This window comes from Caulobacter sp. FG121, from assembly GCF_057809815.1.
The window spans coordinates 435,476-487,962 of record NZ_JBMDKR010000001.1 but is presented as its reverse complement, the minus strand read 5'-3'; the positions used below and the strand labels follow the sequence as shown (position 1 = coordinate 487,962).

General features: G+C 67.8%; 62 protein-coding genes and 1 tRNA gene (2 of these 63 running past the window's edge). 35 read left to right on the top strand and 28 right to left on the bottom strand.

The window, feature by feature from the left end; translation table 11 throughout:
* The 3 genes from ACODSL_RS02640 to ACODSL_RS02630 all read left to right on the top strand — a co-directional run.
* Positions 1-88: the end of a pentapeptide repeat-containing protein gene (locus ACODSL_RS02640; RefSeq protein WP_488899074.1), read on the top strand. It extends 1,172 nt beyond the left edge of the window; 88 of the gene's 1,260 nt are visible here — the last part of the coding sequence; its start codon lies beyond the left edge, outside the window; it ends in the stop codon at positions 86-88.
* 85 nt (positions 89-173) lie between these two features.
* Positions 174-710, top strand: a complete 537-nt coding sequence (locus ACODSL_RS02635; protein ID WP_488899724.1) for a type II toxin-antitoxin system PemK/MazF family toxin — start codon at positions 174-176, stop codon at positions 708-710.
* A 204-nt stretch (positions 711-914) separates the two neighbouring features.
* Positions 915-1,346 carry a nuclear transport factor 2 family protein gene (locus tag ACODSL_RS02630; RefSeq protein WP_488899073.1) on the top strand — a complete coding sequence of 144 codons (432 nt, stop codon included), beginning with the start codon at positions 915-917 and terminating at the stop codon, positions 1,344-1,346.
* 117 nt (positions 1,347-1,463) lie between these two features.
* Here ACODSL_RS02630 and ACODSL_RS02625 read toward each other — a convergent pair whose 3' ends face one another.
* Positions 1,464-1,928, bottom strand: a complete 465-nt coding sequence (locus tag ACODSL_RS02625; protein WP_488899072.1) for an Hsp20 family protein — start codon at positions 1,926-1,928, stop codon at positions 1,464-1,466.
* 203 nt (positions 1,929-2,131) lie between these two features.
* Between ACODSL_RS02625 and ACODSL_RS02620 the strand changes: the two genes are divergently transcribed.
* From ACODSL_RS02620 to ACODSL_RS02610, 3 genes are all read left to right on the top strand, one after another.
* Positions 2,132-2,983: a class I SAM-dependent methyltransferase gene (locus ACODSL_RS02620; protein ID WP_488899071.1), complete on the top strand. Its 852-nt coding sequence runs from the start codon at positions 2,132-2,134 to the stop codon at positions 2,981-2,983.
* A 76-nt stretch (positions 2,984-3,059) separates the two neighbouring features.
* Positions 3,060-3,944, top strand: coding sequence for a class I SAM-dependent methyltransferase (locus ACODSL_RS02615; RefSeq protein ID WP_488899070.1), 885 nt, complete (start codon positions 3,060-3,062; stop codon positions 3,942-3,944).
* On the top strand, positions 3,941-4,603 hold the full coding sequence (locus tag ACODSL_RS02610) for a hypothetical protein (protein WP_488899069.1): 663 nt from the start codon (positions 3,941-3,943) through the stop codon (positions 4,601-4,603). The genes ACODSL_RS02615 and ACODSL_RS02610 overlap by 4 nt, the downstream gene beginning before the upstream one ends.
* A 1-nt stretch (position 4,604) precedes the next feature.
* On the opposite strand, the gene ACODSL_RS02605 is transcribed toward ACODSL_RS02610, so the two are convergent.
* Positions 4,605-5,210, bottom strand: a complete 606-nt coding sequence (locus ACODSL_RS02605; protein ID WP_488899068.1) for an MSMEG_1061 family FMN-dependent PPOX-type flavoprotein — start codon at positions 5,208-5,210, stop codon at positions 4,605-4,607.
* Between the two features lie 143 nt (positions 5,211-5,353).
* Between ACODSL_RS02605 and ACODSL_RS02600 the strand changes: the two genes are divergently transcribed.
* The 3 genes from ACODSL_RS02600 to ACODSL_RS02590 are packed head-to-tail and all read left to right on the top strand — an operon-like array spanning position 5,354 to position 6,946.
* Entirely contained in the window at positions 5,354-5,662 is a 309-nt protein-coding gene (locus ACODSL_RS02600) for an SCP2 sterol-binding domain-containing protein (protein ID WP_488899067.1), read from the top strand.
* 10 nt (positions 5,663-5,672) lie between these two features.
* On the top strand, positions 5,673-6,614 hold the full coding sequence (locus tag ACODSL_RS02595) for an alpha/beta fold hydrolase (protein ID WP_488899066.1): 942 nt from the start codon (positions 5,673-5,675) through the stop codon (positions 6,612-6,614).
* A gap of 17 nt (positions 6,615-6,631) precedes the next feature.
* Complete coding sequence (locus ACODSL_RS02590; protein WP_488899065.1) at positions 6,632-6,946, top strand: hypothetical protein; 315 nt, start codon at positions 6,632-6,634, stop codon at positions 6,944-6,946.
* A gap of 210 nt (positions 6,947-7,156) precedes the next feature.
* Here the strand turns inward: ACODSL_RS02590 and ACODSL_RS02585 are convergent, their stop codons facing one another.
* The 3 genes from ACODSL_RS02585 to ACODSL_RS02575 form a co-directional block, all read right to left on the bottom strand.
* On the bottom strand, positions 7,157-8,458 hold the full coding sequence (locus ACODSL_RS02585) for a PAN domain-containing protein (RefSeq protein ID WP_488899064.1): 1,302 nt from the start codon (positions 8,456-8,458) through the stop codon (positions 7,157-7,159).
* Positions 8,459-8,592: 134 nt separating this feature from the next.
* Entirely contained in the window at positions 8,593-9,405 is an 813-nt protein-coding gene (hisN, locus tag ACODSL_RS02580) for a histidinol-phosphatase (RefSeq protein ID WP_488899063.1), read from the bottom strand.
* A 113-nt stretch (positions 9,406-9,518) separates the two neighbouring features.
* Positions 9,519-9,905, bottom strand: a complete 387-nt coding sequence (locus tag ACODSL_RS02575; protein WP_488899062.1) for a helix-turn-helix domain-containing protein — start codon at positions 9,903-9,905, stop codon at positions 9,519-9,521.
* 170 nt (positions 9,906-10,075) lie between these two features.
* On the opposite strand from ACODSL_RS02575, the gene ACODSL_RS02570 reads away from it, so the two are divergent.
* Positions 10,076-11,005 (top strand): lysophospholipid acyltransferase family protein, encoded by a 930-nt coding sequence (locus ACODSL_RS02570; RefSeq protein ID WP_488899061.1) that lies wholly within the window; start codon positions 10,076-10,078, stop codon positions 11,003-11,005.
* Here ACODSL_RS02570 and ACODSL_RS02565 read toward each other — a convergent pair.
* The 5 genes from ACODSL_RS02565 to gcrA all read right to left on the bottom strand — a co-directional run bounded on the left by ACODSL_RS02565 (position 11,002) and on the right by gcrA (position 14,941).
* Positions 11,002-11,490, bottom strand: a complete 489-nt coding sequence (locus ACODSL_RS02565; protein WP_488899060.1) for a response regulator — start codon at positions 11,488-11,490, stop codon at positions 11,002-11,004. The genes ACODSL_RS02570 and ACODSL_RS02565 overlap by 4 nt on opposite strands.
* Before the next feature lie 88 nt (positions 11,491-11,578).
* Entirely contained in the window at positions 11,579-12,181 is a 603-nt protein-coding gene (locus ACODSL_RS02560) for a M23 family metallopeptidase (RefSeq protein WP_488899059.1), read from the bottom strand.
* A 227-nt stretch (positions 12,182-12,408) separates the two neighbouring features.
* Positions 12,409-12,624: a DUF2093 domain-containing protein gene (locus ACODSL_RS02555; protein WP_488899058.1), complete on the bottom strand. Its 216-nt coding sequence runs from the start codon at positions 12,622-12,624 to the stop codon at positions 12,409-12,411.
* Positions 12,625-12,853: 229 nt separating this feature from the next.
* Positions 12,854-14,296 carry an exodeoxyribonuclease VII large subunit gene (gene xseA, locus ACODSL_RS02550; protein ID WP_488899057.1) on the bottom strand — a complete coding sequence of 481 codons (1,443 nt, stop codon included), beginning with the start codon at positions 14,294-14,296 and terminating at the stop codon, positions 12,854-12,856.
* 138 nt (positions 14,297-14,434) lie between these two features.
* Positions 14,435-14,941 carry a cell cycle sigma 70 cofactor GcrA gene (gcrA, locus tag ACODSL_RS02545; protein WP_488899056.1) on the bottom strand — a complete coding sequence of 169 codons (507 nt, stop codon included), beginning with the start codon at positions 14,939-14,941 and terminating at the stop codon, positions 14,435-14,437.
* Between the two features lie 409 nt (positions 14,942-15,350).
* Here gcrA and ACODSL_RS02540 point away from each other — a divergent pair, with 409 nt between their 5' ends.
* The gene (locus ACODSL_RS02540) at positions 15,351-16,172 is read left to right on the top strand and encodes an ABC transporter permease (protein ID WP_488899055.1); all 822 of its coding nucleotides are present in this window, start codon (positions 15,351-15,353) and stop codon (positions 16,170-16,172) included.
* Between the two features lie 280 nt (positions 16,173-16,452).
* Here the strand turns inward: ACODSL_RS02540 and ACODSL_RS02535 are convergent, their stop codons facing one another.
* The 3 genes from ACODSL_RS02535 to ACODSL_RS02525 form a co-directional block, all read right to left on the bottom strand.
* Entirely contained in the window at positions 16,453-16,728 is a 276-nt protein-coding gene (locus tag ACODSL_RS02535; RefSeq protein WP_488899054.1) for a hypothetical protein, read from the bottom strand.
* A 76-nt stretch (positions 16,729-16,804) separates the two neighbouring features.
* Positions 16,805-17,341, bottom strand: a complete 537-nt coding sequence (locus tag ACODSL_RS02530; RefSeq protein WP_488899053.1) for a dihydrofolate reductase family protein — start codon at positions 17,339-17,341, stop codon at positions 16,805-16,807.
* Between the two features lie 34 nt (positions 17,342-17,375).
* A complete protein-coding gene (locus ACODSL_RS02525) occupies positions 17,376-17,822 on the bottom strand; it encodes a DUF1801 domain-containing protein (RefSeq protein ID WP_488899052.1) in 447 nt (148 codons plus the stop codon).
* A gap of 210 nt (positions 17,823-18,032) precedes the next feature.
* On the opposite strand from ACODSL_RS02525, the gene ACODSL_RS02520 reads away from it, so the two are divergent.
* The 4 genes from ACODSL_RS02520 to ACODSL_RS02505 all read left to right on the top strand — a co-directional run bounded on the left by ACODSL_RS02520 (position 18,033) and on the right by ACODSL_RS02505 (position 21,604).
* On the top strand, positions 18,033-19,211 hold the full coding sequence (locus tag ACODSL_RS02520) for an aspartate aminotransferase family protein (protein ID WP_488899723.1): 1,179 nt from the start codon (positions 18,033-18,035) through the stop codon (positions 19,209-19,211).
* A gap of 128 nt (positions 19,212-19,339) precedes the next feature.
* On the top strand, positions 19,340-20,278 hold the full coding sequence (gene argF / locus ACODSL_RS02515) for an ornithine carbamoyltransferase (RefSeq protein ID WP_488899051.1): 939 nt from the start codon (positions 19,340-19,342) through the stop codon (positions 20,276-20,278).
* Positions 20,262-20,528 carry a DUF2164 domain-containing protein gene (locus ACODSL_RS02510; RefSeq protein WP_488899050.1) on the top strand — a complete coding sequence of 89 codons (267 nt, stop codon included), beginning with the start codon at positions 20,262-20,264 and terminating at the stop codon, positions 20,526-20,528. The genes argF and ACODSL_RS02510 overlap by 17 nt, the downstream gene beginning before the upstream one ends.
* Positions 20,529-20,659: 131 nt before the next feature.
* Positions 20,660-21,604 carry an Hsp33 family molecular chaperone gene (locus ACODSL_RS02505; RefSeq protein WP_488899722.1) on the top strand — a complete coding sequence of 315 codons (945 nt, stop codon included), beginning with the start codon at positions 20,660-20,662 and terminating at the stop codon, positions 21,602-21,604.
* A 47-nt stretch (positions 21,605-21,651) separates the two neighbouring features.
* Here the strand turns inward: ACODSL_RS02505 and ACODSL_RS02500 are convergent, their stop codons facing one another.
* Entirely contained in the window at positions 21,652-22,203 is a 552-nt protein-coding gene (locus ACODSL_RS02500) for an MAE_28990/MAE_18760 family HEPN-like nuclease (protein WP_488899049.1), read from the bottom strand.
* Between the two features lie 293 nt (positions 22,204-22,496).
* Here ACODSL_RS02500 and ACODSL_RS02495 point away from each other — a divergent pair, with 293 nt between their 5' ends.
* Positions 22,497-22,724: a hypothetical protein gene (locus ACODSL_RS02495; protein ID WP_488899048.1), complete on the top strand. Its 228-nt coding sequence runs from the start codon at positions 22,497-22,499 to the stop codon at positions 22,722-22,724.
* Positions 22,725-22,743: 19 nt separating this feature from the next.
* Entirely contained in the window at positions 22,744-24,135 is a 1,392-nt protein-coding gene (locus tag ACODSL_RS02490) for an MFS transporter (RefSeq protein WP_488899047.1), read from the top strand.
* A 7-nt stretch (positions 24,136-24,142) separates the two neighbouring features.
* Here ACODSL_RS02490 and apaG read toward each other — a convergent pair whose 3' ends face one another.
* Together apaG and metZ are read right to left on the bottom strand one after the other, a co-directional pair.
* Positions 24,143-24,574, bottom strand: coding sequence for a Co2+/Mg2+ efflux protein ApaG (apaG, locus tag ACODSL_RS02485; RefSeq protein ID WP_488899046.1), 432 nt, complete (start codon positions 24,572-24,574; stop codon positions 24,143-24,145).
* A 16-nt stretch (positions 24,575-24,590) separates the two neighbouring features.
* Complete coding sequence (gene metZ, locus ACODSL_RS02480) at positions 24,591-25,778, bottom strand: O-succinylhomoserine sulfhydrylase (protein ID WP_488899045.1); 1,188 nt, start codon at positions 25,776-25,778, stop codon at positions 24,591-24,593.
* Between the two features lie 181 nt (positions 25,779-25,959).
* Between metZ and ACODSL_RS02475 the strand changes: the two genes are divergently transcribed.
* The 8 genes from ACODSL_RS02475 to ACODSL_RS02440 all read left to right on the top strand — a co-directional run bounded on the left by ACODSL_RS02475 (position 25,960) and on the right by ACODSL_RS02440 (position 30,985).
* Positions 25,960-26,169: a hypothetical protein gene (locus tag ACODSL_RS02475; protein WP_488899044.1), complete on the top strand. Its 210-nt coding sequence runs from the start codon at positions 25,960-25,962 to the stop codon at positions 26,167-26,169.
* A 66-nt stretch (positions 26,170-26,235) separates the two neighbouring features.
* The gene (locus ACODSL_RS02470; protein ID WP_488899043.1) at positions 26,236-27,252 is read left to right on the top strand and encodes a 2'-deoxycytidine 5'-triphosphate deaminase; all 1,017 of its coding nucleotides are present in this window, start codon (positions 26,236-26,238) and stop codon (positions 27,250-27,252) included.
* Between the two features lie 152 nt (positions 27,253-27,404).
* The gene (locus ACODSL_RS02465) at positions 27,405-27,803 is read left to right on the top strand and encodes a hypothetical protein (protein WP_488899042.1); all 399 of its coding nucleotides are present in this window, start codon (positions 27,405-27,407) and stop codon (positions 27,801-27,803) included.
* Positions 27,804-27,827: 24 nt separating this feature from the next.
* Positions 27,828-28,226, top strand: coding sequence for a hypothetical protein (locus ACODSL_RS02460; RefSeq protein WP_488899041.1), 399 nt, complete (start codon positions 27,828-27,830; stop codon positions 28,224-28,226).
* Positions 28,223-28,420 carry a helix-turn-helix transcriptional regulator gene (locus ACODSL_RS02455; protein ID WP_488899040.1) on the top strand — a complete coding sequence of 66 codons (198 nt, stop codon included), beginning with the start codon at positions 28,223-28,225 and terminating at the stop codon, positions 28,418-28,420. The genes ACODSL_RS02460 and ACODSL_RS02455 overlap by 4 nt, the downstream gene beginning before the upstream one ends.
* A 24-nt stretch (positions 28,421-28,444) precedes the next feature.
* Positions 28,445-29,101 (top strand): hypothetical protein, encoded by a 657-nt coding sequence (locus ACODSL_RS02450; RefSeq protein ID WP_488899039.1) that lies wholly within the window; start codon positions 28,445-28,447, stop codon positions 29,099-29,101.
* Between the two features lie 26 nt (positions 29,102-29,127).
* Positions 29,128-30,006 carry an alpha/beta fold hydrolase gene (locus tag ACODSL_RS02445; protein ID WP_488899038.1) on the top strand — a complete coding sequence of 293 codons (879 nt, stop codon included), beginning with the start codon at positions 29,128-29,130 and terminating at the stop codon, positions 30,004-30,006.
* Between the two features lie 97 nt (positions 30,007-30,103).
* Complete coding sequence (locus tag ACODSL_RS02440) at positions 30,104-30,985, top strand: TraB/GumN family protein (RefSeq protein WP_488899037.1); 882 nt, start codon at positions 30,104-30,106, stop codon at positions 30,983-30,985.
* Between the two features lie 19 nt (positions 30,986-31,004).
* On the opposite strand, the gene ACODSL_RS02435 is transcribed toward ACODSL_RS02440, so the two are convergent.
* Positions 31,005-31,613: an HD domain-containing protein gene (locus ACODSL_RS02435; protein WP_488899036.1), complete on the bottom strand. Its 609-nt coding sequence runs from the start codon at positions 31,611-31,613 to the stop codon at positions 31,005-31,007.
* 152 nt (positions 31,614-31,765) lie between these two features.
* Between ACODSL_RS02435 and ACODSL_RS02430 the strand changes: the two genes are divergently transcribed.
* A tRNA-Gly gene (locus ACODSL_RS02430) sits at positions 31,766-31,839 on the top strand.
* A 17-nt stretch (positions 31,840-31,856) separates the two neighbouring features.
* On the opposite strand, the gene ACODSL_RS02425 is transcribed toward ACODSL_RS02430, so the two are convergent.
* Entirely contained in the window at positions 31,857-32,744 is an 888-nt protein-coding gene (locus tag ACODSL_RS02425) for an alpha/beta fold hydrolase (RefSeq protein ID WP_488899035.1), read from the bottom strand.
* 3 nt (positions 32,745-32,747) lie between these two features.
* Positions 32,748-33,764: an aldo/keto reductase gene (locus tag ACODSL_RS02420; protein WP_488899034.1), complete on the bottom strand. Its 1,017-nt coding sequence runs from the start codon at positions 33,762-33,764 to the stop codon at positions 32,748-32,750.
* Positions 33,765-33,971: 207 nt separating this feature from the next.
* Between ACODSL_RS02420 and ACODSL_RS02415 the strand changes: the two genes are divergently transcribed.
* Positions 33,972-34,610 (top strand): SOUL family heme-binding protein, encoded by a 639-nt coding sequence (locus ACODSL_RS02415; protein ID WP_488899033.1) that lies wholly within the window; start codon positions 33,972-33,974, stop codon positions 34,608-34,610.
* A gap of 16 nt (positions 34,611-34,626) precedes the next feature.
* On the opposite strand, the gene ACODSL_RS02410 is transcribed toward ACODSL_RS02415, so the two are convergent.
* Complete coding sequence (locus ACODSL_RS02410; RefSeq protein WP_488899032.1) at positions 34,627-35,649, bottom strand: serine hydrolase domain-containing protein; 1,023 nt, start codon at positions 35,647-35,649, stop codon at positions 34,627-34,629.
* Positions 35,650-35,746: 97 nt separating this feature from the next.
* On the opposite strand from ACODSL_RS02410, the gene ACODSL_RS02405 reads away from it, so the two are divergent.
* From ACODSL_RS02405 to ACODSL_RS02395, 3 genes are read left to right on the top strand one after another with little or no spacing between them, the layout of a single operon-like run.
* A complete protein-coding gene (locus ACODSL_RS02405; RefSeq protein ID WP_488899031.1) occupies positions 35,747-36,112 on the top strand; it encodes an energy transducer TonB in 366 nt (121 codons plus the stop codon).
* Positions 36,113-36,121: 9 nt separating this feature from the next.
* A complete protein-coding gene (locus ACODSL_RS02400; protein ID WP_488899030.1) occupies positions 36,122-36,802 on the top strand; it encodes an SDR family oxidoreductase in 681 nt (226 codons plus the stop codon).
* Positions 36,803-36,859: 57 nt separating this feature from the next.
* Entirely contained in the window at positions 36,860-37,483 is a 624-nt protein-coding gene (locus tag ACODSL_RS02395) for an exopolysaccharide biosynthesis protein (RefSeq protein ID WP_488899029.1), read from the top strand.
* 125 nt (positions 37,484-37,608) lie between these two features.
* Here ACODSL_RS02395 and ACODSL_RS02390 read toward each other — a convergent pair whose 3' ends face one another.
* Positions 37,609-39,063 carry a flavin-containing monooxygenase gene (locus tag ACODSL_RS02390; protein WP_488899028.1) on the bottom strand — a complete coding sequence of 485 codons (1,455 nt, stop codon included), beginning with the start codon at positions 39,061-39,063 and terminating at the stop codon, positions 37,609-37,611.
* Positions 39,064-39,205: 142 nt separating this feature from the next.
* Between ACODSL_RS02390 and ACODSL_RS02385 the strand changes: the two genes are divergently transcribed.
* Together ACODSL_RS02385 and ACODSL_RS02380 are read left to right on the top strand one after the other, a co-directional pair.
* Positions 39,206-40,252, top strand: coding sequence for an aldo/keto reductase (locus tag ACODSL_RS02385; protein ID WP_488899027.1), 1,047 nt, complete (start codon positions 39,206-39,208; stop codon positions 40,250-40,252).
* Between the two features lie 14 nt (positions 40,253-40,266).
* Positions 40,267-41,343 (top strand): alpha/beta hydrolase, encoded by a 1,077-nt coding sequence (locus ACODSL_RS02380; RefSeq protein ID WP_488899026.1) that lies wholly within the window; start codon positions 40,267-40,269, stop codon positions 41,341-41,343.
* 99 nt (positions 41,344-41,442) lie between these two features.
* On the opposite strand, the gene ACODSL_RS02375 is transcribed toward ACODSL_RS02380, so the two are convergent.
* Positions 41,443-41,940, bottom strand: coding sequence for a pyridoxamine 5'-phosphate oxidase family protein (locus tag ACODSL_RS02375; RefSeq protein WP_488899025.1), 498 nt, complete (start codon positions 41,938-41,940; stop codon positions 41,443-41,445).
* Between the two features lie 163 nt (positions 41,941-42,103).
* Here ACODSL_RS02375 and ACODSL_RS02370 point away from each other — a divergent pair, with 163 nt between their 5' ends.
* A complete protein-coding gene (locus ACODSL_RS02370) occupies positions 42,104-44,212 on the top strand; it encodes an ATP-binding protein (RefSeq protein WP_488899024.1) in 2,109 nt (702 codons plus the stop codon).
* Between the two features lie 21 nt (positions 44,213-44,233).
* On the opposite strand, the gene ACODSL_RS02365 is transcribed toward ACODSL_RS02370, so the two are convergent.
* The 5 genes from ACODSL_RS02365 to ACODSL_RS02345 are packed head-to-tail and all read right to left on the bottom strand — an operon-like array spanning position 44,234 to position 48,172.
* Positions 44,234-45,070 (bottom strand): SDR family NAD(P)-dependent oxidoreductase, encoded by an 837-nt coding sequence (locus ACODSL_RS02365; RefSeq protein ID WP_488899023.1) that lies wholly within the window; start codon positions 45,068-45,070, stop codon positions 44,234-44,236.
* A 3-nt stretch (positions 45,071-45,073) separates the two neighbouring features.
* Positions 45,074-46,201, bottom strand: coding sequence for an acyl-CoA dehydrogenase family protein (locus ACODSL_RS02360; RefSeq protein ID WP_488899022.1), 1,128 nt, complete (start codon positions 46,199-46,201; stop codon positions 45,074-45,076).
* A complete protein-coding gene (locus tag ACODSL_RS02355; RefSeq protein WP_488899021.1) occupies positions 46,201-46,359 on the bottom strand; it encodes a hypothetical protein in 159 nt (52 codons plus the stop codon). The genes ACODSL_RS02360 and ACODSL_RS02355 overlap by 1 nt, the downstream gene beginning before the upstream one ends.
* The gene (locus ACODSL_RS02350; protein WP_488899020.1) at positions 46,356-46,964 is read right to left on the bottom strand and encodes a 2-hydroxychromene-2-carboxylate isomerase; all 609 of its coding nucleotides are present in this window, start codon (positions 46,962-46,964) and stop codon (positions 46,356-46,358) included. The genes ACODSL_RS02355 and ACODSL_RS02350 overlap by 4 nt, the downstream gene beginning before the upstream one ends.
* Positions 46,964-48,172 (bottom strand): acyl-CoA dehydrogenase family protein, encoded by a 1,209-nt coding sequence (locus tag ACODSL_RS02345; protein WP_488899019.1) that lies wholly within the window; start codon positions 48,170-48,172, stop codon positions 46,964-46,966. The genes ACODSL_RS02350 and ACODSL_RS02345 overlap by 1 nt, the downstream gene beginning before the upstream one ends.
* A 158-nt stretch (positions 48,173-48,330) precedes the next feature.
* On the opposite strand from ACODSL_RS02345, the gene ACODSL_RS02340 reads away from it, so the two are divergent.
* Entirely contained in the window at positions 48,331-49,983 is a 1,653-nt protein-coding gene (locus ACODSL_RS02340) for a phosphatidylglycerol lysyltransferase domain-containing protein (RefSeq protein ID WP_488899018.1), read from the top strand.
* Here the strand turns inward: ACODSL_RS02340 and ACODSL_RS02335 are convergent.
* Positions 49,980-50,219 carry a hypothetical protein gene (locus ACODSL_RS02335; RefSeq protein ID WP_488899017.1) on the bottom strand — a complete coding sequence of 80 codons (240 nt, stop codon included), beginning with the start codon at positions 50,217-50,219 and terminating at the stop codon, positions 49,980-49,982. The genes ACODSL_RS02340 and ACODSL_RS02335 overlap by 4 nt on opposite strands.
* 134 nt (positions 50,220-50,353) lie before the next feature.
* Between ACODSL_RS02335 and ACODSL_RS02330 the strand changes: the two genes are divergently transcribed.
* Positions 50,354-52,487 carry the 5' portion of a peptidoglycan-binding protein gene (locus tag ACODSL_RS02330; protein WP_488899016.1) on the top strand. It continues 842 nt past the right edge of the window, so the window shows 2,134 of its 2,976 coding nt (coding positions 1-2,134); it begins with the start codon at positions 50,354-50,356; the stop codon falls past the right edge of the window.

The window sequence follows — 52,487 nt, the reverse complement described above, 5'->3', positions numbered from 1 at the left end:
CGGCGCGGATTTCACCGGCGCGAGAACGGCCCGAGCCTCATTCCGCGACGCGGATATCGAGAACGCGGTCGGCTACGCGGCGGAGTAGGGGGACTGGCGAGCGTTCAAGGATTTCCAAATACTCTCCAAGATAGAATATTGTAGAAATACCCCCTTTGCGTCATTTTGTAGGGATGACGTCCCCACCGAAACGCCCCACGCTGACGGCATCCCCGGCCATGCGGCGGGCGGCGAGCAACATCGTACCTCCGGCCACTGCCATTCGGCCCAAACCGGTCTCCAAGCTGGAACAGAATACCCGTGTAGGACACGTCTACTGGTGCGCCTTCAGCGAACATAACTGGCCGCCGGAGTTCGACGCGCCGCATCTGGTTGTTGTGATCCGCGGGGGGCAGCAGCATGACGGGTCGCACGTCGTTGTGCCGCTGACGAAGCAGCCTCAGTCCGGGCAGTTTGGTTACAGGCTCACGGTAAATCCCAACCCGCGTTCCGCACCCGAGGCATGGGCGGTGTGCGATCACGTCTATACGGTAGCTTCCGCACGTCTGGAGCCTTTGCGAGACGATGACGGGAACCATCGACGCGGACTGGCTGTTCACGCTGACGATCTCGTCGAAATCGGTCGACGGGTATTCGCATCTCTGAATGCGATCCGGCGCGCAACCTTTGGGCCCGTGCCCAGGAAGGCCGACGACGCATCGGCATCCTAGGCGGGTTGTTTGAGTCGCATTGCGACTTGAAGTTGGGCCATGTTTTGCTATTTAAGTGTTACGGCTCGTGAAGTCGTCGGGCCGCAAGGCTCCTTGCCCCTGAAACGGGGCATCAATGAAAAGGCCAGCTTCACAGGCTGGCCTTTTCGCTGTCTGCGATCCGTCGCAATTGCAGTACGTCGTCCGATAGGAAACGTTTGGCGAATGAGCGAAATCGCTGAAATGGGGCCGATTCTCGACGCACGTCATGCCGCCGCCCAAGAAGCATATCGGCGCAAGGATATTGCGTCCTATCAGGCAATGTTCTCACCCGACCTCGTGTATCGGCGTGAAGATGGCAGCGTAGTCGGTCGAGCTGCGCTCATGAAGGATGTCCAGGACCAATTCGATCGATTACGGAAAGTGGACTCGCGGTTTGTTCGCGAAAGCTTGCAGATCGTCGACGGAAACGTCGCCGAGCGCCTTTGCCAGACCGCAACTGCCGAGACCTCGGCGTTTGGCTTGGTGCACCGGCGCTGGCGCATGATGAGGCGAGGTCGCTACACTTGGTCTCTCACTGATGGAGTCTGGACTATCACCAGCGTTCAAGTTCACGCCGAAGAAACGCGGCCAGACGGCTGGCGTTTCGGACTTTAGAGCGAACGATCAGCGTCGCTGGAATCGGTCTTGCGCATTCCCGTGGCCAAGCGGAGAAAAAGGCGGAGCCTTTCGGCTCCGCCCTTCCGAACGACTGGGGATCGTTCTGCTGGCGTCTTAAGCGGCCTTCTTGGCCTTGGGCAGGGCCGGCGCGGCTTCGGACGTGGTGGAGATGGCGATCGTGCGGGGCTTGAGGGCCTCCGGCAGCTCGCGCTTCAGGGAAATCGACAGGAGGCCGTCGGCCAGGTTGGCGTCGGTCACGAGGACGTAGTCCGCCAGCTGGAAGCGGCGCTCGAAGTTCCGCTCGGCGAGGCCGCGGTGCAGGAACTTGCGGCCGTCGTCGTTGGCGGCCTTGCTGCCGGTCACGGTGAGGAGGTTTTCCTTCACCTCGATGGTCAGTTCGTCGGGCCGGAAGCCGGCGACGGCGATCTCGATGCGGTAGGCGTTCTCGTCGGTCCGCTCGATGTTGTAGGGCGGATAGCCCGCGGCGCTGGTCTGGGTCGCGGCGGCGTCAAGCTGCGCGGCGAGCCGGTCGAAGCCGACGACGGAACGGTACAGGGGGGAAAAATCGATCGTACGCATGGTGCACATCCCTCTTTCAAAGCAAGGTTGCGGTTTGTCGTACGGGCCGGTGGCGAGCTCGAAAGCCTCGTCTTGACCCGGAAGGCCCGGACATCCAGCGCCTCCGTTCATTGAGGTGGGAGACGCCGGTCGGGGTTTCAAGTCCCCCACTTGATCGAAGGGCGAACGTCGGTAGGGTCCCCGATCTGGTGAGGGAGAAGCCCATGTTTGGACGGCGCGCGATGATCGGACTTGGCCTGGCGGCGCTGGCCCTTGCGGGCTGCGCCTCGCTGGGCGGCCCTCGGGAAGACGCCGCCCTCAAGGCCGTGCTGGCCGGGCCTCAGCGAGCGGCCGACAGCGTCGCGCGGGACGGCGCGCGGCATCCCTACGACAGTCTCGTGTTCTGGGGCCTGAAGCCGAACCAGACGGTCATCGAGCTGGTGCCCGGCGGCGGCTACTGGACCGAGATCCTCGCCCCCTACGCCCGGGCGACGGGCGGAACCTACATCGCCGGCGTCGCTGATCTGGCCAATCCGAACCTGTCGGCCGGCGCCCGCAAGGGCCGCGCGGACTTCGAGGCCAGGTACGCCGACACGGCGAAGTACGGCCCCATCCGCTACGCCAACTTCGGCGCGGCGTCGGGGCCGCTCGGTGCGCCGGGATCCGCCGATCTGGTCCTGACGTCGCGCAACGTCCACAACTTCATCTGGACGCCGGGTCAGCTCGACAAGGTCATGGCCGACGCCTTCGCGGTGCTCAAGCCGGGCGGCGTGCTGGCGGTCGAAGATCATCGCGCCGACCCCCGGCCGCAGGTCCCCGAGGCCCGCGACGGCTATGTCGCCACCGCCACGGTGGTCGCCGCCGCCGCGAAAGCGGGTTTCCGCCTCGCGGCCAGCTCCGAGATCAACGCCAATCCGAAGGACACCAAGGATCACCCCTTCGGCGTCTGGACCCTGCCGCCAGTGCGCCGCAGCGCCCAGCCGCCGGCGCCGGCCAATCCTGACTTCGATCACAGCCGCTACGACGCCATTGGCGAGAGCGATCGGATGACCCTGCGGTTCGTGAAGCCTCAATAGCGCCGCTTTGACCCGCTTCCCTGCGCGGGGTAAGCCGGTTGCTCACGGTGCGGGGGCGGCGTTGTCGAAACATTCCATGCGTTCAGGGTCTTCGGGAGCGTCGAGACGGCTGGTGCTGACCGGCGCCGCCGCGCTGGCCTTGGCCGGCTGCAAACCGAAAGCGAAGGCGGCTGATCCGGCCGTCATGCCGGCCAAGGGCGGCCCGCAGACGATCGTCGAGGCCGTCGCCGGCGACTGGCGCCTGCCCGCGGACCGGGCGCGCGATGTCTGGCGCCATCCGGTGGAAACCCTGACCTGGTGGGGCCTCAAGCCCGGCATGACGGTGGTCGAGTTCTGGCCGGGCGCCGGCTGGTACACCGATATTCTCGCGCCTTTCCTTGAAGCGACGGGCGGCCGGCTGTTCGAGGCCAATCTCGAACCGACCAGTCCCGCCGCGGCCCAGGCGGTTCAGGCCTACGCCGCCAAGCTCGCGACGAAACCCAAGCTCTACGGCAAGGTCGAGATCACCGCCTTCGGTCCGACCAGCGGGCCGGTGGCGCCGAACGGCTCGGCCGATCTGGTGCTGTTCCTGCGCAATCTGCACAACTGGATGGCGGCGGGCATCGCCGACAAGGCGTTCAAGGCCGCCTTCGCCGCCCTCAAGCCCGGCGGCGTGCTGGGCATCGAGGAGCACCGGGCCGAACCGGGCCAGACCCAGGACGTCCTGGCGGCCAGCGGTTATGTCCAGCAGGCCTATGCGATCCAGCTGGCCAAGGAGGCGGGCTTCATCCTCGCCGGGACCAGCGAGATCAACGCCAACCCCAAGGACACGCGGGACCATCCCTTCGGCGTCTGGACCCTGCCGCCGACCCGCCTGTCGGCGCCGCGCGGCCAGCCGGCCCGGCCCGGCTTCGACCATTCTCCCTATGACGCGATCGGCGAGAGCGATCGCATGACCCTCAAGCTGGTGAAGCCCAAATGAGCCTGACCCGTCGCAGCCTGGCGGGACTCGCGCTCGCGACCCTCGCCGTCGGCCCAGCCTTCGCCGCCGATGCGCCCAAGACCTTTCCGGCCAAGAAGATGTTTCCGTTCCTCGACCTGTACCTCGGCATCCCGCCGGCGGACCGGACGCGGTTCACGCTGGCCTATTACCTGCGCAGCAACGGCAAGCCGGCCACCGGCGTTGTGCTGACCCTGATCAGCGCCACGGGCGTCCGCTCGACGATCCCGGTCGGCGCTGATGGGCGGCTGCTGAAGACCCCCTCGATCGCCGACCTCAAGGACGGCCAGATCGGCATCGAGAAGAGCAACCCCGCGGCCAAGTTCCAGCTCAGCATGGAGATGCAGGCCGTCACCCGCATGGCCGAGGTCCTGCCGGCCGCCGATCTGGCCGCCGCGGTCACCCAGTGCAACGCGGCGATCAAGGCCAAGGCGGGCGTCATCGGCTTCGCGGCGCCGAAGATCGAACAGGTCGCGTTCCCCGGGCTGACCGGCGGTACCGCGGTCTTCGCCGACGGCCGCACCGTTGCGCTCCCCCTCTACAAGGGCATGCCCGCCTGGGATCCGGCGTCCCTTTCGGGCGTCGCCAGCCTGAAGTTCGCCCGCGCGCCCTCCCGGGCCCTGCTGGCCGGGAAGAAGTAGCTCAAAGCTGCTGCTTCCACCGCGCCAGGGCGTCCGCGGCGCTCTCGGCCGGGGCAAAACCCAGCTGGTCGGCGATCATGTCGGACAGGCCCGGCATCACCGCGCGGTCGACCTGCGCGTCAGCCTCCCACAGGCGCGCGCGGAGCAGCGCCTTGGGGCAGTGCAGGAAGGCTTCCTCCACCCTGACCTTGACGATGCAGCGCGGCGGTTTTCCGAATTCGACGAACCGGGCGAGCAGCGACGGATCGTCCGTCAGGCTGGCCTGGCCATTGACGCGATAGATGTCGTCGAAGCCGGGGATCATGAACATCATCCCGATCCGCCCGTCGCCCCCGACCAGGTTGCGCAGGGTGTCGAGCCGGTTGTTGCCGGGGCGATCCGGCAGCAGCAGGGTGCGGTCGTCCTCGACATGAACGAACCCGGCCGCCCCGCCGCGTGGCGAAACGTCCAGGCTTCCGTCCGCCGCCGCCGCCGAGATCACGCAGAACGGCGACAGGGCGATGAACTGCCGGCCGTACTTCTCCACATGATCGAGCGACTTGGCCTTCGTCGTGGGCTTGGGCTGGCCGTAGATCCGGTCCAGATCGTCAAGGGTCAGGTCGGTCATTGCGACCTCCAGCTGAGAGCGGCTTGCTACGCCGTGCGAAAGTGGCGCGGGCGTCATCTTTTTTGTTTGGTCGACCGCAGTTCGCTTGTGCGTTGAGCGCGGTCAAGTTATCGGTTTGACCGCATCATAACGGGAGGCCGCCAATGGCTACGCTGCAAGAAATTACCGATCGCGTGAAGACCGCCGTTGGCGCCGATTCCGGCCTCGGCAAGTCGCTGAAGTTCGACCTCAAGGGCGACGGCTTCATCCACATCGACGGTGGCTCGGTCACCAACGAGGACGCCCCTGCCGACCTGACCATGACCATCTCGCTGGCCGACCTCATGGAAATGGGCGCCGGCAAGCTCGACGCCACGATGGCGTTCATGTCGGGCCGCCTGAAGCTGTCGGACATGGGTCTCGCCATGAGCCTGCAGCCGCAGATGGGCGCCCTGTTCGCCAAGATGGCCTAAGGGTCAGACAGTGACCGACACAGCGCCTCTGGTATCCATTCCCGAGGCGCCCGTTCCGGCCAACGGAACGGCGGAGTGGTTTCGCGGCGCGGGGGCCTATCGCCTCCGCGCCGCTCTGTTTTTGCCGGAAGGCAAGCCGCGCGGCTCGGTGGTTCTGAGCGGCGGCCGCACCGAACCGATCGAGAAGTATTTCGAGGTCATCGCCGAACTGCAGGGCAGGGGTTTCGTCGTCCTCGCCCATGACTGGCGCGGCCAGGGCCTGTCGCAGCGCCTGCTGCCCGACGGCCTGAAGGGCCACGCCCACGGCTTCGCCGACTTCGTCGAGGATTACCGGCTGCTGCTGAAGCAGTTCGAGAGCCGGCTGCCGAAGCCGTGGATCGCCATCGGCCATTCCATGGGTGGCTGCCTGACCCTGCTGGCGCTGGCGCATGGCGTCGGGGACTTCAAGGCTGCGGTGCTATCGGCCCCGATGCTCGGCCTGCAGACCGGCGGCCGGCCCAAGCGGGCGGCCCGGGCGCTGGCCTGGATCATGTCGCGGACCAAGCCCACCGAGTACATTCTCGGCGACTCCGGCGACGCCCATGTGAGCACGTTCGAGACCAACATCCTTACCCACGACCCGAAACGCTATGCCCGCAACCTGGCGCAGGTCGTCGCCGAGCCGGGCCTGAAGCTGAACGCCGGCACCTGGGGCTGGCTCGACTTCGCCTTCGCCGCCTCGGCCTGGCTCAAGCGTGCGCCGGGCGTGGCGAAGATATCCATTCCCGTCCTGGTGCTCGGCGCCGAGGAAGAGCGCCTCGTCGACAACGCCGACCAGCGCGAAATCACCGCCCGCATCCCCAAGGGCCGCTGGCTCCAGGTCGACGGCAGCTACCACGAGATCCTGCAGGAAACCGACGCCATCCGCGCGGTGTTCTGGCGGGAGTTTGATGGAGTGGTCGCGGGGCTCTGACCGCCGGAGAGGGTTGAATGAAGAACCAACTCACGCGCGGCCTGAAGCGGCGACTGATGTACGTCGAAAACAAGGACGGCGACATTGATGGCGCCCAGGGCCGCATCGGCTGGGTGACGTTCTCCCGAACAGGGCAAACCGTCCATTATCGGGGCCGGGAGCTGGGGAAAGGCAGCGGCGTCAGGGGCAACTTCTTCGATGCCGAAACCGGTGAGGAATACTGGGTGTCGGGCGTCAAGAAACGCGGATCCAACGCCCATTGGGCCGAACGGATTACTGTGGAGGTCGATGAGGATGCCCTGGAGGCCTACCAGGCCCTGAGAGCACCCTAGTCCCGCGCTGCCCGCTTCAGCGCCACCAGCGCCTCATCCAGACAATCCCGGTCCCCGGCGAACGCGAATTTGCCGCCATCGGATATCGCCGGCGATCCGTCCCTGTGGGCGCAGACGCCGCCGGCGCCCTCGACACGACGATGACCGCTCGATGCCCAAGACCTTCAGCCCGGCTTCGAGCGCCCGATCGACGGTCCCGGCGCCTGTTGACTAGCCCTTTGGCACGACCTCCAGGGTGAAGCCGCTGTAGGTCGAGCCGCAGCTGTAGTCGTCGTTCTTTAGGGCTTCGTCCGTGTAGAAGACAAAGCCGATCGAGGTCTTGCCGGCCTTGAGCGCCTTTTTGACCAGGGCGGTGACGCCGAGTTGGCTGGAGGATGTGTCGCCGGCGGCGTTGAGGGTCTGTCCACCCGCCACGCCCGCGCTCACATAGGAGAACCAGCCGTCGCCGCTATGGCCTGACCCCGAGCTGGGGTCGACGAGGACAAGGGTATAGGCATGGATGGCGATGGCGCAGGTTCCGGTCGAGGTGAACCGGAACGTCGCCTGGGTCAGATCGCTCGACAGGCCCGAGAGATCGAACTTGACGCTCCCTTCGGTCCACTCCGTGTGCAGATGGTCGCAGAGGGGCGCCGTTGAAAGAACCTGGTCGCTGAACTGTTGATAGTTGTTGCGGCTGTAGCCGACGGGAAAGGCGCCGTTGAAGCCACCCTTGTCGCGGCGCCATTTATGGACCTCGGGAAGCGGGCAGGCGCTGTTGAAATTGGCGCGGTTCTCCTCGCCCCTGACGGTTATGCCTGAAACGGGCGTCCGGACGATCGCCGATGGCTTCGGGGTCGGACCGGGGACGACCACGGCCGGCCCGGGCGCGCCGTCGCCTCCCAAGCACACCATGGGGCTCCGGGGCGATTCCAGCGCCCCCTTGTAGGCCGCAACAGCATAGCAACCGTCGGAGCCATGCCCCACGGACGCCTCGCGCTTGGTCGGATTGGCTATCGTCATGATCAGGGAGCCTGTCGGCCCATAGATCCTGAAACCCTGGATGTCGTTGACCTTGGCGCAGGGAACAACTGGCTGCCCCGCGCCGGACGGGAAACAGCCCACGGCGCTCCAGCTCCATTGGAGCCCCATCGAATCGGGGTCGATCTCGAGTTTTGCGTCGTAGGGCGCGGCGATGCTCGGCGCGGGCGCCAGGGCTGGCCGGCCCTGACTCCCCGGCCGGGGAGGCCCCGACGCGATGCGCCCCGCGGCCTGCATGGCGCCCGAGACGCAACAGTCGTCGGGCGTAGCGGGCACGATGGCCGACTTCAGGAAACACATGGCTTGGGGGCCCTTCAGCCCCGGTCGGACATAGGTGTAGGCACGACAGGCGGCGTCATCGGCGCAGGCCTGGCGACAAATCTGTGGGTCCGCGATGCTGAGGGCGAATCCCTTGTAATCGCCGCCCAGTCGGTCCGTCCCGGGCGCGATGGACATCGGGGCCGCGGAAACCATGGCCGGCGCGAGGATAGCCATGGCCATCCACAAAAGGAGATAAAGTAGCCGGCCGATTTTCATTTGCGCCCCCGCAGACGGACGGAGGTATCCGCCAGCCATTACTGTGGCACATTGTCAGATTCAGTCTTCGGGTTTTTATGCGGCGGGCGCCTTCAATCCCGCGCTGCCCGCTTCAGCGCCACCAGCGCCTCATCCAGACAATCCCGGTCCCCGGCGAACGCGAACTTACCCCCGTCCGAAACCGCCGGCGACCCGTCCCAGTGCGCGCAGACGCCGCCGGCGCCCTCGACCACGGCGATGACAGCCTCGACGTCCCAGACCTTCAGGCCCGTATCGAGCGCCAGATCCATCGTCCCGGCCGCCACCATGGCGTAGCCGTAGGCATCGAGCCCCAGCCGGGCCAGCTTCGCCGCGGCCCGCACCTGGGTCCAGGCGCCGAGCTCCGGCCCGGTGAGGATGGCGGGGTCGGTGGTGCAGATGATGGCGTCGGTCAGTCTGGGACAGGCGCGCACCTTCAGCGGCGTCTGCCTTCCCCGGCTCATCAGGCGCGAGCCGGTGGCGGCGCCGCCGATGTACAACTCGCCGATATAGGGTTGTCCGATGGAGCCGAGCACGGGCCGGCCTTCGTGCCGAAGCCCGATCAGGGTGGTCCACAGCGGCAGGCCGGCGATGAAGGCGCGGGTGCCGTCGACGGGATCGAGCACCCAGACGAACTCGGCGTCCGGGCGGTCCTCGCCGTACTCCTCGCCGATCACCCCGTGGTCCGGATAGTGCTCGGCGATCATCTCGCGGATGGCCCGCTCGGCGCCCTTGTCGGCCTCGGTCACCGGGTCGAAGCCGCCCTGCAGCTTGTTCTCCAGCCCATGATCGGCCCGGAACAGCGGCAGGATGGCGCCTGCCGAGGCGCGGTTGAGCGCGATCAGGAAGGCGTCGAGGGCTTCGAGGCGGTCGGCGGAAAGGGTCATGCCCCACGGTTAGCCGGGGCCGGGTCCCTCAACAATAGCCGTCGTGGCCGGCCCCCTGGGTCCCGGACCAGCCGCGAGGCCGTCCGGGATTACACAGGGGTACTGGCAGGCAATCAGGCCGCGTCGGTCTCGCCGTTAAGCGACTTGGCCAGGTCGAGCAGGCGGCGACGGGGCCGCTCACCGAGCTGGTAGTAGGCGCGGATCAGGTCGAGGGTTTCCTTGCGGGCGAACATCTCGCCGCCTTCGCCGGAACTCTCGCTCTGCAGCTCGCGGCGGTCCGCGTCGGACAGGCCGTCGTAGAAGTAGCCGACCGGAACCTCGAGGGCCTCGGACAGCTGCCAGAGCCGCGAAGCGGAGATGCGGTTCGCGCCGCACTCGTACTTCTGGATTTGCTGAAAGCGCACCCCGACCGTGCCGGCCAGCTGCTGCTGGGTCAGGCCGAGGAGTCGGCGACGGCGGCGAAGCCGCTTGCCGAGATGAACGTCGATGTCGTTGCCCATGGGCGGTCGCCCCCGTGTGGTTGTTCAGGACGACTGTTCCGAAACGGAACGGTCAGGCTTCTGTCGCGCAAGTCGCGCGCCAAGCGATCCGGGCCTGTGGACAAGCACCTGTCGGGGGATCACGCCGGGGGCGATTCCCACTCAGCCCCGAAGCACGCTAGGTAAGGAACATGGGTGACAAGCGCATTTCAGTCGGACAGGACCTGGCGTGGCGGCTCGAGGCCGTCGCCTTTGACCTGTTCACCTTTCTGTTCCGGCTGCTGCCGGTCGATGCGGCGTCCTGGTTGGGCGGGGCGGTGGCCCGGCGGCTCGGCCCGCTGACCAAGACCCACCGGCTGGCGGACCAGAACCTGCGCCTGGCCTTCCCGGAAAAGGACGCGGCCTGGCGCGCGCGGATTCTCGACGAGCAGTGGGACTGCAACGGCCGCACGATCGCCGAGTTTCCCATGATGGACCGCCTGCTGCCCTCGACAGGCCGGGTCGAGATCGTCAACGGCGAGCGGCTTGCCGAGATCGCGGCCGGCGGCAAGCCGGTGGTGTTCGTTTCGGGCCACTTCTCGAACTGGGAGGTGATGCCCGCGGCGATCGTCAATTCCGGCATCAACTGCGAGATCACCTACCGCGCGGCCAACAACCCCTACGTCGACAGGCGCATCCGCGACAGCCGCTTCCGCTATGGCGTCCGGCTGTTCGCCCCCAAGGGCGGCGACGGCGCGCGGGAGATGCTCGAGGCGCTCGGCAAGGGCGTGTCGGTGGCTCTGATGAACGACCAGAAGTTCAATCGCGGCGGCGTGGCCGCGCCGTTCTTCGGCCGGCCGGTGATGGCCGCGCCGGGACCGACCCGGCTCGCGCTTCGGTTCGACACGGTGCTCCAGCCGATGTCCGTGCAACGGACCAGGGGCGCGCGGTTCCGGGCCGTGGTCCATGAGCCGATCGTGCTCAACCGCACGGGCGACCGGACGGCCGACATCGAGGACGGCGTGCGCCGCGTCACCGCCTTTGTCGAGGAGCGGGTGCGCGAGCGGCCGGGGGAATGGTTCTGGGTGCACCGGCGCTGGCCCAACGAGGCCTACGCCGAGCTGGCGGCCTCGGAGGGCTAGGCTCCGCCGGCCATGGCCATGGGCTGGGCGCCGGCTTCGTCGATGCCGCGCCGGCGGGGACCGAAATAGTCTTCGGTCCGGACGAACGGGCGGGGGTGGAACACGACGGCGGTGATCCGGTCGATGATCGACCGGGCGGTCACCGGCTTGACCACAAGTTCGGTCACGCCGGCGTCGCGCGCTTCACAGACACGCGGACGGTCGGCGAAGCCGGTCATCATGATGATCGGCAGGTAGGGATTCTTGCTGTCCGCCGCGTTACGGACCATTCGGGTGAATTCGACGCCGTCGATCGGGTCCATGCGGAAATCGACGATGGCGATGTCCGCCGGCCAGTCCCGCAGCGCCTGCAGGCCTTCGGCGCCGTCGCGGGCCTCACGTACGTCCCGGATGCCGACTCCCTTCAGGATCGTCGAGACGATGGCGCGCATGTGCTGGTTGTCGTCCACCAGCAACACCTTTAACGCGCCCAACCCGGAATCCATGAAGCCCTCGATCGCTGCGCCGGAACATGGCCGGCGCCTTGTTTGATTCAGGCATGAATAGGGGTGCGCACCCTTCCGAAAGGTTACCTCAATTCGAGGAATTGAGCCCCACCATGAGCATTGGGTCGAGGTTGCGTCCGCGCCATTTCATGCGCCAGCAAAGGTGGGGTCCGGTGGCCCTGCCGGTCATGCCGACCGCCCCGATCACCTGACCCGTCGTGACCCTGTCGCCGGCCCGCACATCGATGCGCGACTGGTGCAGATAGACCGTGATCAGCCCCTGCCCGTGATCGATCATGGTCAGGCCGCCCTCGAAGTGCATCGCGGGATTGGACAGCGCCACGACGCCGTCGGCCGGGGCCATGATCGGCGCGCCGGTCGGCGCCGCCAGGTCCGAGCCGAAATGGGGCGTCTGGGGTATGCCGTTGAGAATGCGCTGGCCGCCGAACCGGGCGCTCAGCCGCCAGGCCGAGAGCGGCATGGCGAAACCGGTCCGGAAATCGTCCTCGTCGGCGCGGCTGGCGAAGCCGACCGCCTTCAGCGCGACCTCGGCCTTGATCCGTTCGAGCAGGGCCGGGTCGGTGGGCGCCACGAGGTCCTGCCGCAGGCCGCTGATCCGCTGAACGTCGAAGTCCCCCGGCGCGATGGTCAGGGTCTGGGCGGCCGTGCCGAGTTCGGTCTCGACCGTCACGACGGTCTGGGGTGCGGCGTCGCGGTCGAAGCCGACAAAGAACCTGCCGGCCGCCGAGGCGGTCCCGACCTGTTGGTCATCGACGTAGATCTTCGCGCGCGGGCTGGTCAGACCCAGGGCGCAGCCGCCCTGCCGGTAGCGACCGCTCAGCTGCAGCGCCGGACCCGCCGCGAACGCCGGCCCGGCCAGCCCGGCGATCGCCAGGCCGCCGAGCAGCGCGCGACGGTTCAGGGGTTCAGCTCCTGCCAGCGCTTCAGCGCCTCCGCCGGGCCGGCGTAGGCCTCCTGCAGTTCGGCGTTCCAGTAGCGCAGGACCTCCAGCGGGATCTTCCGGCCGCTGACGGCGCAGATCACATGGAGGCCGGGCTTGAGCACGGCGAACTCGCCGTCACCGTAGTGCAGCGTGGCGATGTCGCGTCCGAGGTCGCGGTCATAGGCGTTCATGCGGACAATGTAGCGGTTAGGGGGCGATGAGAACAGACCGGCTGGCTCAGAAGTCGCACCTCGAAGTTCAAATAGGTCCGTCATGGCCCGACTTGTTCGGGCCACCCAAGCGCGGCGACGGTAGGGATTGTCGCGCCAACGTTCATAAAACCCGGGTCTCAGAAGGTGTTCTTGGGTGGCCCGAACAAGTCGGGCCATGATGCTGAATAAGAGTGAATCTCGATCAGCTCTAGAACAGGTCCCCCTGTCCCGGAGCCGCCGCCGGCTTCTTCGCCACAGGACGCGGCGCGGCCGGCGCCGGCGGGGCAGTGGGCGCCGCTCCCGTCCCGTCGAGCACGGCCTCGCGGGTCACATCCTCGAACATCAGATGCACGGCCTCGCCGGGGGCGAGCTCCGCCCCGTTGCGCGCCAGCGACCCGTCGGCCCGCGTCAGCAGCACGAAGCCGGGGCGCGGCGGGCGTTTGGGATTGAGCGTCTGGAGCAGCTTGCCGATCGCCTCCAGCCGGGTGGCCTCGGTGTCGAACCGTCGGCCGATCGTCCCGTTGAAGCGCAGGTTGACCGCGTTCAGCCGCTCGGCGAGCTGCTCGGTCCGCCGTCGCAGCATCGCCGGACGAAGCGGCGCGGCGGCCTGGGTCAGGCGGCGCGCCTGGACATCGACATTGCGGCGCAGGCCCATGGTCAGGTGGCTGGCGGCGTAGTCCAGCCGCTGCCCGGCCATGGCCAGCAGGTCGGCAGGGCGGGGCAGGCCGCGCGCCGCGCCGGTCAGCCGGCTCCGGCGATCCTCGATCAGTCGCCCGCCGGCCGTGGCCAGCCGTCGGTCATGGTCGGCGATCAGCGCCTTCAGTTCCGACAGCACCGGCGTCGCCATCTCGGCGGCCGCCGTCGGCGTCGGCGCGCGCCGGTCGGAGACGAAGTCGATCAACGTGGTGTCGGTCTCGTGACCGACGGCCGAGATCAGCGGGATCGTGCTCTCGGCCACCGTCCGGGCCAGGGCCTCGTCGTTGAACGCCCACAGGTCCTCGACCGAGCCGCCGCCCCTGGCGACGATGAGAATGTCCGGCCGCGGAACCGGGCCGTCCGGCGTCATGGCGTTGAAGCCGCGCACGGCGGCGGCCACCTGTCCCGCGGCCGCGTCGCCCTGGACCACCACCGGCCAGACCACCACCCGGCAGGGCCAGCGGTCGCGGATGCGGTGGAGAATGTCGCGGATCACGGCGCCGGTCGGGCTGGTGATCACCCCGACCACGGCCGGCATCGTCGGCAGGCGCTGCTTGCGCGAGGCCTCGAACAGGCCCTCGGCCGCGAGCTTGGCCTTCAGCCGCTCCAGTTGGGCCAGCAGGGCGCCGACGCCGGCGGCCTCCATGCTCTCGATGACGATCTGGTAGCGGGAGCCGGCGGGGAACGTCGTGATCCGCCCGGTGACGATCACCTCGAGCCCCTGTTCGGGCCGCACCGACAGCCCGCGCACGCTGCCCTTCCAGACCACGCCGTCGAGGCTGGCCTTGTCGTCCTTTAGGGTCAGATAGACGTGGCCGCTGGTGTGGTTCGTGACCTTCGACAGCTCGCCGCGCAGCCGCACGAAGCCGTAGGCGTCCTCCAGCGTACGCTTGAGGGCGAAGGCCAGTTCCGAGACGGAATAGGCCTGGGCGTTGGAGGGCGACTCATCGGTCATCGGCCAAGCCTAACTGTCATCCCGGCCGCCGCGAAGCGGTGAGCCGGGACCCAGATTCGGCTTCGTGGGCCGCGGGTGGGATTGGGTCTGGATCCCGGATCGGCCTGCGGCCGTCCGGGATGACCGTTGAATATGTCCCTAGATGTACCGCCGCAGCGACCGGGCCAGTTCCGTCGGGCCGGTCTTCTTCTTGCCGGACTGGGGCTGCTGGTAGGCGACCTGGGCGTGTTCACGGCAGTAGGGGCCGACGTCGCCGTTGCGGCGGCCGCAGAAGGTGAAGCCGTCGCTGGACGGATCGCCGATCGGCCACTTGCACATGTGGGCGCCCAGGGTCAGGACGGTGGCGCTGCCGGGCTCTTCCAGACGGTGGACGGGCACGGGCATCGGCGGCGTGCGGACGTCCTCGGTGACAACGCGGCGCGGCGCGGCCGGGGCGGTCGCCACCGGACGGGCCGGACGCGGGGCCTTGAACACCGGACGGGCCGGCTGCGAGGGCGCGGCGCGGCCGCTGAGGCCCAGGCGGTGCACCTTGCCGATAACGGCGTTGCGGGTGACCCCGCCCAGTTGCTTGGCGATCTGGCTGGCCGAAAGGCCATCGAGCCAGAGCTTCTTCAGCGTCGCCACGCGATCGTCGGTCCAGCCCATGATCCAACCCTTTGCTACAGAGGGGCGACGAACGCCCCCGCGCTGTCTGACCCTACATATTGTGTGTGGAACGTCCGCTGGACGCCCGCTCTACAACATATCGTAAACCTTCTGTTAACCGACACAATAGGCGCCATCCGGCTGTCCACAGGAACCAGATGTTGAATCCGGGGGCAGTCTTCGCTTTTTGGCGCCCAATCAAAGCCCTCCCCCTCGATGGGGGAGGGTTGGGAGGGGGTGTGGTCGCAGGTGTCGGGAGAAGTCCTCGGCAAGGCGCCTGCGCCGCCCACCGCAAGGCCCGGCGAGACCCCGGCCGCACCCCCAACCCCGACCCTTCCCCCATCGAGGGGGAAGGGGGACCAACGGGCCAGCCTTGCACTTCGCCCCCGTCGAGCGCACCTAGGGACCCATGAAAGACATGGCCGACAGCGTCCTTCCGCCGCAGCCGCGCGACTATGCGGGCTTCAACTGGACCGGGTTCACGACCCTCTATCTCAAGGAAGTCCGCCGCTTCTGGAAGGTAGGCACCCAGACCATCGCCGCCCCGGTGGTCACGACCCTGCTCTATATGATGGTCTTCGTGGTGGCCGTGCGCGGCGCCGCGCCGCCGATCCACGGCACCCCGTTCTCGGCCTTCGTGGCCCCCGGCCTGATCATGATGGCCATCATCAACAACGCCTTCGCCAACTCGTCTTCCAGCCTGCTGCAGGCGAAGATGATGGGGCTGACGCCGGACTTCCTGACCCCGCCGCTGTCGGCGCTGGAACAGGTGCTGGCCTTCGCCCTCGGCGCCGCCACGCGCGGCGTGCTGGTCGGCACGGTCACCGCCGTGACCATCACCCTGCTGCCGTTCACCCAGCTGCACATCGCCCATCCCTGGGCGGTGATCTATTTCAGCGTCGGCGCCTCGCTGCTGATGGGTCTCGTCGGCATCGCCACCGGCCTGTGGTCGGAGAAGTTCGACCACCTGGCGGCGATCACCAACTTCCTGATCATGCCGATGACCTTCCTGTCGGGCACCTTTTACCTGGTCGACAAGCTGCCCGAGCCGTTCCGCACGGCCAGCCACTACAACCCGTTCTTCTATCTGATCGACGGTTTCCGCTACGGCTTCATCGGCGAAGCCGACGGTGACCTGAGGATCGGCGTGGCGCTGACGGCGGTGCTGGTGGCGCTGCTGTTCGCCTGGTCCTGGCGGGTGTTCGTCACGGGCTGGCGGCTGAAGACCTGATCACGCCTCTCCCGGAGGGGGACTGTCCGGAGGGTAGTGGTGAGACGCAGCTGCCGGGGGAGAAGGCTGTTTCCCGGCCTTGTCTGACGGATGGATGGCGAGCCCAATCCCCCATCCCTCAAAAGCTCCGTCATGGCCCGACTTGTTCGGGCCATCCAAGCACACGGTGTCGGACATACGTCCGCCAGGGCGGCCACCCAGCAAGGTCGGTGCGCTTGGGTGGCCCGGACGAGCCGGGCCATGACGGTGGGAATGGGAAAAAAGGGGAGGGGCTACCCCCTCACTTCACCCGTTCCTTTTCCTTCGGCGCGGCCACCTTCACCGGCTTGCTCTGCGCCTTCGGCTTCGGCAGGAGCCGGAACCGCGATTGGCACCAGGCAAAGTCGATGCCGATGTCGAGCAGGGCGTCGGACCGACCGCACGGGCAGGCGAAATCCATCACGGTCCAGACACGGTAGGTCTCGCCGGCGACGAGAGGCACCTGCTCGCCCGTCACATGGTTCGGGGCGGCGTTGACGCACAACACCAGATCGCCCGGGCCGACGGCGTCACTCATGGCTTCCATCCCCTGTCGTTGGCGGAAGTCTAACGCCTGGCCCACGACGGGCAAAGTCCGCTGTCCAGGCTCGTGCTCAGACCGGCGCGTAGCTCAGCCGGATCACGCTCTCGCCGATCCGCTCGCTGTCCAGGAGCCGCAGCGGCGGTGGGGCGGCCGCGAAGAACGGCGTCCCGCTGCCCAGCACCACGGGGTGCAGATAGATCCGGTATTCATCGATCAGCCCCAGCGCCGTCAGGGTCCGGGCCAGATCCGGTCCGCCGACCTCGATCTCGCCATCGACCTCGGCCTTGAGCCGGCGCACGGCCGTCTCCAGGTCCCCCTCGACCAGCGTGGCGCCCGGCCCGACGGTCTTCAGGGTGCTTGAGACCACCCACTTCGGATGGCTCCGCCAGGCCGCCGCGAACGCCCGCTCCGGCGCGTCCCAACCGGGCTGTTCCTCGTCCCAGTAGGCCATGAGCTCATAGAGCTTGCGCCCGTACAGGCTTCCCGCCTGTCCCCGCGCCTGCCTGATGAAGTGCTCGAACAGCACGGGATCGGGCATCATCGCCGGGTGGTCGTGGTCGACATAGCCGTCCAGCGACTGGTTCATGCCGAAGACGAGCCTGGCCATGGGTCCATTCCTCCTTGCCGCGTTCCTGTCGGGACTACGCCGTCGCCGGGACGTCGTCGCGCCGGCCATCAAGGCCGAAGCCGATCGCCTCTTCAAGCACGCTGACGTCGATGTCCTTGAGGCCCTTGAACCGGATGCAGTAGCCGGTCACCGACGCCTTGCCGAGCCGCGGGCCATAGGTCCGGGCCAGCAGGGTCTTGTCGTCGAGGCCCATGATGTAGACCGAGATCCCGGACGTATTGGCGCTGAGGCCGACCCTGTAGAAGTCGCGGGACTTGCCGTTGGCATAGGCGATGGACTGAACGCCGTAGCCGATGTTCGGGTTGGAGACGATCTTCCCGTCGTCGTTCCGGCCGTCGAGGAACCACAGCCGGACGTCCGGCGCCCGCCGCAGGATGGCCTCGTGAAGCGCGGCCATGTCGGCGCGCTTCGGCTCGGCCTGGCTGCCGATGTACCGCTCGATGTCGTCCTGGACCGTCATGCGCCTGCCGGGCTCCCGTTCGCCGACGCCAGCCTAGCCGCGATTCACGTCAGGCCATACCGGCGGAAGGGCAGGATTCTTGACATTCCACCCGTCCCCGGTGAGAAGCCTTGAGCTTCCCGTCCCTGTGCAGACCGCGCGGGGATTTCTTCCTTCTGGGAGGCGACCTTGACCACCTCGACCGCTCCGACCGCGACCCCCGACCACATCATGGGCGTCTACAACCGCGCCCCGCTGGCGGTTGAACGAGGGCTCGGCGCGCGCCTTTGGGACGTCAACGGCGTCGAGTATCTCGACTGCGTCGCGGGCATCGCCACCAACGGCCTCGGCCACTGCCATCCGCGCCTCGTCGAGGTGCTTAAGGAGCAGGCCGACAAGCTCTGGCACGTGTCCAACATCTTCCGCATCCCGGGCCAGGAAGCCCTGGCCACGCGGCTGACCGACGCGACCTTCGCCGACGTGGTGTTCTTCACCAACTCGGGCACCGAGGCGATCGAGTGCGCCCTGAAGACGGCCCGCAAGTACCACACCGCCAACGGCCAGCCGGAACGCACCGAGATCTACGGTTTCGACGGCTCGTTCCACGGCCGCAGCTACGCGGCGATCAACGCCGCCGGCAACCCGGGCTACGTCGAGGGCTTCGGTCCCCGCCTGCCGAACTACGGCCAGCTGAAGTGGGGCGACCACGACGCCATCAAGGCGGCCATCGCCGATCCGACGACGGCGGCGATCATCATCGAGCCGGTGCAGGGGGAGGGCGGCGCCCGCGCCCTGCCCGAGCAGTGCCTCGACGGCCTGCGCGCTCTGACCCGCGAACACGGCGTGCTGCTGATCTATGACGAGGTGCAGTCGGGCATGGGCCGCACCGGCAAGCTGTTCGCCCACGAGTGGGCCAGCGACGCGGCGCCGGACATCATGGCCGTGGCCAAGGCGCTCGGCGGCGGCTTCCCGATCGGCGCCTGCCTGGTCTCGGCCGAGGCGGCCAAGGGCATGACCGTTGGCGTCCACGGCTCGACCTTCGGCGGCAACCCGCTGGCCATGGCCGTCGGCCTCGCCGCCTTCGACGAGATCAGCAAGTCCGAGACCCTGGCCAACGTCCGCGACGTCGCCGGCTACTTCAACCAGCAGCTCACGGGCCTCAAGGACCGCTTCCCGGACATCATCGTCGATGTGCGCGGCAAGGGCTTCCTGATCGGCCTGAAGGTCACCCCGGTGAACCGCGAGTTCATGGCCATGGCCCGCGAGCACAATCTGCTGGTGGCCGGTGGCGGCGACAACTGCGTCCGCCTGCTGCCGCCCCTGACCCTGACGGTCGAGGAAGCCCGCGAGGCCGTCGAGAAGCTGGAAAAGACCTGCGAAACCGCGCGAGCCCGGGCCGCCGCGGCTTAACCCAATCTCTCTTCCGCGCATCCCGGCGAAGGCCGGGACCCAGGCTTTTTTCTGAAAGGGTCTGGGCGAGCGGGGAGGTTTCAAAAACACCTGGGTCCCGGCCTTCGCCGGGATGATCGGGGGATCAGATGTCCACGCCACCCCGCCACTTCCTCGATATCTGGAAGCTCGAAGCCCACGACCTGCGGGTCATCCTCGACGACGCCCGCGCCCGCAAGGCCGCGCGCAAGGGCTGGCCGCAGGCCCGCGTCGACGCTGACGCCCCGGGCGCCGAGCGCACCCTGGCGATGATCTTCGAGAAGAACTCGACCCGCACCCGCTTCAGCTTCGATGCCGCCATCCGCCAGCTCGGCGGCGCGGGCATCATCTCCACGTCCTCCGACATGCAGCTGGGCCGCGGCGAGAGCATCGAGGACACGGCCAAGGTCCTCTCGCGCATGGTCGACGCGGTGATGATCCGCGCCAACCGGCACGAGGACGTCGAGCTGTTCGCCCAGAACGCCACCATCCCGGTGATCAACGGCCTGACCGACAAGAGCCACCCCTGCCAGATCCTCGCCGACATCCTCACCTTCGAGGAACATCGCGGGCCGATCACCGGCAAGACCATCGCCTGGGTCGGCGACGGCAACAACGTCTGCTCCAGCTTCATCCACGCCGCGCCCAAGCTCGGCTTCCGGCTGAACATCGCCTGCCCGGCGGCCTATCACCCGGACCTCTACGACCTGGCCCGCGCGGCCGAGCAGCAGGGCCGCGTGGAGATGACCGACGACCCGCGCGAGGCGGTGCGCGGCGCCGACTGCGTGGTCACCGACACCTGGGTGTCGATGGGCGACAAGGACGGCGAGGAGCGGCTGGACGCCTTCGAGCCCTACCAGGTCGACGAGGACCTGATGGCGCTCGCCGACAGCCAGGCCCTGTTCCTCCACTGCCTGCCGGCCCACCGGGGCGAGGAGGTCAGCGACGGCGTCATCGACGGCCCGCAGTCGCGGGTCTGGGACGAGGCGGAAAACCGCATCCACGCCCAGAAGTCGATCCTCGCCTGGTGCTTTGGAAAGATCGGCTAGAGCGTTGTACGGGCTGGGAAAAGACGACCGCGTCTCACTCGCCCGAATGCTGCGCGGCTACCTGAAGGACGAGCTGGACCTGGAGATCGGCGGCCTCGACGCCGAGTTCCTCCTCGACCATCTCATCGAACGCCTCGGCCCCAGATTCTACAACCAGGGCCTCGCCGACGCCGCCTACGCCTTCAGCAAACGCGCCGAAGAAATCGCCGAGACGATCCACGACCTGGAGAAGCCGGTCCCGCGGGATTGAGGGTGCGTGGTTCGAGACGCTCTGCTGATGCCTCGCTCCTCACCATGACGAACAGAAGCGTAAGCCACCCGTGCCCGTCATCCTGAGGAGCGAGCCTCAGGCGAGCGTCCCGAAGGACGCATCCTCTCGCAATCCCGCCCGTCGTCCCCTATCTACCCGCCCTCATGACCGAAACCACGCTCACCCCCGCCCCAAAGCCGGCAGACGACCTCGTCGCCACCTTCCAGATCGAGGGCTGGCCCGTGCGCGGCCGCATCGTGCGGCTGGGCGCGTCCGTGCACGAGATCCTCACCCGCCACGACTACCCGGAAGCCGTCGCCAACCTGCTCGGCGAGGCCTGCGCCCTGGCCGCGCTGGTCGGCTCGAGCCTGAAGTTCGACGGCCGGCTGATCGTCCAGGCCCAGGGCGACGGCCCGGTCGCCTACGTCGTGGTCGACTACGACACCGAAGGCTCCCTGCGCGGCTACTGCCGGTTCGACGCCGACCGCGTCGCCGCGCTCTCCACCGGCTTCGTCCGCCCCGGCGCAAAGTCCCTGCTCGGCCAGGGCGCGTTCATCATGACCGTCGACCAGGGCCCGGACATGGACCGCTACCAGGGCGTCACCGCCATCGAGGGCGAGACCCTGGCCCTCTGCGCCGAACAGTATTTCGCCCAGTCCGAACAGACCCCGACCCGCATCCGCCTGGCCGTCGGCCAGTCCGACAGCGGCGAGGGCCCCACCTGGCGCGCCGGCGGCCTGCTGATCCAGAACATCGCCGGCGACGAGACCCGCGGCGACACCGCCGACGCCTGGGTCCGCGCCCAGGCCCTGTTCGAGACCACCGGCGAGGACGAGCTGATCGACCCGACCCTCCCGGCCGACACCCTGCTGTGGCGCCTGTTCAACGAGGACGGCGTCCGCCTGTTCGAACCCAAACCCCTCAAGGCCTTCTGCCGCTGCTCCCCCGAACGCATCGCCGGCGTGCTGGAAAGCTTCAGCCTCGAGGAACGCGCCGCCATGGTCGAGGACGACGGGATGGTCCGGGTGACCTGCGAGTACTGCTCGCGGGTGTATGAGATGGACGGGCCCGGGTAGGGGGCCATCTGGCCTGAACGTCTATATATCGGCAGTGCAGAGGCGGTTCAGGCCCCCATCAGTTCCAGTGCTGGGCGTCGATCCTCGACCAGAAATTCATGTCGTTCAATAAAGCGTTCGACCGCTCTAACCACGGTTCGAACATACATCGTGGATGCACTCGCTATCCTACGGAGGCTTGTTACTGTTTCATTCGCGCCGCATTCAGCGAAAGAGACGCTACCGTGGGCCAAATCATTTCTCATCTTAACTACTAGACCTAAGGCTCCAAGGTCGTTCCTCTCATGCCGTCGGATCGCGGCCCTCACCGTGGGAGTAAGCCTCAGGTTTAGCCCTACCCGACTAAGCATCTCCTCGATCTGTTTGTCGTGCCAGTTGCCGCCGCCGCCCTTCTCGAACCTGAATTCCGAGAGAGCATCTGAGCGAACGAGGCTTTCTGTTAGTTTCACCGCTTCTTTCAGGCGGTTGTCAGCATTGAGCTCTTTATTGGCTTGAACGAATACCTTCACCCATTCCTTTCTCATGCTAGGCGTGAGGTCCGCGGCGGTCCAAGTGTGTGCGTATGAGGCGGCAGCCAGAGCGTCCAGGCTTCGGGTCATTGACCGGAGCGGGCCGCGCCCTCCTCATCCTTCAGTCGGACACGGCGTGAAGCCGGACCGCCGTGTCCAAATAAGCTCCGTCATCCTCGGGCTTGTCCCGAAGCCTGTCCTCGGGTCGGCCATTGGCCGAGCCCGGGGAACCCATGAACACCCCTGCGGCCGGGCCGCTTCCGCCATCGCCGCGTCGACGATGAAGGTCTGTGTGCATGGGTCCTCGGGACAAGCCCGAGGATGACGGGGGGGGGCTGCATCGCCGCGCTCCCTCCACCCCCGAAACCCCCAAGGAGATCCCGATGACCCAGGCCCGCCCGCGCCGCGAAAAGCCCGCGCCCCTGACCCCGGAAGAGGACGCCGAGCTGGAGGCCAAATACCGCCTGCTGTTCCGTCGCCTCAGGCGCTATGCCGCGCGGATGAAGGCGAAGGACCCCGACTATTTCGAGCGGCTTCGGCGGGAGGGAGCGGAAAGCCAGGGCGCCGCGCCATTGACCGGACGCGCGGACCCGGCAAGGAAGACAGTATAGCGGGGCGGGGGCGGACGTCATGGACACGGCGGCGGGGCAGGGCGAGCCCAGGCTCCATGACGGCGGGGCCGGCCTCTGGCGGTACGGGCTGCTGTTCGCGCTCACCACCCTGACCCTGAACATGATCTGGGGCGGGCTGGGCACCATCGTCTACCCCCTGCATGTCCAGCAGCTGGCCTTCGCCGCTATCTTCACCGGCCGGGACAGCGGCGTCGACCTCCAGGCCCTGAGCCTGCTCAAGGCGCAGGTCGCGGCGGGCCTTTCGGCGAGCCCGGAGCAGGCGCGGCTGCTGGGGCTGCTGGCCCGGTTCGAGTCGGCCCGGGCGCAGGGCCTGCTGTGGGTGTCGACCGCCGGCGTGGTGGCCACCATGATGATCCTGCCGATCGTCGGCGCCCTGTCGGACCGCACACGATCGGGCTGGGGCCGGCGCGCGCCCTGGATCCTCGGCGGGGCGGCGGCGACGGTGTTGGTGCTGGTGCTGATGACCCGGGCGACCTCGGTCTGGCAGCTGGTCGCGCTGTCCGGCCTGATCGGCGCCACCACCAACACCGCGCTGGCGCCCCTCATGGCGTCGATGGCCGACCGGGTGCCGGAGGACAGGATCGGCCTGGTCTCGGCGGTGACCAGCGTCGGCGGCGTGATCGGGCTGATCGGCGGGGGCATCCTCGGCGGCGCGCTGTTCGCCAGATTCGGCGTCCAGACCTATCTCGCCTTCACCGTGACGCTGCTGGCCGCGACCGCCTTCGTCGCCGGGGCGCCCGACCGGCCGTCCCGGACCCTGGAGGCGCGGCGGGCGGGCGCCGTCGAGCAGCTGCGGGCCTTCACCGTGGCGCTGCTCGATCGCGACTTCCGGCTGGTCTGGGTGTCGAAGGTGCTGATCATGTTCGCCTATTCGGCGGCGACGACCTTCACCCTCTACATGCTGCAGAGCTACATCCGGCCGGCGCTGGGCGCCGCCGAGGCGGCCCGGATCACGCCGCTGCTGGGAGCGGCCGCCCTGCCCGGGACCATGATCGCCATGGCCGTCTGCGGCCGCTGGTCCGACCGGACCCAGCGCCGCAAGCCCTTCGTCATCGTCAGTTCGCTGCTGTTCGCGGTCGCCCTGGCCGTGCCGCTGATCTCGCCGACCCTGCCGGCGCTGTTCGTCCAGGCGGTGCTGACCGGGCTGGCGCTCGGCTGTTTCATGGTCGTGGACCAGGCCCTGATGATCGACGTCCTGCCTGACCAGGCGGCGGCGGGCCGCGACCTCGGCATCGGCCTCCTGGCCATCAATCTGGGGCAGGCCATCGCCCCGGCGGTCGCGGGCGGGATCGTCGCGGCGACGGGCGACTACACCCTGGTCTGGGTGGTCGGGACGCTTACCGTGCTGGTCGCGACCGCGGCTATCGTCCCAGTGAAACGGGCGCGGTGACGGGTCCCTAGTTCAGCCGCCGCCGGGCGCCCGGCAGGTGCAGCGAGAAGGCCGGGATCTCGACCTCGAAGGCCTCGCCGGCGGCGGTGACCATCTGGTAGGCGCCGCGCATCGCGCCAGACGGCGTCGTCAGCGGACAGCCGGACTGGTAGCGGAACGCCTCGCGGGGGCCGAGCACCGGCTGCTCGCCGACCACGCCCGGGCCCTGCACCTCCTCGACGCGGTTGAGGCCGTCGGTGATGGTCCAGCGGCGCGAGACGAGGGTGACGGTTTCCTGGCCGTGGTTCTCGATCTCGATGGTGTAGATCCAGATCCAGCGGCCGCTGTCCGGGTTGGACTCCTCGGGCGAATAGGCCGGAGAAACCCGCACGAGGATGTCCCCTGTGCGGGCCTCGTAGACCGGACTGTCCGGGGTCCCCCGGCGGTTGATGCGGCTCATGGCCCTGCTCGGCTACTCAGAGGGCGGCGTCGAGCGCCCTGGCGACGTCGCGGGAAAGGTCCTTCAGGTCCTCGAGGCCCACCGACATGCGCACGTAGCCCTCGGTCAGACCGATCTCCAGACGATTCGCCTCTGGCATGGCCCTGTGAGTCGTCGTTGACGGGTGCGTGGCCATCGACTTGGCGTCGCCGAGGTTGTTGGAGATGTCGATGATCTCCAGTGCGTCGAGGAACCGCCAGGCAGCCTCACGGCTGCCGAGGTCGAACGCCAGCAGGTTGGAGAAGCCGCTCATCTGCGCCCGGGCGACGGCCGCCTGCGGGTGGTCGGCCCGGCCGGGATACAGCACGCGCTTGACCGCCTTGTGGTCGCCGATCTGGTCGGCCAGGGCGGCGGCGCTGTCGGTTTCGCGGCGAACGCGCAGGTCCAGCGTCTCCAGACCCTTGAGCAGGATCCAGGCGTTGAACGGGCTCAGCGCCGGGCCGGTGTGGCGGATGATGTCGCGGTAGGCTTCTTCGAGCAGGTCCTTCGCGCCGAGGATGGCGCCGCCGAGCACGCGGCCCTGACCGTCGATGTGTTTGGTCGCCGAATAGACCACCACGTCGGCGCCCAGCTGCAGCGGCTTCTGGAAGAGCGGCGTGGCGAACACGTTGTCGACCACGACCTTCGCCCCGGCGGCATGGGCGATTTTCGACACCGCGGCGATGTCGGTGATCTCCAGCAGGGGGTTGGCGGGCGATTCCAGCAGCACGACTTTGGTGTTCGGCCGCATGGCCGCTTCCCAGGCCTTCAGGTCGGTCGCGTCCACGAGCGTGGTCTCGACGCCGAAGCGCGGCAGCCAGTTCTGGACGATCCAGTTGCACGAGCCGAACAGCGCCCGGCCGGCGACCAGGTGGTCGCCCGCCCTGAGCAGGCCGCTCAGCGCGGTGTGCACCGCCGCCATGCCCGAGGCCAGCGCGCGGCAGTATTCGGCGCCTTCCAGCAGGGCCAGCCGCTCCTCGAACATCTGCGTGGTCGGGCTGCCGTAGCGGGCGTAGACGAAGCCCGGGTCCTCGCCGGAGAACCGCCGGTCGGCGGCGGCGGCGCTTTCGTAGGCGAAGCTCTGCGTCAGATAGAGGGCCTCGGAGATCTCGCCGTAGTTGCTGCGCATCAGGCCGCCGCGGATCAGACGGGTGGAGGGCTCCCAGGACTTGGGGTCTTCGGCCATGGCGGCGTTCCTTCTGCGATACGGCGGCATCAACAGGAAAGCCCCCCGCGCGGTCAACCGGGAAAGGGGGTGCGGGTACATGTCCCCGCGCCTCCACGAACGGCGTTCGCCGGAACCGCTACGGGTCTCGTGCTTTTCGGGATAAGGTTAACGCACGTGACGTGCAGCTGGGGAGGCTCACATGCTCTCGATGGTGTTCCGTGTATTCGCCGCCATTCTCGGTGTTCTGGGGGCGGTCAACGTTGTCCTGCTGATTCTCGGCGAGGCCCTGGCCCGCTATTCGCCGGTCGAGCTCCACGCCGTGGGCACCCTCAGCGAGGCGCTGACCCTGTTCGGCGTCGGGGCGGGCATCTATGTGCTCTCGCCGGCGGGCGGCAGGGCGCACCACTAAAAGCGGCGGGGAGGGGACAACTCGCCCTTGCCTTTGTCGTCACGGGCCATGAGTAATGGTCCAACGATGACCACTGCACAGTCCGCGGGGATCCTCCCCTGCCAATCCATCGAGGACCTGATCGCCCAGGGGGCTATCGGATCGCTCACGCCTTTTGACTCCGACCAGGTCCAGCCGGCCAGTCTCGACCTGAGGCTGGGCGAGCGCTGCTGGCGGGTGCGGGCCTCCTTCCTGCCCGGTCGGCGCAAGGTCATGGACCGGCTGCCCGACGTGGCCATGCACGAGCTCGATCTGACCAAGGGCGCGGTGCTAGAGCGGGGCTGCGTCTACATCGCCGAGATCCAGGAACGCCTGGCGCTGCCGATCGGCGTCTCCGCCCGGGGCAACCCCAAGAGCTCGTCCGGCCGGGTCGATGTGTTCGTGCGCCTGCTGACCGATCATGGCGCGGCTTTCGACGATGTCGCCGAGGGCTACACCGGCCCGCTGTTCATCGAGATCGCGCCGCAGACCTTTTCGGTCCTCGTTCGCGCCGGAACCCGGCTGAACCAGCTGCGGCTGAAGCGCGGCACGCCCGTCCGGCTGTCGAGCCGCGATGTCGGCGTCGACCTGTCGATCGGCACGGTCGGGTTCCGCGGCCGTCGTCACGCCGGGGTCATCGATCTGGACAAGGAAGACGGCCACGACCCGCGCGACTTCTGGGAAATGCTGGAGTCGCCCAAGGGCGAGCTGCTGCTCGACCCGAACGAGTTCTACATCCTGGCCTCCAAGGACGACATCGAGATCCCCGTCGACCAGGCCGCCGAGATGACCCCGATCGATCCGGCCGTGGGCGAGTTCCGTGTCCACTACGCCGGCTTCTTCGACCCGGGCTTCGGCACGGACGAAACGAAGTCGCGCGGCTCCAAGGGCGTGCTCGAGGTGCGCAGCCACGAGACCCCGTTTCTGCTTGAGGACGGCCAGACCGTCGCCCGGCTGGTCTATGAGCCGCTGACCGCGCGACCGACCCGGCTCTATGGTGAGGATGGTTCCCACTATCTTCGGCAGGGCCTCAAGCTGTCGAAACATTTCCGACCCTGGAAATAGGCCGACAGGACAAGCTCGCAAAACTTTTTGTATGGTGTGCTTGACATCCTTCGTGGCCGTATGAGACAAGCACCCTTGTCAAAACGGCAAGGACAAAAGACATGGCCTCTGAAAAGTCAGCCTCCGCTCGCCGCCCCGGGCTCGGGATGTTCATGGCCTCGCTCCTGGGCGGAGGCGTTATTGCCGGCGCGGCGATCGCCGTATTTGAATCGTTCGGCGCCCGACTCCCGGCCGAAGGCGCGGCCCTGGGCGCGCTTTTCGTCGGCGCTTTGGCGATGCTCTGGTCACGCGGATGGTGGGTTCGCGTGGATGAGGCGGTCCGCGAAGCCCACAAGACCGCCTGGTACTGGGGCGGGTCGGTGGGAATGGTGATCGTCAGCGGCCTGGCGGCGTTCCTGCTGTTCGACCGGTCCGGCGCCTCGCTCGAGCGGTTCGCGATGGCGACAGGCGACGGCGGCCTGATCCTCACCGGTATTGTCGTCGCTCTCGGGCTCCAGTTGATCGGCTACGGCCTGTTCTGGGCGGGCTGGTGGTTCAGCCGCAGCCGCTGACCTTCGGAGCCCAGGAGACATCTCATGAACAAGCAAAGCCCTGCCGGTCGCCGGTACCTCAAGCGCTTCATCCCGACGATGATCGTCTATGTCGCCACCGTGTTCGGCGCGTCGTACGCCTTTGATCTCTGGAGCCCTGCCGGTCCGCTGGCCTGGCTGATCGCCGTGGCCCCGGCCGTGCCGATCCTGGCGGTGATCGCCATCATGGGCCTCTACATCAAGGAAGAGACCGACGAGTTCCAGCGTAACGTCCTGATCGAATCGATGCTCTGGGGCTTCGGAGTCACCCTGTCGGTGACCACCGTCTGCGGCTTTCTCGAGATCTACGTCCATACGCCGCCACTGCAGTCCTTCTGGGCCTTCCCGCTGTTCTGCGGCGCCATGGGCCTGTCGCAGGTGTTCGTGCGGAGGCGCTACCGTTGAAGAACCGTCTCAAGGTCCTGCGGGCCGAGCGCGACTGGAGCCAGGCGGATCTCGCCGAGCGGCTCGATGTCTCCCGCCAGACCATCAACGCGCTCGAGACCGGCAAGTACGACCCCAGCCTTCCACTCGCCTTCCGTATCGCCCGCCTGTTCGGCCAGCCCATCGAAGCGATCTTCGATGACGGCGAGGCCTGATCCGAAACCAGGGGAACTCCCACCATGGCTACCACCCTTTCCAACAAACCTCTCGGCGTAAAACTGGCCCTGGCCTTCGCCGGCATGATCGTCGGCGCCGGCATCGGCTGGCTGGTCGGCCGCCTCGCGAAGGCGGGCGCGCTTGATATGTCCAGCGCGACCTGGGCCGATCTCGCCGCCGGAACGATCGCGGCCATGCTGCTGGCGACAGGCCTGATGGTCGGCCTGATCAGCTTCAGCGGCCGTCTCGCCGGCAAGCTCATCGACCCGACCAGCGACCGGCCGGCGCGACCGGCCCAGGCCAGCTTCTATCGCCAGCAGGCCGCCGTCATGGCCCTGGCCGGCCTGATGATGGCCGCGCCTGTGGTCGCTCGTCTGGCCTTCGAGCCCCTGCCGGTCGATCTGGCCCAGGCGATCATGGCCGGAATTGTCGCCCTGTTCCTGTTGCAGACCCTGCTCAATGTGACCGTCTGGATGCGCGCCGATGAAATGGTGCGCCAGATGATCGCAGAGTCCGGCTCGATCTGCTTCTGGGTCTTGCAGGGCGCGCTGTTCCTCTGGGCCTGCGCCGAGAAGCTTCAGCTGGCTCCGGCGCTCAGCGCCTGGGACCTGATGACCATCCTCATGGGCTTTTACCTCGTCATTTCTTCGCTCATTTCCATTCGCCGCGGCTTCAACTGAAGCACGCTGATCGTCAGGACCTGCGTATGTTCAAGTTTTTCAAGACCCTGCTGGCCGCCGCGGCCCTGCTGCTGCCGCTCGCCGCCGGCGCCGCGATGGCTGGTGAGCCGACCCGCTTCACCGTCGAGGTGCGCGGCAAGGGACCCGATATCATCCTGATCCCCGGCCTGGTGTCGTCCCGCGACGTCTGGACCGCGACGGCGAAGCAACTGGAAGGCCGCTATCGCGTCCATCTGGTCCAGGTCGCCGGGTTCGCCGGCGCGCCGGCCGCGGGCAACGCCGAAGGCCCGGTGGTGGAGCCGCTTGCCGACGAGCTCGTCGCCTACATCGCCGCCAACCACCTCGACCACCCGGCGATCATCGGCCATTCGATGGGGGGCTTCACCGCCCTGATGATCGCCGCGCACCATCCGGACTCGGTCGGACGGGTGATGGTCGTCGACGCCCTGCCGTTCTTCAGCGTGCTGTTCGGTCCGACCGCCACCGTCGAGTCGGTCACGCCCCAGGCCGCCCGCTTTCGCGATGCGCTGATCGCCCAGTCGCCGGAGACCTTCGCGGCGGGCCAGCCCCAGACGATGGCGACCCTGATCAAGACCCCGGCGGCGCGTGGCGAACCAACGGCCTGGTCCCTGGCCAGCGATCGCGGCGTGATGGCCCGGGCGACCTATGACGTCATGACCACCGACCTGCGCGGCGACCTTGCGGACATCCGGACCCCGGTGACCGTGGTCTATGCCCGCGACCCGGACATGGGCTTCTTCTACGGCGTCGTCGACCAGGTCTACGCGGGCAACTATGCCGCGCTGAAAGGTGTCCGGCTTCGCGCGGTCAATGGCGCCTTCCACTTCGTCATGCTCGACCAGCCGCAGGCGTTCGCGGCCGAGGTCGAGGCCTTCCTGAACTAGCCGACCCCGTTCCACCCTTGGTCGCCGGATCGTCCCGTCCGCGGGATTGCGTCCGCGCGCCCGCACCCCACTTCTCGGACTCCCGAAAGGAACATCCATGTTTGATCGTCTGAAACGTTTCCTTGCGGCCTGCGCCGCCCTTCTCGCCGTCGGCCTCGCGGCCTCGCCTGCCGCCGCGGACCCCGCGGTCTGGGTGGTAAAGGACAAGGACTCGACCCTCTACCTGCTGGGCACGGTCCACGTCCTGAAGCCCGACACGGTCTGGCGCACTGCGGCCATCGACAAGGCGCTGACCGACTCCAGCGAGCTTTGGCTGGAAGTGGACACCGACGACGTCGCCGGCATGCAGGACCTCGTCCGCCGTTATGGCGTGGACGCCGCTCACCCGCTGTCGGGAAAGCTCACCCCCGACCAGCTGACCCGCTTCAAGGCCGCCGTGTCGGGGCTCGGGGCGGATCCGGCCAATCTTGAGCCGTTCCGGCCCTGGCTGGCGGGCCTGACGCTCAGCATCGCGCCGCTGCTCAAAGGCGGCTTCGATCCCAAGAGCGGTGTCGAGGAAAAGCTCAAGGCCGCCGCCCGCGCGGACGGCAAGCCGATCCGCACCCTGGAGACCCAGGAGCAGCAGATCCGCTTTTTCGCCGACCTGCCGCCGCAGGTGGAGCTGGAGTTCCTGCTGTCGAGCCTCGACGACGCCTCCGACGCCGCGCCGATGCTGGACGGCCTGATCGCCGCCTGGAGCGCGGGTGACGTCGAGGCGATCGGGTCCCTGCTCAACGATGAGATGGCGACGCGATATCCCGAACTCTACAAGGCCTTGCTCGTCCGCCGGAACCAGGCCTGGGCCGGCCAGATCGAAACCCTGCTCAAGGGCAAGGGCGTGGCGGTCATCGCCGTTGGCGCGGCGCACCTCGCCGGACCGGACAGCGTCCAGGTTCAGCTGGCAAAGCGCGGCCTGAAGGCCGAACGTTTGCCGGACTAGCGGGAGGAGAGGCGGCGGCTCAGGCCGCCGTCTCGGCCTTCGGCCGCAGGTAGATCGACCGCTTGGGCGAACTCATCACCCGCTGCAGCATCGGCTCGAAGGCCTCCATCGGCATGGAGTCATAGTTCGGATCGAACGCCGACTGGTCGTACAGGTGGCAGAACTGGGCCGTGTATTCGAAGTGCGGATGGCCGCGGAACTGCTCGCGCATGTCGCGGTCCAGGCCCAGGTGATGGAAGAAGTAGTAGCCCTGGAAGATGCCGTGCTGCTGGACCATCCAATGGTTGGCCTCGGACACGAAGGGGAACACCATCGCCGCCCCGATATCCGGATGATTGCGCGGGCACAGCACGTCGCCGATGTCGTGCAGCAGGGCGCAGACGACATACTCCTCGTCCCGCCCGTCCCGGAATGCCCGCGTCGCGGTCTGCAGGCTGTGCTCCAGCCGGTCGACGATGAAGCCGCCACAGTCGCCCTTGAGCAGGTTCAGATGGCTGATGATCCGTCCGGGCAGCTCGCGGCCGTATTCGGCCGAGGCGGTCGCGATTTTCAGCCAGTCTTCCTGGGTGCTCTCGACCATCGAGGTGAAGCCGGCCCGTTCTTCTGATCCGTGCGCGCCATCGGCCATGTCGATATCTCCCAACACCTGTTTGAACCGATGGTGCGGGAGGGGAGGGTCGGCGTCAACGGCGCCGGCTGCTCCGACTTGCAGCCTCAATCGTCGGCATGCCGACGGCTGAGGCTGGAACTGGCGGCTGAGTTCGCCTAGAGAGGCCCGGTGCGGGCATGATGTAATGGTAGCCTGAAAGCTTCCCAAGCTTTACGCCCGGGTTCGATTCCCGGTGCCCGCTCCAGATCCTTCCCCCCGCCCTCAGGCGCCGAGGAAGCCCTCCACCTCAGCCATGAACATCTCGAACCGGTCGTGGTGCAGCCAGTGGCCGGCGTCGGGGAAGCTGATGGTCCGGGCGTCCTTGAAATAGGCGACCCGGCCGTCCTTCTCGGGGTTCGAGGCCCAGCTCTTCTCGCCGTAGCACAGCAGGGCCGGGCAGGTAATCGCTTCCCACAGGCTCGAGACCTGCTGGGGGCTCAGGTCGGGCGCCGACCAGACGCGCAGGTAGTTGTCGAACTTCCAGCTGAACGTGCCGTCCTCGTTCTGGCTGACGCCATGGGCGGTCAGGTGGCGGGCCTGCTCATCGGTCAGGTAGGTGTTCTCCGCCTTCATCCGCTCCAGCGCTTCCTCGAACGTCGGATAGCGCCGCGGCAATCGTCCGGCGGCCTGGCGTTTCTCATCGATCCAGCCGCGCAGACGGTCGGCGACGGGCGTCTTTTCCCGCTCGGCGATCATTCGAGGGGAGGGACCGAGGCCCTCGATGGCGACGATCCGGCTGACGTTTTCAGGATAGAGGCCCGTATAGCGAAGAGCGATGTTGCCACCCAGCGAGTGGGCGATGATCGACAGGGGCGCGAGCTTCAGCTGATGGATCAGCTGCGCCAGGTCGTAGAGATAGGACGCCATCGAATAGTCGCCGTCGGGCGACCAGGCGCTGTCGCCATGGCCGCGCAGGTCCGGACAGATGACGCGATAGCGGTCGGCCAGCCGCTGGGCGACCCAGTCCCAGCTGCGGCAGTGATCGCGCCCGCCGTGTAGCAGCAGCAGCGGCGGGGCGTCAGGGTCGCCCCAGGCGGCGTAGTGCAGCTTCAGCCGCTGCGACATGAAGCTGTGGGATGTAGGGCCGGCGAGGCGTGCGGGGTCGGTCATGGCTCACCCCATAGGGTAGAGGATGTCCTTCGTCACGCCGTCGATGGCCTTCATCACCTCGTCGCTGAGGGTCAGATCGGACGCGGCGAAGATGTCGGCCAGCTGGTTCTCGTGCGTGACGCCGACGATCGTCGAGGCGACGAACTTGTGCTGCTTGCTCCAGGCTGTGGCCAGGGTCACCGGCGCCATGCCGGCCTCGGCGGCGATGGCCATGAATCGCTCGGTCGAGGCCAGCGTCTTGTCGTTGACGAACCGCTTGGCCATCACGGCCTGGCGACCGCCGAGCTGGAGATAGGCCGAGAACCGCGCGCCCTCCGGACGGCCTCCGTCGTTGTACTTGCCCGACAGCACCCCGCCGCCCAGCGGCGAATAGGGGATCAGGCTGACGCCCTCCTGCAGGCAGACCTGCGACAGGGCGTCCTCGAAACGGCGGTTGTTCATCGAGAAGTTGTTCTGGATCGTCTCGAAACGGGCGAGGCCCTCGCTGGCCGACACGGCCAGGCTCTTCATCAGGCCCCAGGCCGTCTCGTTGCTGCAGCCGAGCACCCGCACCTTGCCCGCCATCACCAGATCGTCGAGGGCGCGCATCATCTCTTCATAGGGGCCGTCGTGATCTGGCCAGTGAACCTGGTAGAGGTCGACATAGTCTGTCTGCAGGCGCTTGAGGCTGCCTTCGACGGCGCGGACGATGTTGTGGCGGTCGAGCGCGGTCATGCCGGCCCGCTGGCTGCCCTTGATCCAGCCGTGGCTCGGACCGCAGACCTTGGTGGCGATGATCAGCTCGTCGCGACGCTTGGTCTTCATCCAGCGGCCGACGATCTCCTCGCAGGTGCCGGCCCACTCTTCCTTCGGCGGAACCGGATAGTTCTCGGCGGTGTCATAGAAGTTGATCCCGGCCTCGAGTGACTGGTCGAGGCACCGGTGGGCCATGGCTTCGTCGGCCTGGCCGCCGAAAGTCATCGTCCCCATGCAGATCTTGGAGACGTAGATGGCGCTGCGGCCGAGGCGGTGGTGCTGCATGGCGGGTATCCGGATCGGGGATTGTGGGGAGCGGTCAGCGACCGGCTGTCCATCCCCTCCTAGTCGGCTCCCCCGCCGGAAGCCAACCCCCGAAAATCTGACAGGGACGCCCCGGGGCAGGGTTCGGCGAGGGGGAAGCGCCGCAACGACTTGATCCTCCGGCCGTTCGAACCACATCGCCTCTGACGCCGGCCTCCGGCGAGCAGGATGAGCGACATGAAGCCCGTGGTGACCGCGATCGCATTGACCTTTCTGACCGGCCTGTTCTCCGGCGCGGCCGCGCGTGAACGGGTCGAAGAGCCGGCCTTTTCCGTCGTGGACTCGCCCGCTGGCCTCGAGATCCGCCAGTACGGGCCGCGCATCGCCGCGGAAACCACGGTCACCGGCCAGGACGAGCAGGCTCGCAGCGCCGGTTTCCGACGCCTGGCCGGCTACATCTTCGGCGGCAACACCACCCGCACGTCGATCGCCATGACCGCGCCGGTGACCCAGGCCTCGGAAAAGATCGCCATGACCGCCCCGGTGAGGCAAACGCCGGACGGCGCGGGCGCCTGGCGCATCCAGTTCATCATGCCCAGCCAGTACAGCCTCGAGGCGCTGCCGACGCCGAAAGATCCGTCGGTGCGGCTGGTCGCGCTGGCGCCCGAGACCTTCGCCGTGCTCCGTTTTTCGGGCAGCACCCGGGACGAGGCTGTCGACGCGCGCAAGGCCGAACTGCTGCGCAAGCTGACGGAAACCGGCTGGCGCGCGGCCGGCGAGCCGGTCGCCTGGTTCTATGACCCGCCCTGGCGGCTGCCCTCGAACCGGCGCAACGAAGTCGCCGTGCTGGTGACCCGGGCGCCCTGAAGCCTGTCCCTCCGGGCTATCGCAACGACTGCACCGCCTCGCCGATGAAGGCGCGCAGGTTGTCCTTCAGCGTCGCCGGCGTCGCGCCGTGCCGCACCAGCACGACGTCGAGGTCCGGAACCAGCACGGTGTACTGGCCGTCGTAGCCGTTGGCCGAGAAGCTGCCCGGACCGCCCATGCCCAGCCACCACTGGGCGCCATAGGGTTCGGCGTCGTCATGGATCGCCGTGGTGCGAGTTCGGGCATAGTCGACCCAGCCCTCCGGCAGGAGACGGCGGTCCTCCCAGACCCCGTCACGCAGATAGAGCAGGCCGAACCGGGCGAAATCCCGCGCGGTGCAGAAGCAGAACGAAGAACCGATGAAGGTGCCGGCCTCGTCGAACTTGGGGATCGGACTGGTCATGCCCAGAGGTTCGAACAGCCGCGTCCGCATGAAGGTCTCGAAGTCCGCGCCATAGGCGTTCAGGGCCCGGGCCAGCGCACGGCTGATGATGTTCGTCGTGCCGCTGGAATAGGCCATGTAGCGGTCCGGCTCATAGAGCAGGGGAAATGACGCCGCGAAGGCGGCGACGTCCTTCTGGCCCTCGCCGAACAGCATCGGGATCACGTCGGACGGCGCATCCGGGCCGTATTCCTCGGTGAATTTCAGCCCGCTCGACATGCGCAGCAGCTGGTCCAGGGTGATCGCCCCGCGCGGGTCGCCCTCGCCGCGCCATTCGGGCACATCGGCCGGGGCGTGGATATCGATCAGCCCGTCGCCGACCAGCAGGCCGGTCAGGGCCTGGGTCATGCTCTTGGCCTTGGACCAGCTGGGGAAGGTGTTCTCCGCCGTCAGTCCTTCGCCATAGCGCTCGTAGATGATCTTCCCGCCGCGCACGAGGAGAAGGGCGTCGGTGCGGCCGAGCGTTTCCAGGCTGTCGGCGGCGAAGGCGCTGTCGAGGTGGGCGGCGGCAGGGCCCGTCAGGCGTTCGCCTTCAGGCCACTCGGTCGTCGGCCAGGGTGTGCCGACGGGCTGGGCGGGGAGGGGGATCAGGGTCATGACGGCAGCTTCCCGCGATGAAGGCGTCTTGTCACCATCAGGCGATTGATCTTTGCCTCAAAGGGCGGGAACGATGGGGCATGGCGAGGCTCACGACATGAGGCGGTGGACCGCGACGGTTCTCGCGGCGGCGCTGCTGCTGGCCGGCGGCGCGGCCGCGGCGGCTGAACCGACGCCCATCAAGGGCGCGGTCGGCGTCTGCATGCGCTTTGGGCCGGACCCGGGACGTGCGGTCGACGTGGTCGTGGTCCATTCCTCCGGCAATCCGCTGCTCGACGCGGGCATTCCGGACACCATCCGCCAGCTGTCCTGGCCGGTGACGATGAAGCCGAAGGAAGAGGGCGCCTGGGTCGGGATCTGGATGACCGTCGACGGCGCCGACATGCCCCAGGGGCCGCTCCCGAACTGCGAGACCGCCGACAGCCTGTTGCCCCATCCGCAGATGCAGACCCATCCGACCTAGGACGCCGCCATGACCTCGAGAACCTACGCGATCACCGGCGGCTTCGGCATCCTCGGCCAGGCCGTGGCGCGCGCGGCGCTCGCTACGGGCGGCAAGGTGGCGCTGATCGATTTCGCGCCGGCGAACCGGACGCCGCTTGTCGGCGCGGTCGAGATCGGGGGCGTCGACCTGTCCGACGAGATGCAGGCCAGGGCGGCCATGGATCGGGCGGCGGACGCCCTCGGCGGGCTGGACGTGCTGGTCAACGTCGCCGGCGGCTTTGTCTGGCAGACGCTGGCCGACGGCGACCTCGCCGCCTGGAGCCGGATGTTCGCGCTCAACACCCTGACCTGCGCCAGCGCCTGCAAGGCGGCCCTGCCGCATCTGCTGGCCGCGCGGGCCGGCCGGATCGTCAGCGTCGGCGCGGGCGGCGCGGTCAAGGCCGCCGCGGGCATGGGCGCCTATGCCGCTTCCAAGGCCGGGGTGCATCGCCTGACCGAGAGTCTGGCCGAGGAGCTGAAAGGGCGGGTGACGGTCAACGCGGTCCTGCCCTCGATCATCGATACCCCGACCAACCGCGCCGATATGCCGGACGCGGATCCGGCGGTCTGGGTGACGCCCGACGAGGTGGCGCAGGCCATCCTGTGGCTGGCCTCTGACGCGGCGAGCGGTGTGACCGGCGCCCTGCTGCCGGTCTCCGGCCGAGTCTGAAACCCGCGTTTTCATGGGCGTGACCGACGGGCCTGAACGCGCTAAGCCCGGACTCTGATGTCCGACTCTGATCACGCCCCCCGCATTTCCGAAATCCTCGACGGTCTGGCTGGCTCGCGCCGCAAGACCATCGCGGTGCAGGACGTGCTCGAGGCGTTCGGTGACCGGGCGTTCGGGGCCCTGATGTTCGTCTTCGCCGCCCCCGCCGCGCTGCCAATGCCGCCCGGCGTCTCGGCCATTCTGGGCGCGCCGCTGCTGTTCATCACCGCCCAGCTGATGGTCGGACGCCGCACCCTGTGGCTGCCCAAGGTCATCGCCGACCGCGACATGAAGCTGAGCGATTTCGTCTCCCTGATGGAGAAGCTGTCGCCCTATCTGACCTGGCTGGAGCGCCGGCTGCGGCCCCGGCTGACCTTTCTCTACAATCCCTGGAGCGACCGGCTGATCGGGGCCGTCTGTCTCGCGCTGGCGATCATCATCATTCTGCCGATCCCCTTTACCCATATGGCTCCGGCCCTGGCGCTGGCGGCGTTCGGCCTGGGCATCGCGGAAAAGGACGGCGTGCTCGGCCTCGTCGGCGGCCTGCTGACCGCGCTCGGCCTGCTGGTGCTGGCGGTGTTGTCCAAGGCCATCATCGCCGGCGTCACCGCTTTCGTGGTGACGCTCTGGCACCTGTTCTGATGATCCTCCCCCGTTGGGGGAGGTGGACCTGCGAAGCAGGGACGGAGGGGGTCCGCTCCGGTCACGGGTGACCCCCTCAGCCCGCTTCGCGGCCAGCTCCCCCAAAGGGGGAGCATCCTTCCTGGCTACGCCACCTCATAATCCGCCAGCACCGGCTGCTTCATCAGCCGGATGTAGGTCGCGGTGTCGCCGCCCCAGTTGTTGGTGATCTTGCCGGAGGCGGTCTTGTACCAGCTGGAACAGGATCCGGCCCAGGCGGTCTTCGTGAGATCGTCCTGTAGTTCAACATTGAACTTCTTGAACGCCGCGTCCTTCACCGCCATGGCCTTCGCGCCCCGGCGTTTCAGTTCCTTCATCGCCTCGACGAGGTAGCCGACCTGGGATTCGATCATCACGATAATCGAGTTGTGCCCGAGGTTGGTGTTCGGCCCGTACAGCATGAACAGGTTGGGGAAGCCCGAAACGGCGACGCCCAGATAGGCCTCGGCGCCGTCCTTCCACGCCTCGTTCAGGGTCTTGCCGCCCGCGCCGACGATCTCGACCGGCGCGATGAAGTCGGTGGTCACAAAGCCGGTGCCATAGACCAGCACGTCACAGGCATGCTCCGCCCCGTCGGCGGTCTGTACTCCGGTCGCCGTCACCGACGACACGGCCTCGGTGACCAGCTCCACGTTGGGCCGGATCAGCGCCTGATAGTAGTCGTCCGACACCAGCACCCGCTTGCAGCCGATCGGATAGTCCGGAGTCAGCTTTGCCTTCAGCACGGGATCGGTGACCACCTGATCGAGATACTTCAGCGCCAGGGCCTTGAATCCCTCGGCCGACTTCGTCCCCTGTTTGAACGCGTTGAAGCGCAGGTCCATCATCTGCCAGATGAACCAGCGATTGAGGCGGTCGAACGCCGGGAACGTGCGGTACAGTCGCTTCTGGAAATCGCTGACCGGCTTGTCCAGGCGCGGCACGATGTAGTTGGGCGTCCGCTGGAAGACGACCACCTTGCCGGCCGTTTTGGCGATCTCGGGGATGTACTGGATGGCGCTGGCGCCGGCGCCGATGCAGCCGACGGTCTTGCCGGTCAGATCGACGTCATGCCGCCAGCCCGCGGAGTGCCAGCTGTCGCCCCTGAAGGAGTCGCGGCCGGGAATTCCGGCGTAGCCGGGCTTGTTCAGCTGGCCGAGGCCGGAAACCAGCACCGGCGCCGACAGGGTCTCGCCGCCCTTGACCGTGACGGTCCACAGGCCCGCCGTCTCGTCCCAGACCGCCTTCTCGACCTCGGTGTTGAAGCGGAACAGATCCATCACGCCGAACTGCCTGGCCACGCGCTCCATATAGTCGCGGATTTCGGCCTGGGGCGAGTAGGCCCGGCTCCAGTCGGGATTCAGGGCGAAGGACAGCGAATAGAGTCGCGAGGGCACGTCGCAGCAGGCGCCGGGATAGGTGTTCTCCCGCCAGGTGCCGCCGATCCGGTCGGCCTTTTCCAGCACCACCACGCGGTCGAAGCCCGCTTCCTTCAGCTTGATCGCCGCGGTCAGTCCGCCGAAGCCCGCGCCCATGACGATCGCGTCCAGTTGACTGGCCATGCCGTTGTTTCCTCCGTCTTTCCGCGAAGTATCGCCCACGGCCGCACGGCGGGAAAGCCTGACGCCGGGTTACCAGCCAGACACCTGTTTGCGGCGTCCGGCTCCCTGTCTAGGATGGCGTCAGGACAGGGAGAGTCATCGCATGAAGTACCGTCAGCTCGGCCGCACCGGCCTCTATGTCTCGGAAATCTGCCTGGGCGCGATGACCTTCGCGAGCGAGGCCACCGGCATGTGGGGCGCCATCGGCGCGGTCGACCAGAAGGGCGTTGACGACATGATCGGCCGGGCGCTGGCCAGCGGCGTCAACTTCATCGACACGGCGGACGTCTACTCGGCAGGCCAGTCCGAACAGATGGTCGGCGCGGCCCTGCACAACCTCGGGGTCAAGCGCAGCGACGTGGTCATCGCCACCAAATGCTTCGGCGAGATGGGCCGTGGTCCCAACGACAAGGGCGCCTCGCGCGGCCACATCATGGACGCGGTCAAGGCCAGCCTCGACCGGATGCAGCTGGACTACATCGACCTCTACCAGATCCACGCCAACGACCCGGTGACGCCGGTCGAGGAGACCCTGCGCGCGCTGGACGATCTCGTCTCCCAGGGTCTGGTCCGGTACGTCGGCTGCTCCAACTGGCCGGCGTGGAAAATGATGAAGGCGCACGGCATCGCCGACGCCCGAGGCTACGCCCGCTTCGAAACCGTGCAGGCCTACTACTCCATCGCCGGTCGCGACCTGGAGCGCGAGGTCGTGCCGATGATGCAGGACCAGGGCATGGGGCTGATGGTCTGGTCGCCGATGGCCGGCGGCCTGCTGTCGGGCAAGTTCACCCGCGACGGCGCGGGTCCCAACGGCGCCCGCCGGGTCAGCTTCGATTTCCCGCCGGTCAACAGGGACCGCGCCTGGGACTGCGTCGACGCCATGAAGCTGATCGCCGACGCCCGCGGCGTGTCGGTGGCCCGTATCGCGCTCGCCTATGTGCTGGCCAAGCCGTTCGTCACCACGGTGATCATCGGCGCGAAGACGGTCGAGCAGCTCGACGACAACCTCGCCGCCGCCGGGATCGAACTGACGGCGGACGAGGTCGCGGCGCTGGACAAGGCCTCGGCCCTGCCGCCCGAGTATCCGGGCTGGATGCTCGAACGCCAGGGCGGCCGGCGCGCGCCTGAGCCGTTCGTGAAGAAGGGCTAGCCCCATTTTGAGCGGTGGCGGGACGGGCCAGACCTGTCCAGGACGTCGAGATTGCCGCCACCGCCCCGGTTGGAGCAGGAGAGATCGATTTGTCGTGGATTCGCACCATCCTGCCCTCGCTCCTGGTTGCGGTCGGCGTCGTCGGCCTTGCCTGGGGTCAGACCACCGCTCCGCCGGCCGAGGTTCCGATCCGTTCAACGGTAGGGGTCTGGCAGCCGGCCGCCGACGGCATCCAGATTCCGCTCTGGCCAGACGACACTGTTCTCGCGAAGCCTGACTCCGGTGATCGACCGGAAGAGACCGGTAATGGCTCTGGTCTTGTCGCCGGAAAGCTGTGGCATTGGGCAGGCAACGTTAGCCGACCGACCATGACCCTCTATCGGCCGAAGGGGCCAAATGCCGGAACGACGCTGCTCGTCATTCCGGGCGGCGGGTTTTCGATCGTGGCGATGGATCTCGAGGGGACCGAAATTTGCGACTGGGCGGTGCAACGGGGCATGACCTGCGTCATCCTGAAGTACCGGGCGCCGCAGAAATGGCCCTGGGACAACGCGAAAAAGCACGGTCGGAGGCCCGACGTACTGCTGGCCCTTCAGGACGCCCAGCGCGCCGTGGGGCTACTGCGGCAGGGGGCTGCGGGCTACGGGATCAATCCTGACAGAATTGGCGTGATCGGGTTTTCCGCCGGCGCCTTCCTTGCCGCGGACCTGAGCAACACTGAGGAGCACACCTACCCGCCTGCCGATGCGGCCGATCGGCAATCCTCACGGCCCGCCTTCGCAATCCTGGCCTACACGGGACGCCTTTGGGATGGCGGTGATGCGAGGACCGACCTTCGACTGGCCCCATGGGTGAAGATCAGCCCCAAGGCGCCGCCGACGCTCCTGATCCACGCCATGGACGATCCGGTCGACGATATCCGACACCCGATGGCCTTTGCCTTGGCGCTTCACGAGGCCGGGGTGCCGGTCGATGTGCGCTTTTACGCCAAGGGCGGTCATGCCTACGGTTTGCGTCCCAGCGATGATCCGATCACGACCCAGTGGCCGGGACAGGCTGAACAATGGCTGCGCGACATCGGCATGCTGTGACACGGTAGATTTGACGGGATCGGCTGTTCCGCCAATCCCGCCAATGTTCAACTATCCGCTTCACCAGTCTGGCCGCACCATGGCGACCGGGTTCGCGGCCTAATTCAAATCGATCCGCCGGCTGGCGCCGATGTCGGGCGTCGAACCGGTGGCGTTGGCCTTGGCGACTTCCCAGGCGACCTTCACGGGGCCCGCGTCGCTGATCCAAACCTGCGCGTCACTGACGTCCAGGCAGAGCAGGGTCAGCGCCGGGTCCGCCTTGCCTTGCGGGTACCAGGCCGCGACCATCGGGTTCCAGTATTTCTCGATCCGGGCGGGATCGTGCTGCAGTGTCAGCTCGCCGCCGACACAGGCCTGGAAGTCCTTGGTCTGGACCACCATCATCGCCGGCTTGCTCTCGGCGATCGAGCGGGCGAGGTCGGTGTCGCTGCGGGTGAAGAACCAGACCTGACCGGTTTCCGGTTCATGAAACGCGGTCATCGGCTGAAAGTGCTGCAGCGGATGGGTATGGGCGCCCAGCATCACGGTGCGGCTGTGCTTGATCTCGTGCCAGAGGCGCTTCTCGACGTCGGCGCGGTCTTTGATGTCAGTGGACATGGCGGTACTCCCTGTGATGCGTGCAAGGGAGAACCCCGGGGCGAGGCGGGGGTTCCGGCCTCCCAGGCCCGGAACGGGTAAACCAGGTTGGAAGTCGCGGTCGGCTACACCTCGCCAGACGTCGGAGCCAGCGAGCGCCGGGCCATACGTCACGGGAGCCATCATGACGACCACGCCGGCGATGCCGCCACGCGGACAGGATCGCGGAAATCGCGCCGGTATGGCGGCGGTCATCGTCGCATCCGGCCTCGCGATCCTGGCGCTGGTCGGCGGTCTGGTCGCCGCCGCGAACAGCATCGACAGTCTGTCGGCCCGCCATGAAGAGCAGCTGGTCGAGAACGGCCTGAAGCTCAAGGATACGGCGCTCCGCGACTGTATCACCCCCAACACCATGTGGGACGACGCGGTCGCCCACCTCGACAACCGGTTCGATACGGCCTGGGCCGACACCAACATGGGCCAGTATCTGACGACCACCTGCAGTGTGTCGCAGGTCTACGTCCTGAACGCCGACGGTCGGGTTCTGGCGGGATGGCGGGACGGCAAGCCGGCCTTGGCCGCCGTCCCGGCGCCGCTTCAGGCATCCGTGGCCCAGCTGATGGCGAAGATCCGGGCGCGGGAGACCCGTCGCGGCCCGTTCTCGTCCAGCCAGAAAAACGGTGAGATGATCGCCACCGCGATCGACGAGACCACCAAGGTCGCCACGGAAGCAGGCCCGGTCGTCGTTTCGGCCAGCCTCATCCAGCCCGACTTCGGCACGGCCCTTCCGTCGGGCGCCCGCGCGCCGGTCGTGGTGACCGTCCAGGCCATCGACGCGGTCTTCCTGGAGTGGTTGAGCAGCCACTTCCTGCTTGATAGCGTTCATGTCGAGCGCGCGCCGTTCGGCAAGCCCGAACCGAAGGAGGCCAGTGTCTTCCTGCGGGATGCCGCAGGCGGCACGGTCGCCCGCGTCGACTGGGACTACAGGCAGCCCGCCCGCGACCTCGCCTGGGTCGCCGCGCCGCCCGCCGGTCTGCTGCTGCTGATCCTGATCATCGCGCCGGCGTTCACGATTCTGCATGATCGCCGCCAGCGCCGCCGCCTGCAGGCCGCGATGCTCGCGGCCAACGCGGCGTCTGACTCCAAGTCCCGTTTCATCGCCAACATGAGCCATGAGATCCGCACGCCGATGAATGGCGTGGTCGGCGTCCTGCACCTTCTGCGTCGCAAGGGCCTCGACGCCGAGAGCCGTCAGCTCATCGAAGAAGCCCTTGCCAGCGGCGCGCTTCTGCAGGGCCTGCTCAATGACGTGCTCGACCTGTCCCGTATCGAGTCGGGCGCCTTCGAGCTGGACGCCGAACCCCTTGATCCCGAGGCGATGATCCGGGAGGTCGTCGGCCTGTTCTCGACCCAGGCCCGTGAGAAGGGCGTCGCGCTGCGGACGTCCTTCGAGGGCGCGCCCGGCATGCTCATGGCGGACGGCCTGCGGCTGCGCCAGTTGTGCATGAACCTGATCGGCAACGCGATGAAGTTCACGGCCCGGGGCCATGTCGACGTTCGCTGCATCCTGACGGACGCGACGCCGTCCGGGGAACGGACCCTTCGGGTGGAGGTCGAGGATACCGGCATCGGCATCCCGACGGCCTCGCAGGCTCTGCTGTTCCGGCGCTTCAGCCAGGCTGACGGCTCGATCGTCCGCGAGTTCGGCGGCTCGGGGCTTGGCCTGTCGATCTGCGCCACGCTTGTGGACCTGATGGGCGGTGACATCGGCTTTGAGAGCACCGAAGGCCAGGGATCGACCTTCTGGTTCCAGGTCCCCCTGCAGCGCGTCGAGGGCAGCACGGGCGCGACGGCCGTGGCGATGTCGGAGCCGGACGATGACTCGGCCGCCGGCCTGCGCATTCTCGTCGTCGACGACAATCCGACCAACCAGAAGGTCGCCCGCATGCTGCTCGAGGCGGTTGGCGCCGACGTCGAGACGGCGTCCAACGGGGCCGAGGGCCTGGACGCGGCCCAGGCGTCACGCTTCGACCTGATCCTGATGGACATACAGATGCCGGTCATGGACGGCCTCACGGCCACGCGGCAGATCCGGGCGCTCGGCGGGCCGTTGGGCAGGGTCCCGATCATCGGCCTGACCGCCAACGTCCTGCCCAGCCAGAAGCGGGACTACCTGGCGGCCGGCATGAACGATGTCGCGGAGAAGCCGATCAACCCGGCGCGCCTGATCGAGCAGATTGAGGCGGCCTTGGAGCACGCCTCTACCCCGGACAGCGATGCGCTGCTGGCTTAGGCCTTCAGGTCCAGGCCTGACCTAGACTCCGTACCGCTCCCGGAACGCCGCCATGGCGGCGGTCGCCTCACGGACGTAGTCGCCCAGCACCTCGGCTTCATGCGGACCATTGGTGAAGATGAAGAAGTCGTCGGTCTCCACCTGGTCGGCGATCCGCTCCCCGGCGGTCGCGGCCGGCAGACCGTGGGCCATCGGGTGGGCGCCCTCGACCACGCGCGGACGGGCGCCGCCGAAGGTGTCGTGCCGATTGCGGAAGGCGTTCCAGATGTCGCTCTGCACCACGCCTGGGCAGACGACGCCGGCCGTCAGGTTGGTGCCCTCGAAATCACGCCGCATGCACAGGCTGTAGCCCATCACCGCGTGCTTGGCCGAGGTGTAGGGGGCGATGATCCCGCCGCGCTTCGACTCCGGCAGGCCCAGGGCGTGTTCCGAAGCGGTGTTGACGATCTTGCCCGGCAGACCGCTCGCCAGCATCAGCGGGGCGAAGGTCTTCACCCCCAGATAGACGCCGCGGATGTTGACCGAATAGACCCAGTCCCAGATCCGCTCGGGCGTCTCATGAACGGTGGACCCGCCGCCGACGCCGGCGTTGTTGAACAGCAGCTGCGGGGCCTGGTCCCAGTGGCCGGACGCCAGTTCCGCCGTGGCGTCCCAGCTGGCCTGGTCGATCACGTCGAGATAGCAGCTGGTCGCTTCCAGCCCCTGATCGCGCAGGGTTTCCGCCGCCGCCAGGGCGCGCTCGGCCTCGATGTCCGCGAGCACCACCTTCGCGCCACGTTTGGCCAGCGCCGAGGCGATGCCGAAGCCGATGCCCGAAGCGCCGCCGGTGATGACCGCGACCGTCCCGCTGACGTTCATGTCCTAGAAGCCCAGCACGCGGGCGTAGCGGTCGCGGTGGTAGCTCGCGCCGCCGAACAGCTGCTCGGCCACGCGGGCGCGCTTGAGATAGAGGCCGGCGTCATGGACGTCGGTCATGCCGATGCCGCCGTGCATCTGGACCATCTCGTTGGTCACCAGGTGGGCGAGGTCGCTTGCCTTGGCCTTGGCGAGCGAGGCGGCGGCGCGGTTATCGGTCGCCCCGGCGTCGATCTGCTCCAGCGCCGCTTCCACGCAGGAACGGGTGGTTTCCAGATCGGTGAACATCTTCGCCGCGCGGTGCTGCAGGCTCTGGAAGGTGCCGATGACCTGGCCAAACTGGGTGCGCGTCTTCAGATAGTCGAGGGTGATCTCGAAGGCCTGCAGGGCGCTGCCGAGCATCTCGGCGGCGATCCCGATGCGGGCGCGGTCGAGCACAGGCTCGAGGATCGCCCAGCCCTTGCCGACCTCGCCGAGCACCTCGCCCTTCGCTCCGGAGAAGCTGATTTCCGCCGCGCCGCGACTGTCGGCCAGGGCCAGGTGGTTGCGGGTCACGCCGGCCGCGCCGCCCTCGACGAGGAACAGGGTGATGCCGTCGGTGTCGCCCGGCTTGCCGCCGGTCCTGGCGGCGACGATCAGCAGGTCCGCCGCATCGCCGTCGACGACGAAGGTCTTCTTGCCCGTCAGGCTCCAGCCGTCGCCCGCCTTCTCCGCCTTCAGGGCGGTCATTTCCGGCGCATGGTGCGCCTTCTCATCCACGGCCAGAGCGGTGACCACTTCGCCGGCGGCGATCTTCGGCAGCCAGGCCGTCTTCTGCGCGTCCGTGCCACCCAGCGTCAGGGCCGAGGCGCCGATCAGGGCGGTGGAGAGGAGCGGGGAGGCGACCAGCGTACGGCCGGTCTCTTCGAGGATCAGGCCGAGGCCGAGGTAGCCGAAGTTCGAGCCGTCGTAGTCCTCGGGCACGATGACGCCGGCCCAGCCCATCTGGCCCATCTCGGCCCAGGCGGCCGGGTCGAAGCTCTGGTGCGTCCCGCTGTCGCGCAGCGCGCGCAGCTTGGTCACCGGCGAGGACTCCTGCGTCCAGCTCTTGGCCGCGTCGCGCAGCATGGTCTGTTCTTCGTTCAGGACGGCCATCAGAAGTTCCTCGCGGTCTCGATCAGGTTGCGTGCTTCGTGGTTCGACACGCGCGTCGCGCTGCTCACCATGACGTTCACTTGGGGGTTGCTCGGATGGACGTCATCCTGAGCAGGCCGCGCAGCGGCCGTGTCGAAGGACGAAGGACGCAGGCTCATGCCGACGCCTTCTCGTGATGGACCGCCCAGGCCAGCGCCTGTTCCAGACGGTCGTTGCCCCAGAAGAGCTCGCCGTCGGCGGTGATGAAACTGGGTGAGCCGAAGACGCCGCGCGCCTTGGCCTGGTTCACATGGTCTTTCAGCCGCGCCTTGACGGCGTCAGACCCGGCGGCCTCAAGCGCCGCGTCGGGCGACCCGCCGGCCTCGGCGATCAGGGGCGCGAGGACCTCGGGACTGGAGATGTCCAGATCGGCGACGAAGTTGGCCTCATAGACCTTGCGGCTGAAGTCCGGAGTCCAGCCGTCGTCCAGACCGGCGATGGCGATCCGCGCCGCCAGCAGGCTGTTGCGGGGAAACTGCGACGGATGGTTCAATGGTAAACCTTCCTCCGCGCAGACCCGTTCCATGTCTCGCCACATGTACTGTCCCTTGACCGGGAAGGCGTTGAACGGGCTGTCGGTGAGGCCCTGCTGGGCATGGAACAGCGGCCCGAGCAGAAACGGCCGCCACTCGACCCGCACGCCCGCCGCCTCGGCCATCCGCTCCACGCGCATGGCCGCCGGGTAGGAGTAGGTCGAGGCGAACTCGTACCAGAACTCGATCATCACTGATGGTCCAGCAGTCCGAGCACCCGCTTGGCGACGACATTGAGGTTGATCTCGCTGGTGCCGCCTTCGATGGAGTTGGCCTTGGCCCGCAGCATCGAGCGCATCGCGCCGATCTCGCCGGCCGAGAACTGTTCGCCGTCCCAGCCCAGCCCCTGCAGACCGAGCGCCTCGACGGTCAGCTCGGTGCGCTCCTGGTTCAGCTTGGCGGCGGCGTATTTGATGATCGAGGTGGCGGCGCTGGGGCCCTTGCTGGCCTTGGCCTCCTGCTCGGCGCGGCGGATGGTCAGGGCGAAGGCCGCCGCGTCCATCTTGTGCGCGCTGATCCTGTTGCGCAGGTCGCCGTCGGCGATGCGGCCCTCGGCGTCGAGGCCGACATGCTCCTTGGCCGCATCGACCACGTCGATGCCCGCCCCGCCGCCGAAGCCGCCGGCCGAGATGTTCTGGCGCTCATACTGCAGCAGGCGTTTGGCGATTTCCCAGCCGCCATTGAGCTTGCCCACGAGGTGATCCTTGGGGACCTTCACGTCGGTGAAGAAGGTCTCGCAGAACGGCGAGTAGCCGCTGATCAGCTTGATCGGCCGGGTCTCGACGCCCTCGGTGGTCATGTCGAACAGCACGAAGCTGATGCCCTCGTGCTTTTTCGATGTGTCGGTGCGCACGAGGCAGAAGATCCAGTCGGCCTGGTCGGCGTAGCTGGTCCAGACTTTCTGGCCGTTGATCAGGAAGTGGTCGCCCTTGTCCTCGCAGCGGGTCTGAAGGCCGGCCAGGTCAGAGCCGGCGCCCGGCTCGGAATAGCCCTGGCACCAGCGGATCTCGCCCTTGACGATGCCGGGCAGGAACTTCTGCTTCTGCTCTTCGGTGGCGTATTCCAGCAGCACCGGGCCCAGCATCCAGATGCCGAAGCTCATCAGGGCCGGGCGGGCCTTGATGCGGCGCAGTTCGGCTTCCAGCACCTTGTTCTGCTCGCGGCTCAGGCCGCCGCCGCCGTATTCCGTCGGCCACATCGGCGCGGTCCAGCACTTGGCGGCCATGCGGTCGAGCCAGAGCTTGGCGTCCTTGTTCTTCGGATTGAACCGGCGGCCGCCCCAGGGCGCCTCGGTCTCGTCGTCCATGGGCGCGTTCAGCGAGGGCGGGTAGTTCGCCGCCAGCCAGTCGCGGACCTCCGCGCGGAACGCCTCAAGTTCGCCGCCGCCAAAGTCAGCCATGGCCGTCTCCCTCAGATTGCTGTTTGGCGGCAACTTACCGCGCGCCGCGCCCGGGGCAAGCCGGTTCAAACAGCCGTTCGACTCTTCGCGCATCTTGCCGCGCGCGGACAGCTGCCTGGCACGCTATATCAGGCGCGGTGACGGGCGTTGGGAATCGCATGCGACTTTACGGCGAACTGAAACCGGCGCTCCTGGCGGCCGCCCCGACGCTGGCTGCCATCGCCGCGGCGGCGTCCGGCGCGATGCTGCTGGCCTCCGGCGCCACGCCCTCGGACCCGTCCCGCCTGGTCGAACTGCTCAAGGTCACGCCGACGGTGCTGATCGAGATCAGCCACTTCCTGTCCTCGATCTTCGGTCTGGTGCTGATCCTGCTGGCCTTCGGCTTGCGGGCCCGGCTCGACGCGGCCTGGACGGCCAGCATGGTGGTCCTGCTGGCCGCCGCCTTTCTGGCGCCGTTCAAGGGCTTCAACTGGGAAGAGGGGGCGGTGCTGATCGGCTGCTTCTTCGTCATCCTTCCGCTGCACAACGCCTTCCCGCGCGCAGCGAGCCTGTCGCGGATGGAGGTGACGCCGGGCTGGCTGGCCTCCGCCGCGGCGGCTGTCGGCGGCGCGGCGCTGCTGGGCTGGTGGTCGTTCGCCCATGCCGACTACGCCGGAGAGCCGATCTGGCGGGTGATGGGCGACCAGGACCTGACCCGCGCCATCCGGGCGACCGGGGGCGCTGCGCTGTTCCTGCTGATGTTCGGCGTCTGGCGCCTGTTCGCCATGCCGGCGACGCCGCCGGTGGCCGGGGATGACGATCCGGACTTCCAGCGGGTTCGCGCAATCCTGAAGACCGCGGAATGGGCCCAGCCCGATTCAAATCTGGCCCTGCTCGGCGACAAGCGCTTCCTGTTCTCGCCGTCGGGCGAGACCTTCCTGATGTTCGGCGTGCGCGGCCGGTCCTGGATCGCCATGGATGGCCCCGTCGGCCGCGCCTCCGAGCGCATGGAGCTGCTGTGGCGCTTTCGGGAGCTGGCGGACGCGCACGCGGCCCGTCCGGCGCTCTACGGCATCGGACCGGAAGACCTGCCCGACGCGGTCGAGCTCGGATTCTCCATCCAGAAGATCGGCGAGGCTGCGGCCGTTCCCCTCGACGGCTTTTCGCTGGCCGGGCGCCGCCGCGAGGTGCTGCGCCGCAACTGGCGCAAGGCCGGCGAAAGCGGCGCCACGTTCGAGGTCATTCCCCCCGAGGGCGTTCCGGAGCGTCTGGAGGCCCTCAAGGCCATATCCGATGAATGGCTGGCGATGCACGCCGGCGGCGAGAAGTCCTTCTCGCTCGGCGGATTCGTGCCGCGCTATGTCGCCGAATTTCCGGTCGCCATCGTTCGGTCGGGCGGCCAGATCGTCGCCTTCGCCACGCTCTGGCCCACCGCCTCGCGCAAGGCGCTGTCGATGGACCTGATGCGCTACAACGACCAGGCGCCCAAGAACGTCATGGACTTCCTGTTCGTAGAGCTCTTCGAGTGGGGTCGAATGCAGGGCTACCAGGCGTTCGACTTCGGCGCCGCGCCGCTGGCCGGACTGGAAGATCGCCCCCTGGCCCCGATCATGTCCCGGGTCGGCAGGCTGCTGTTTGAACGGGGCGAGGAAATCTACAATTTTCGGGGCGTCCGCCGTTACAAGGACAAGTACGATCCGCTCTGGCAGCCGCGCTACATCGCCTCGCCGCACAAGTGGCAGATCCCCATGCTGCTGGCGGATGTCGGGCTGCTGTCGTCCGGCGGCATGGCGGGCCTGACCCGCCGTTCGAAGAAGACGGGTGAGAGCTAGCGGTCCTGCCGCAGCCCGAACAGGCTGGCGAGATGAACCAGCAGCACCAGCACCACGGCGGCGGATGTGACCATGATCATCCGCCAGGGCATCATCCGCGGACCCTTGATCAGGTTCGGCGGCAGGCTCCCGCGCCAGCCGCTGAACGCGGTAAGGCCGATGAACACGGCGGCGGCGGCGAGGGTGGTGGAAACGTCCATCCGGGGCCAGATGGCGGCCCAATGTCGCGAACGCAAGCTTCGTCCACAGCTATTCGCGCCGCACACCAGATTTAGCGTTAACCTCGCGTTTACACACAATCTCTGGCTGGTTAGCGTCCTCTATGAGTGCCGGAGACACGATTCGAATGACGTCGGGGGCGCCTTGGAGCGTGAAAGGGATCGATCCCAAGGCGCGGGAGATCGCAAAGGATCTCGCGCGGCGGTCCGGCATGACGCTCGGCGAGTGGCTCAACCGCATGATCGTCGACGGCGACGCGATCGAGCCCTCTGATATTACAGAAGAATACGACGTGCACCCCGGCCCGGGATTCGACGCCCAGCCGGAGCCGATTGTCGTGGGCGGATCGCGCCGTGACGCGCCGCGCCGCTATGAAGTCGCCGGCCATCCCGCCGACGAGGTCGGTCGGGTGGCTGAAGCCATCGAGCGGCTGACGGCCCGCATCGAGGCTGCCGAACAACGCTCGACCCTCGCCATCACCGGCATCGACCAGTCCGTACGCGGGGCCCTGTCGCGCCTGGAGGGCGCCGAACGGGAACAGGTCGCCGTCGCCGCGCGGTTCGAAGGCGCGCTTGATGAGCTGAACACCCGCTACGGCGGCGTGGGCGAGCGGCTGCGTCGGATCGAGATGGAGTCGACGGGGCCGCGTTCGGCGGAGGCCCTGCGCGCCATCGAAGGCATGCTCGGCAAGGTCGCCGGTCAGGTCTACGAAGGTGAATCCCGAACGCGTGAAACCCTTGCCGCCATCGAGGCGCGCATCGCCTCGGTCGAAGCGGCGCCGGCGGCGATCGTCTCGTCCGTGGATACCACCCAACTGGCGGAGGTGGTCATGGCGCGGGTCGATGAAGCCGAGTCGCGTACGACCGACGCCCTGCGCGATCTCGGCGCTTCGTTCGTCGCGCTCGATCGCCGGCTGAAGACGGTTGAGAGCGGCGCCGGCAATGGCGGCGCGCGCCTGGAGACCCTTGCGGCGGAATTGACCCGAAAGATGGAAGCGACGCGCACCGAACTGGCCGAAGGTCTTCGGGCGGCCTCGGAAGGCCGTTTTGACCGCATGGAACGCAACCTCTCCGAAATGGCCTCGCACATCCAGGCCGCGGAGACCCGCTCGACCCAGGCCATCGAGCGAATGGGGCGTGAGGTGGTCAATATGGCTGACAGTCTTAGCCGCCGGGTCCAGACCGTGGAAAATCATGGCGCCGACGCGATCGAGCAGATCGGCGGCGAGGTGGCCCGCATCGCCACCGTGGTCGAACAGAAGCTCAACCGCGCCGATGGTGTTCAGGCCCAGGCGCTGGAAAAGCTCGGCAGCGAGATCGCTCGCATCACCGAACGTCTGGCCGAGCGGATCGCCAACTCCGAGCGCCGCGGGGCCTTGGCCATCGACGAGGTCGGTGAACAGGTGGCCCGTGTCACCGAACGCATCAACCAGCGCCAGGAGCGCTCGTCGGCCGATCTGGCCGAGCGCATCCGCCAGAGCGAGGAACGCACCGCCCGCCTGCTGGACGAGGCGCGCGAGAAGATCGACCAGAGCCTGAACGCCTCGCACCGGCGTCTGGCGGAACAGGTCGCCCAGGGCCCGGTGGCGCCGATCGCCACCCCGACGCCGCTTCAGCGCCGCGTCGAGATTCCGCGCGAGCCGTTCGGCGACCCTTTCACCGCCGATCCCTTCGAAGCGCCGGGGCGGACCATTCCGGAAGAGGCGTTCGCGCCCCAGGCCCTGACGCGTCCAGACGCCGCCCCGCCGCTCACGGAGCCCGAACCCTTCCCGGTCGCCGAACGCGGCCCGCCCGCCTTCTCCGAGGAGGACTACGAAGCAGCCGACGGCTTCGCGCCGATCTCCGAAGACGTCGAGATTCCGGAGGCGCCGGTGTTCCCGGAGTCGCCGGAGGTGTCGCCGTTTGACGCCGATGAACCCGCCCGGCCGCGGACGACGCGCGAAGTGCTTGAACAGGCCCGTAACGCCGCGCGGCTGGCCAATTCGCCAGAAGCCCGGCCTGTCGCGACCGAGAAGCGCGGCCTGTTCGGCGCCGGCAAGCCGAAGCGCCGCGCCGGTTCGTCGCTGCAGTCGGCCCTCGTGCTGGCCGCCGGCGCCGCGACCCTGTCGACCATGGCCGCCTATGGCGTGATCAAGTTCGGCGGTCACGGCGAGGGCTCTGTCGCCGGCCGCGTCGCCGAGGCGCTGCAGATCCGTCGCGCGGACGAACAGGGGGAGATCAAGACGGCCGAGGCCGATACGACTCCCGTCTTGCCGTCCACGCCGCGCGTGGCGGTTGCCGTCTCCC

Bases quoted from the DNA above. Each gene is read 5' to 3' on its own strand.
- ACODSL_RS02610 (WP_488899069.1), top strand. From the start codon at position 3,941: ATGAGCCTGACCCGTCGCAGCCTGGCGGGACTCGCGCTCGCGACCCTC.
- apaG (WP_488899046.1), bottom strand. From the start codon at position 24,574: ATGAGCCGCATCAACCGCCGGGGGACCCCGGACAGTCCGGTCTACGAG.
- ACODSL_RS02440 (WP_488899037.1), top strand. From the start codon at position 30,104: ATGTTTGATCGTCTGAAACGTTTCCTTGCGGCCTGCGCCGCCCTTCTC.
- ACODSL_RS02555 (WP_488899058.1), bottom strand. From the start codon at position 12,624: ATGAACGCCTATGACCGCGACCTCGGACGCGACATCGCCACGCTGCAC.
- gcrA (WP_488899056.1), bottom strand. From the start codon at position 14,941: ATGGGCTGGACCGACGATCGCGTGGCGACGCTGAAGAAGCTCTGGCTC.
- ACODSL_RS02375 (WP_488899025.1), bottom strand. From the start codon at position 41,940: ATGTCCACTGACATCAAAGACCGCGCCGACGTCGAGAAGCGCCTCTGG.
- ACODSL_RS02575 (WP_488899062.1), bottom strand. From the start codon at position 9,905: ATGGGCAACGACATCGACGTTCATCTCGGCAAGCGGCTTCGCCGCCGT.
- ACODSL_RS02475 (WP_488899044.1), top strand. From the start codon at position 25,960: ATGCTCTCGATGGTGTTCCGTGTATTCGCCGCCATTCTCGGTGTTCTG.
- xseA (WP_488899057.1), bottom strand. From the start codon at position 14,296: ATGACCGATGAGTCGCCCTCCAACGCCCAGGCCTATTCCGTCTCGGAA.
- hisN (WP_488899063.1), bottom strand. From the start codon at position 9,405: ATGACCCTTTCCGCCGACCGCCTCGAAGCCCTCGACGCCTTCCTGATC.
- ACODSL_RS02350 (WP_488899020.1), bottom strand. From the start codon at position 46,964: ATGATCGAGTTCTGGTACGAGTTCGCCTCGACCTACTCCTACCCGGCG.
- ACODSL_RS02385 (WP_488899027.1), top strand. From the start codon at position 39,206: ATGAAGTACCGTCAGCTCGGCCGCACCGGCCTCTATGTCTCGGAAATC.
- ACODSL_RS02600 (WP_488899067.1), top strand. From the start codon at position 5,354: ATGGCTACGCTGCAAGAAATTACCGATCGCGTGAAGACCGCCGTTGGC.
- ACODSL_RS02400 (WP_488899030.1), top strand. From the start codon at position 36,122: ATGACCTCGAGAACCTACGCGATCACCGGCGGCTTCGGCATCCTCGGC.
- ACODSL_RS02410 (WP_488899032.1), bottom strand. From the start codon at position 35,649: ATGACCCTGATCCCCCTCCCCGCCCAGCCCGTCGGCACACCCTGGCCG.
- argF (WP_488899051.1), top strand. From the start codon at position 19,340: ATGTCCACGCCACCCCGCCACTTCCTCGATATCTGGAAGCTCGAAGCC.
- ACODSL_RS02590 (WP_488899065.1), top strand. From the start codon at position 6,632: ATGAAGAACCAACTCACGCGCGGCCTGAAGCGGCGACTGATGTACGTC.
- ACODSL_RS02490 (WP_488899047.1), top strand. From the start codon at position 22,744: ATGGACACGGCGGCGGGGCAGGGCGAGCCCAGGCTCCATGACGGCGGG.
- ACODSL_RS02365 (WP_488899023.1), bottom strand. From the start codon at position 45,070: ATGAACGTCAGCGGGACGGTCGCGGTCATCACCGGCGGCGCTTCGGGC.
- ACODSL_RS02605 (WP_488899068.1), bottom strand. From the start codon at position 5,210: ATGACCGACCTGACCCTTGACGATCTGGACCGGATCTACGGCCAGCCC.
- ACODSL_RS02460 (WP_488899041.1), top strand. From the start codon at position 27,828: ATGAACAAGCAAAGCCCTGCCGGTCGCCGGTACCTCAAGCGCTTCATC.
- ACODSL_RS02495 (WP_488899048.1), top strand. From the start codon at position 22,497: ATGACCCAGGCCCGCCCGCGCCGCGAAAAGCCCGCGCCCCTGACCCCG.
- ACODSL_RS02395 (WP_488899029.1), top strand. From the start codon at position 36,860: ATGTCCGACTCTGATCACGCCCCCCGCATTTCCGAAATCCTCGACGGT.
- ACODSL_RS02390 (WP_488899028.1), bottom strand. From the start codon at position 39,063: ATGGCCAGTCAACTGGACGCGATCGTCATGGGCGCGGGCTTCGGCGGA.
- ACODSL_RS02500 (WP_488899049.1), bottom strand. From the start codon at position 22,203: ATGACCCGAAGCCTGGACGCTCTGGCTGCCGCCTCATACGCACACACT.
- ACODSL_RS02615 (WP_488899070.1), top strand. From the start codon at position 3,060: ATGCGTTCAGGGTCTTCGGGAGCGTCGAGACGGCTGGTGCTGACCGGC.
- ACODSL_RS02525 (WP_488899052.1), bottom strand. From the start codon at position 17,822: ATGACGGTCCAGGACGACATCGAGCGGTACATCGGCAGCCAGGCCGAG.
- ACODSL_RS02535 (WP_488899054.1), bottom strand. From the start codon at position 16,728: ATGAGTGACGCCGTCGGCCCGGGCGATCTGGTGTTGTGCGTCAACGCC.
- ACODSL_RS02405 (WP_488899031.1), top strand. From the start codon at position 35,747: ATGAGGCGGTGGACCGCGACGGTTCTCGCGGCGGCGCTGCTGCTGGCC.
- ACODSL_RS02470 (WP_488899043.1), top strand. From the start codon at position 26,236: ATGACCACTGCACAGTCCGCGGGGATCCTCCCCTGCCAATCCATCGAG.
- ACODSL_RS02420 (WP_488899034.1), bottom strand. From the start codon at position 33,764: ATGCAGCACCACCGCCTCGGCCGCAGCGCCATCTACGTCTCCAAGATC.
- ACODSL_RS02340 (WP_488899018.1), top strand. From the start codon at position 48,331: ATGCGACTTTACGGCGAACTGAAACCGGCGCTCCTGGCGGCCGCCCCG.
- ACODSL_RS02415 (WP_488899033.1), top strand. From the start codon at position 33,972: ATGAGCGACATGAAGCCCGTGGTGACCGCGATCGCATTGACCTTTCTG.
- ACODSL_RS02635 (WP_488899724.1), top strand. From the start codon at position 174: ATGACGTCCCCACCGAAACGCCCCACGCTGACGGCATCCCCGGCCATG.
- ACODSL_RS02585 (WP_488899064.1), bottom strand. From the start codon at position 8,458: ATGGCTATCCTCGCGCCGGCCATGGTTTCCGCGGCCCCGATGTCCATC.
- ACODSL_RS02465 (WP_488899042.1), top strand. From the start codon at position 27,405: ATGGCCTCGCTCCTGGGCGGAGGCGTTATTGCCGGCGCGGCGATCGCC.
- metZ (WP_488899045.1), bottom strand. From the start codon at position 25,778: ATGGCCGAAGACCCCAAGTCCTGGGAGCCCTCCACCCGTCTGATCCGC.
- ACODSL_RS02530 (WP_488899053.1), bottom strand. From the start codon at position 17,341: ATGGCCAGGCTCGTCTTCGGCATGAACCAGTCGCTGGACGGCTATGTC.
- ACODSL_RS02355 (WP_488899021.1), bottom strand. From the start codon at position 46,359: ATGAGCCTGCGTCCTTCGTCCTTCGACACGGCCGCTGCGCGGCCTGCT.
- ACODSL_RS02570 (WP_488899061.1), top strand. From the start codon at position 10,076: ATGGGTGACAAGCGCATTTCAGTCGGACAGGACCTGGCGTGGCGGCTC.
- ACODSL_RS02625 (WP_488899072.1), bottom strand. From the start codon at position 1,928: ATGCGTACGATCGATTTTTCCCCCCTGTACCGTTCCGTCGTCGGCTTC.
- ACODSL_RS02445 (WP_488899038.1), top strand. From the start codon at position 29,128: ATGTTCAAGTTTTTCAAGACCCTGCTGGCCGCCGCGGCCCTGCTGCTG.
- ACODSL_RS02360 (WP_488899022.1), bottom strand. From the start codon at position 46,201: ATGGCCGTCCTGAACGAAGAACAGACCATGCTGCGCGACGCGGCCAAG.
- ACODSL_RS02540 (WP_488899055.1), top strand. From the start codon at position 15,351: ATGAAAGACATGGCCGACAGCGTCCTTCCGCCGCAGCCGCGCGACTAT.
- ACODSL_RS02520 (WP_488899723.1), top strand. From the start codon at position 18,033: ATGGGCGTCTACAACCGCGCCCCGCTGGCGGTTGAACGAGGGCTCGGC.
- ACODSL_RS02345 (WP_488899019.1), bottom strand. From the start codon at position 48,172: ATGGCTGACTTTGGCGGCGGCGAACTTGAGGCGTTCCGCGCGGAGGTC.
- ACODSL_RS02450 (WP_488899039.1), top strand. From the start codon at position 28,445: ATGGCTACCACCCTTTCCAACAAACCTCTCGGCGTAAAACTGGCCCTG.
- ACODSL_RS02370 (WP_488899024.1), top strand. From the start codon at position 42,104: ATGACGACCACGCCGGCGATGCCGCCACGCGGACAGGATCGCGGAAAT.
- ACODSL_RS02425 (WP_488899035.1), bottom strand. From the start codon at position 32,744: ATGACCGACCCCGCACGCCTCGCCGGCCCTACATCCCACAGCTTCATG.
- ACODSL_RS02435 (WP_488899036.1), bottom strand. From the start codon at position 31,613: ATGGCCGATGGCGCGCACGGATCAGAAGAACGGGCCGGCTTCACCTCG.
- ACODSL_RS02565 (WP_488899060.1), bottom strand. From the start codon at position 11,490: ATGGATTCCGGGTTGGGCGCGTTAAAGGTGTTGCTGGTGGACGACAAC.
- ACODSL_RS02620 (WP_488899071.1), top strand. From the start codon at position 2,132: ATGTTTGGACGGCGCGCGATGATCGGACTTGGCCTGGCGGCGCTGGCC.
- ACODSL_RS02630 (WP_488899073.1), top strand. From the start codon at position 915: ATGAGCGAAATCGCTGAAATGGGGCCGATTCTCGACGCACGTCATGCC.